This is a genomic window from Paenibacillus kribbensis (assembly GCF_002240415.1).
Classification (GTDB): domain Bacteria; phylum Bacillota; class Bacilli; order Paenibacillales; family Paenibacillaceae; genus Paenibacillus; species Paenibacillus kribbensis.
This window is the reverse complement of sequence record NZ_CP020028.1, coordinates 4,960,801-5,018,471: the sequence shown is the minus strand read 5'-3', so window position 1 is coordinate 5,018,471 and position 57,671 is coordinate 4,960,801. Positions and strand designations below refer to the sequence as shown.

52 protein-coding genes and 1 pseudogene (2 of these 53 only partly in view) are annotated in these 57,671 nt (G+C 47.4%); 34 read left to right on the top strand and 19 right to left on the bottom strand.

Annotated elements, in window-relative coordinates:
* Positions 1–3,127, bottom strand: partial view of a fibronectin type III domain-containing protein gene (locus B4V02_RS22335; protein ID WP_157739768.1) — the 5' portion only. The gene continues 23 nt to the left of window position 1, outside the view; 3,127 of the gene's 3,150 nt are visible here — the first part of the coding sequence; it begins with the start codon at positions 3,125–3,127; the stop codon falls past the left edge of the window.
* A gap of 635 nt (positions 3,128–3,762) precedes the next feature.
* Between B4V02_RS22335 and thrS the strand changes: the two genes are divergently transcribed.
* Positions 3,763–5,676 (top strand): threonine--tRNA ligase, encoded by a 1,914-nt coding sequence (thrS, locus tag B4V02_RS22330; protein ID WP_094156464.1) that lies wholly within the window; start codon positions 3,763–3,765, stop codon positions 5,674–5,676.
* Positions 5,677–5,861: 185 nt separating this feature from the next.
* Here thrS and B4V02_RS22325 read toward each other — a convergent pair whose 3' ends face one another.
* Positions 5,862–6,665, bottom strand: a complete 804-nt coding sequence (locus B4V02_RS22325; RefSeq protein ID WP_094156463.1) for a GTP pyrophosphokinase — start codon at positions 6,663–6,665, stop codon at positions 5,862–5,864.
* A gap of 266 nt (positions 6,666–6,931) precedes the next feature.
* On the opposite strand from B4V02_RS22325, the gene B4V02_RS22320 reads away from it, so the two are divergent.
* The 5 genes from B4V02_RS22320 (at position 6,932) to B4V02_RS22300 (ending at position 10,601) form a co-directional block, all read left to right on the top strand.
* Positions 6,932–7,393 (top strand): S-ribosylhomocysteine lyase, encoded by a 462-nt coding sequence (locus B4V02_RS22320; protein WP_094156462.1) that lies wholly within the window; start codon positions 6,932–6,934, stop codon positions 7,391–7,393.
* 5 nt (positions 7,394–7,398) lie between these two features.
* Positions 7,399–8,169 (top strand): SDR family NAD(P)-dependent oxidoreductase, encoded by a 771-nt coding sequence (locus B4V02_RS22315; RefSeq protein WP_094156461.1) that lies wholly within the window; start codon positions 7,399–7,401, stop codon positions 8,167–8,169.
* 29 nt (positions 8,170–8,198) lie between these two features.
* Positions 8,199–9,080 (top strand): MetQ/NlpA family ABC transporter substrate-binding protein, encoded by an 882-nt coding sequence (locus B4V02_RS22310; RefSeq protein WP_094156460.1) that lies wholly within the window; start codon positions 8,199–8,201, stop codon positions 9,078–9,080.
* Between the two features lie 142 nt (positions 9,081–9,222).
* The gene (locus B4V02_RS22305; RefSeq protein WP_094156459.1) at positions 9,223–9,798 is read left to right on the top strand and encodes a LysE family translocator; all 576 of its coding nucleotides are present in this window, start codon (positions 9,223–9,225) and stop codon (positions 9,796–9,798) included.
* A 26-nt stretch (positions 9,799–9,824) separates the two neighbouring features.
* Positions 9,825–10,601 (top strand): AraC family transcriptional regulator, encoded by a 777-nt coding sequence (locus B4V02_RS22300; protein WP_094156458.1) that lies wholly within the window; start codon positions 9,825–9,827, stop codon positions 10,599–10,601.
* A 105-nt stretch (positions 10,602–10,706) separates the two neighbouring features.
* Here B4V02_RS22300 and B4V02_RS22295 read toward each other — a convergent pair whose 3' ends face one another.
* A complete protein-coding gene (locus B4V02_RS22295; protein WP_094156457.1) occupies positions 10,707–11,900 on the bottom strand; it encodes an ROK family protein in 1,194 nt (397 codons plus the stop codon).
* Positions 11,901–12,104: 204 nt separating this feature from the next.
* Here B4V02_RS22295 and uxaC point away from each other — a divergent pair, with 204 nt between their 5' ends.
* The 6 genes from uxaC (at position 12,105) to B4V02_RS22255 (ending at position 19,449) form a co-directional block, all read left to right on the top strand.
* Positions 12,105–13,511, top strand: coding sequence for a glucuronate isomerase (gene uxaC, locus B4V02_RS22290; RefSeq protein ID WP_094156456.1), 1,407 nt, complete (start codon positions 12,105–12,107; stop codon positions 13,509–13,511).
* Between the two features lie 26 nt (positions 13,512–13,537).
* Positions 13,538–15,340: a beta-glucuronidase gene (gene uidA / locus B4V02_RS22285; protein WP_094156455.1), complete on the top strand. Its 1,803-nt coding sequence runs from the start codon at positions 13,538–13,540 to the stop codon at positions 15,338–15,340.
* 124 nt (positions 15,341–15,464) lie between these two features.
* Positions 15,465–16,874 (top strand): MFS transporter, encoded by a 1,410-nt coding sequence (locus B4V02_RS22280; protein ID WP_094156454.1) that lies wholly within the window; start codon positions 15,465–15,467, stop codon positions 16,872–16,874.
* Between the two features lie 767 nt (positions 16,875–17,641).
* On the top strand, positions 17,642–18,253 hold the full coding sequence (locus tag B4V02_RS22265; RefSeq protein WP_094156452.1) for a DUF2239 family protein: 612 nt from the start codon (positions 17,642–17,644) through the stop codon (positions 18,251–18,253).
* Positions 18,250–18,540 carry a hypothetical protein gene (locus tag B4V02_RS22260; RefSeq protein ID WP_094156451.1) on the top strand — a complete coding sequence of 97 codons (291 nt, stop codon included), beginning with the start codon at positions 18,250–18,252 and terminating at the stop codon, positions 18,538–18,540. The genes B4V02_RS22265 and B4V02_RS22260 overlap by 4 nt, the downstream gene beginning before the upstream one ends.
* Positions 18,541–18,558: 18 nt before the next feature.
* Positions 18,559–19,449, top strand: a complete 891-nt coding sequence (locus B4V02_RS22255; protein ID WP_094156450.1) for an alpha/beta fold hydrolase — start codon at positions 18,559–18,561, stop codon at positions 19,447–19,449.
* 201 nt (positions 19,450–19,650) lie between these two features.
* Here the strand turns inward: B4V02_RS22255 and B4V02_RS22250 are convergent, their stop codons facing one another.
* From B4V02_RS22250 to B4V02_RS22235, 4 genes are all read right to left on the bottom strand, one after another.
* On the bottom strand, positions 19,651–20,505 hold the full coding sequence (locus B4V02_RS22250) for an SDR family oxidoreductase (RefSeq protein WP_007428595.1): 855 nt from the start codon (positions 20,503–20,505) through the stop codon (positions 19,651–19,653).
* Complete coding sequence (uxuA, locus tag B4V02_RS22245; RefSeq protein ID WP_007428596.1) at positions 20,502–21,596, bottom strand: mannonate dehydratase; 1,095 nt, start codon at positions 21,594–21,596, stop codon at positions 20,502–20,504. The genes B4V02_RS22250 and uxuA overlap by 4 nt, the downstream gene beginning before the upstream one ends.
* 100 nt (positions 21,597–21,696) lie before the next feature.
* Positions 21,697–22,374 carry a GntR family transcriptional regulator gene (locus tag B4V02_RS22240; protein WP_094156449.1) on the bottom strand — a complete coding sequence of 226 codons (678 nt, stop codon included), beginning with the start codon at positions 22,372–22,374 and terminating at the stop codon, positions 21,697–21,699.
* 214 nt (positions 22,375–22,588) lie between these two features.
* Complete coding sequence (locus B4V02_RS22235; RefSeq protein ID WP_094156448.1) at positions 22,589–25,018, bottom strand: UvrD-helicase domain-containing protein; 2,430 nt, start codon at positions 25,016–25,018, stop codon at positions 22,589–22,591.
* 266 nt (positions 25,019–25,284) lie between these two features.
* Here B4V02_RS22235 and B4V02_RS22230 point away from each other — a divergent pair, with 266 nt between their 5' ends.
* Positions 25,285–26,124 carry a zinc ribbon domain-containing protein gene (locus B4V02_RS22230; protein WP_094156447.1) on the top strand — a complete coding sequence of 280 codons (840 nt, stop codon included), beginning with the start codon at positions 25,285–25,287 and terminating at the stop codon, positions 26,122–26,124.
* A gap of 65 nt (positions 26,125–26,189) precedes the next feature.
* A complete protein-coding gene (locus B4V02_RS22225; RefSeq protein WP_094156446.1) occupies positions 26,190–26,978 on the top strand; it encodes a TrmB family transcriptional regulator in 789 nt (262 codons plus the stop codon).
* Positions 26,979–26,986: 8 nt separating this feature from the next.
* Here the strand turns inward: B4V02_RS22225 and B4V02_RS22220 are convergent, their stop codons facing one another.
* Positions 26,987–27,619, bottom strand: a complete 633-nt coding sequence (locus B4V02_RS22220) for an NUDIX hydrolase (protein ID WP_094156445.1) — start codon at positions 27,617–27,619, stop codon at positions 26,987–26,989.
* 174 nt (positions 27,620–27,793) lie between these two features.
* Between B4V02_RS22220 and B4V02_RS22215 the strand changes: the two genes are divergently transcribed.
* Positions 27,794–28,087 (top strand): hypothetical protein, encoded by a 294-nt coding sequence (locus B4V02_RS22215; RefSeq protein ID WP_007428606.1) that lies wholly within the window; start codon positions 27,794–27,796, stop codon positions 28,085–28,087.
* A gap of 72 nt (positions 28,088–28,159) precedes the next feature.
* A complete protein-coding gene (locus tag B4V02_RS22210) occupies positions 28,160–28,861 on the top strand; it encodes a histidine phosphatase family protein (RefSeq protein ID WP_094156444.1) in 702 nt (233 codons plus the stop codon).
* A 113-nt stretch (positions 28,862–28,974) separates the two neighbouring features.
* Here B4V02_RS22210 and mscL read toward each other — a convergent pair whose 3' ends face one another.
* Positions 28,975–29,469 carry a large conductance mechanosensitive channel protein MscL gene (mscL, locus tag B4V02_RS22205; RefSeq protein WP_094156443.1) on the bottom strand — a complete coding sequence of 165 codons (495 nt, stop codon included), beginning with the start codon at positions 29,467–29,469 and terminating at the stop codon, positions 28,975–28,977.
* 150 nt (positions 29,470–29,619) lie between these two features.
* Between mscL and B4V02_RS22200 the strand changes: the two genes are divergently transcribed.
* The gene (locus B4V02_RS22200) at positions 29,620–30,063 is read left to right on the top strand and encodes a carboxymuconolactone decarboxylase family protein (RefSeq protein ID WP_094156442.1); all 444 of its coding nucleotides are present in this window, start codon (positions 29,620–29,622) and stop codon (positions 30,061–30,063) included.
* Between the two features lie 19 nt (positions 30,064–30,082).
* Positions 30,083–31,036 (top strand): sigma-70 family RNA polymerase sigma factor, encoded by a 954-nt coding sequence (locus B4V02_RS22195; protein WP_094156441.1) that lies wholly within the window; start codon positions 30,083–30,085, stop codon positions 31,034–31,036.
* A 133-nt stretch (positions 31,037–31,169) separates the two neighbouring features.
* Here B4V02_RS22195 and B4V02_RS22190 read toward each other — a convergent pair whose 3' ends face one another.
* From B4V02_RS22190 to B4V02_RS22175, 4 genes are all read right to left on the bottom strand, one after another.
* Complete coding sequence (locus B4V02_RS22190) at positions 31,170–31,508, bottom strand: DUF4870 domain-containing protein (protein WP_007428348.1); 339 nt, start codon at positions 31,506–31,508, stop codon at positions 31,170–31,172.
* A 420-nt stretch (positions 31,509–31,928) separates the two neighbouring features.
* A complete protein-coding gene (locus B4V02_RS22185; RefSeq protein ID WP_007428349.1) occupies positions 31,929–32,210 on the bottom strand; it encodes a hypothetical protein in 282 nt (93 codons plus the stop codon).
* A 29-nt stretch (positions 32,211–32,239) separates the two neighbouring features.
* Positions 32,240–33,391, bottom strand: a complete 1,152-nt coding sequence (locus B4V02_RS22180) for an MGDG synthase family glycosyltransferase (RefSeq protein WP_094156440.1) — start codon at positions 33,389–33,391, stop codon at positions 32,240–32,242.
* A gap of 43 nt (positions 33,392–33,434) precedes the next feature.
* Complete coding sequence (locus tag B4V02_RS22175; RefSeq protein WP_094156439.1) at positions 33,435–34,472, bottom strand: serine hydrolase domain-containing protein; 1,038 nt, start codon at positions 34,470–34,472, stop codon at positions 33,435–33,437.
* A 363-nt stretch (positions 34,473–34,835) separates the two neighbouring features.
* On the opposite strand from B4V02_RS22175, the gene B4V02_RS22170 reads away from it, so the two are divergent.
* Positions 34,836–35,024 (top strand): hypothetical protein, encoded by a 189-nt coding sequence (locus tag B4V02_RS22170; RefSeq protein ID WP_007428354.1) that lies wholly within the window; start codon positions 34,836–34,838, stop codon positions 35,022–35,024.
* A gap of 138 nt (positions 35,025–35,162) precedes the next feature.
* Positions 35,163–35,912 carry a type I methionyl aminopeptidase gene (gene map, locus B4V02_RS22165; RefSeq protein WP_043890690.1) on the top strand — a complete coding sequence of 250 codons (750 nt, stop codon included), beginning with the start codon at positions 35,163–35,165 and terminating at the stop codon, positions 35,910–35,912.
* Between the two features lie 51 nt (positions 35,913–35,963).
* Here the strand turns inward: map and B4V02_RS22160 are convergent, their stop codons facing one another.
* Complete coding sequence (locus B4V02_RS22160) at positions 35,964–37,265, bottom strand: hypothetical protein (protein ID WP_094156438.1); 1,302 nt, start codon at positions 37,263–37,265, stop codon at positions 35,964–35,966.
* A gap of 144 nt (positions 37,266–37,409) precedes the next feature.
* Here B4V02_RS22160 and B4V02_RS22155 point away from each other — a divergent pair, with 144 nt between their 5' ends.
* Positions 37,410–37,955, top strand: a complete 546-nt coding sequence (locus B4V02_RS22155; protein WP_094156437.1) for a GNAT family N-acetyltransferase — start codon at positions 37,410–37,412, stop codon at positions 37,953–37,955.
* Here the strand turns inward: B4V02_RS22155 and B4V02_RS22150 are convergent.
* On the bottom strand, positions 37,912–39,171 hold the full coding sequence (locus B4V02_RS22150) for a DUF438 domain-containing protein (RefSeq protein ID WP_094156436.1): 1,260 nt from the start codon (positions 39,169–39,171) through the stop codon (positions 37,912–37,914). The two genes, B4V02_RS22155 and B4V02_RS22150, sit on opposite strands and share 44 nt — an antisense overlap.
* Before the next feature lie 14 nt (positions 39,172–39,185).
* Positions 39,186–39,413: a DUF1858 domain-containing protein gene (locus B4V02_RS22145; protein WP_007428359.1), complete on the bottom strand. Its 228-nt coding sequence runs from the start codon at positions 39,411–39,413 to the stop codon at positions 39,186–39,188.
* A 235-nt stretch (positions 39,414–39,648) separates the two neighbouring features.
* On the opposite strand from B4V02_RS22145, the gene B4V02_RS22140 reads away from it, so the two are divergent.
* From B4V02_RS22140 to B4V02_RS22120, 5 genes are read left to right on the top strand one after another with little or no spacing between them, the layout of a single operon-like run.
* The gene (locus B4V02_RS22140) at positions 39,649–40,368 is read left to right on the top strand and encodes a hypothetical protein (protein WP_094156435.1); all 720 of its coding nucleotides are present in this window, start codon (positions 39,649–39,651) and stop codon (positions 40,366–40,368) included.
* Between the two features lie 39 nt (positions 40,369–40,407).
* Complete coding sequence (locus tag B4V02_RS22135) at positions 40,408–40,809, top strand: GntR family transcriptional regulator (RefSeq protein WP_007428361.1); 402 nt, start codon at positions 40,408–40,410, stop codon at positions 40,807–40,809.
* Positions 40,810–40,815: 6 nt separating this feature from the next.
* Entirely contained in the window at positions 40,816–41,805 is a 990-nt protein-coding gene (locus B4V02_RS22130) for an ATP-binding cassette domain-containing protein (RefSeq protein ID WP_094156434.1), read from the top strand.
* Positions 41,802–42,704 (top strand): ABC transporter ATP-binding protein, encoded by a 903-nt coding sequence (locus B4V02_RS22125; protein WP_094156433.1) that lies wholly within the window; start codon positions 41,802–41,804, stop codon positions 42,702–42,704. Before B4V02_RS22130 ends, B4V02_RS22125 begins: the two co-directional genes overlap by 4 nt.
* Positions 42,697–44,025: an ABC transporter permease gene (locus B4V02_RS22120; RefSeq protein ID WP_094156432.1), complete on the top strand. Its 1,329-nt coding sequence runs from the start codon at positions 42,697–42,699 to the stop codon at positions 44,023–44,025. Before B4V02_RS22125 ends, B4V02_RS22120 begins: the two co-directional genes overlap by 8 nt.
* Before the next feature lie 246 nt (positions 44,026–44,271).
* On the opposite strand, the gene B4V02_RS22115 is transcribed toward B4V02_RS22120, so the two are convergent.
* Positions 44,272–45,633 (bottom strand): amino acid permease, encoded by a 1,362-nt coding sequence (locus tag B4V02_RS22115; protein WP_007428382.1) that lies wholly within the window; start codon positions 45,631–45,633, stop codon positions 44,272–44,274.
* Positions 45,634–45,913: 280 nt separating this feature from the next.
* Here B4V02_RS22115 and B4V02_RS22110 point away from each other — a divergent pair, with 280 nt between their 5' ends.
* On the top strand, positions 45,914–46,879 hold the full coding sequence (locus B4V02_RS22110) for a bile acid:sodium symporter family protein (protein WP_007428383.1): 966 nt from the start codon (positions 45,914–45,916) through the stop codon (positions 46,877–46,879).
* Between the two features lie 111 nt (positions 46,880–46,990).
* On the opposite strand, the gene rpoN is transcribed toward B4V02_RS22110, so the two are convergent.
* Positions 46,991–48,310, bottom strand: a complete 1,320-nt coding sequence (rpoN, locus tag B4V02_RS22105; RefSeq protein ID WP_167383777.1) for an RNA polymerase factor sigma-54 — start codon at positions 48,308–48,310, stop codon at positions 46,991–46,993.
* Between the two features lie 183 nt (positions 48,311–48,493).
* Here rpoN and B4V02_RS22100 point away from each other — a divergent pair, with 183 nt between their 5' ends.
* From B4V02_RS22100 to B4V02_RS22070, 7 genes are all read left to right on the top strand, one after another.
* Entirely contained in the window at positions 48,494–51,286 is a 2,793-nt protein-coding gene (locus tag B4V02_RS22100; protein WP_094156431.1) for a sigma-54-dependent transcriptional regulator, read from the top strand.
* Between the two features lie 199 nt (positions 51,287–51,485).
* Positions 51,486–51,905 (top strand): PTS sugar transporter subunit IIA, encoded by a 420-nt coding sequence (locus B4V02_RS22095; RefSeq protein ID WP_007428386.1) that lies wholly within the window; start codon positions 51,486–51,488, stop codon positions 51,903–51,905.
* Between the two features lie 2 nt (positions 51,906–51,907).
* Positions 51,908–52,396 carry a mannose/fructose/sorbose PTS transporter subunit IIB gene (locus B4V02_RS22090; protein ID WP_007428387.1) on the top strand — a complete coding sequence of 163 codons (489 nt, stop codon included), beginning with the start codon at positions 51,908–51,910 and terminating at the stop codon, positions 52,394–52,396.
* Between the two features lie 31 nt (positions 52,397–52,427).
* On the top strand, positions 52,428–53,198 hold the full coding sequence (locus tag B4V02_RS22085; protein ID WP_094156430.1) for a PTS mannose/fructose/sorbose transporter subunit IIC: 771 nt from the start codon (positions 52,428–52,430) through the stop codon (positions 53,196–53,198).
* Between the two features lie 11 nt (positions 53,199–53,209).
* Entirely contained in the window at positions 53,210–54,052 is an 843-nt protein-coding gene (gene manZ / locus B4V02_RS22080) for a PTS mannose transporter subunit IID (protein ID WP_279628247.1), read from the top strand.
* Between the two features lie 190 nt (positions 54,053–54,242).
* Positions 54,243–55,037: a Nif3-like dinuclear metal center hexameric protein gene (locus tag B4V02_RS22075; protein WP_094156428.1), complete on the top strand. Its 795-nt coding sequence runs from the start codon at positions 54,243–54,245 to the stop codon at positions 55,035–55,037.
* Between the two features lie 52 nt (positions 55,038–55,089).
* Positions 55,090–57,444, top strand: coding sequence for a glycoside hydrolase family 2 TIM barrel-domain containing protein (locus B4V02_RS22070; protein WP_094156427.1), 2,355 nt, complete (start codon positions 55,090–55,092; stop codon positions 57,442–57,444).
* A 120-nt stretch (positions 57,445–57,564) separates the two neighbouring features.
* Here the strand turns inward: B4V02_RS22070 and B4V02_RS22065 are convergent.
* Positions 57,565–57,671, bottom strand: a pseudogene (locus B4V02_RS22065) (cupin domain-containing protein) (its annotated part continues 250 nt past the right edge of the window); the annotation flags it as partial.

Here is a 57,671-nt window from a genome sequence, read left to right as displayed (position 1 = left end):
TAGCTGGCCCCGATAATAATGTGCGCGTTACGCTCGGCCCGTGCCCGGTCCATTTTCCAAAGGTCACCTGGTTCCGAGGAAGGGTGGTATTTTTTGTACCGGTAAAACCTGTGGAGCCGCTAAGTCCGCCTGCGCCGGACGCATATTTCAGAATCTCGCTTCCCGCTTCTACCGAGATTGTATAAGGAGTGTTGGGAAGAAATCCGACAGTGGAAAGCACATAAGTATGTTGCCCCGGTTGAACGGTTGGTTTTGCGTTTGCTTGAACTGCCCCCCCGTCCACAGGTACGCCGTTAACCAAGATGCGGTAGCCGGCAAATCGTGCGGTATCGCCATTGGAATAATCCGTTACGTCTTTTTCGTTCCATGTGATGGTCATATCTTGCCCAATCCACTTGCCGCCGCTGACGGTAAGCTTGCTGTCAGGAGCCCACTTTGGAATCTGCATTAAAGTGCCGGGAACGGTAGTGATCGTAACCGGACCCCACTGAGGCCCTTCCTGTCCAACCCAGTTGATGGCTTTCATCGTAACATCATAGGTCACGCCATCATCCAGCCCCCACAGCGAATAACCTTTCCGGGTGGAGGTGTCAAAATAGGCTTTGTATTTTTTGGTAGCATATTTAGGGTTTTTCGGCGTTGCCGTTAGCTCATAATAATGCACGCCGTAGACAGCATCGGTAACGGTATTCCAAGCGAAATCCTGCCAGGAAATGCCCGTGATGTCTGCAGCTCTGACTCTAAAATTCGGCGAAGCAGTCGAAATCGTGGATCCACCAAGCGTTGCAGCACCCGTGGTTACCGGCGCCTCCAGCAGTTTCCCATAGGAAGCGTTTGTACCTATCGTCTCCGGTCGGACCGCAACTTTGTAAGAGGTGCTCGGTCGGAGCGCGATTACCGTGGACTGCGGACCCGATCCCGTACTCGCTACAATCTTGTTTTGCTGATAGCCATGGCCATCCAGCATATCAACCAACACAACGTACTGCGTCGCATTACCGATGGCGGGCCAAGTTAAAGTGATATTATTAGTATTGACCATCACGGTTAGTGCGCCACTCGCATTCAGCGCATCCGGCTTGCGGTCGGTGGTCTTGTCGACATTCTCGATCGTGACGTTTTTGCTGTTTGTGGTGGTAATGGCATTTTGAAGACCTGTAATGTTGCGGAAGGTAACATCCGACAAGCCATTTATCGCAATCGTACCGCCAGTTGATCCTGAATAATTTAGGATCTTGATATCCTCGAACTTGAAATTGCGCAGCACCGGGCTTTTAGCATAGCCGGAGCTGCCGGGTGCCGCCGCGCTAATCAGCGGTATGGTAGTGTTTGATACCGTCATATTGCGTACCAGAATGTTTTCGAAAGTCAGCGGCTGCTCGCTTTCCGGACCGAAAGCTGTGCTGGCGTTGCCGTCGCTGTAGGATGTGTCAATTACAATCGTACTGTTTTCAGTAGCGGCAGTATAATTGACCGCATTATCACGCACTGCAATATTGCGGATGCCGCCGCCGGTGGTAGCGCCAGACTTTATACGCAAGACGCCTTTGCTTCCTGTTTCGCTCGTATTATAGACATTCTCTTCCGCGACCATATCGCCCATCCAACCGCCGGTATGGCTACCCATCGCCAACAGGCCGCCATGGCCATTGCGCACAAAGTTATTGACAACGCGGCCCTCTCCGCTTGCCACTTTGTTAGCCAAATTGCGTACGACCGTGCCCTGACCGGCTGCAAAGTTGATGGCGTCGTCGCCGGTATCCCAAAAGCTGTTCATGACCATAAGATCAAGGCAGTCACCAAACTCGACACCGTCGCCGTTGTTGGCGTCGAAACTCATCACAGAAACGCCGTTCACAGCAATCTGCTCGGACTGATAGCTGACGATTCCGTGGAATGCCGGATTATAGAAGGTCAGCCCTTCGTAATACAGGCCATGCACACCGCGCGCTACCGTCAGGTTGGGGCGGGCATTGTAGAATTGGGCGGTACCGGCATTCGGTGTTTGATCCTGACGAGACTGCCACATCGCATCAGCCGCGAGAATGCCTCTTACCGAGGCGGAATCAGTTTCGCTATTATTATCAACATTGGTGTTGTTGCCTTCCTGGTAGTTCGGCAAACTCCAGCCATTTCCGGTTGGATCTGCGAAACCGGGAGATGGATCATTCGCCGTTTTGGTCTGTAAGCCGCTTCCGGCGGTATTCTTCCATCCGTTGCCGTCTATTGCGCCCTTGCCGACGATGCGGATGTTCTCCAAGGAACCATAGTCCCAGGTTACAGCATTCAACAGGCCATATGTCCGGATATCCTGTGAATAAGGATAAACCAGAAGGCTGCGCGAGTAGTGGTCAAAAACAGGAGAACTGAGAAGCACAGCCCCTTTTTCAATTTCGAAGGTCATATTGCTGTGCAGAAACAATGCGCCGCTTGTATAATACCGAGGCGCCGCATTGTCTCCGCTTCCCTTCAATACAACCTTGCCGCCTGAAGGGGTGGCGTCGATCGCAGCCTGTATCGCGGCGGTGTTGTCTTCGATTTTCTTTATAACCGTTGCATTGTTGTTTGCGCGCCGAATTTTATAGTCGGCATTGACGCCAGAAATAGAGGTAATATAGCTTGCGCCATAGTTGGCGGCGTCTATAACGATAGGTGTAGCCGCGGTTGAAAAGATAAGCGGCGCGCTAAAAGCAGACGTTGTCTTGTCGGCGTAAACGGCCCGCACCTTAAACTCATAATTCGTCTTCGGTGCTAGACCGGTCGCCGTAAAGGAAAGAATACTGACCCGATGATGCTGTGCGCTTAATTTCCCGTAAAATGCGTCCATATACGCATTAACATAGGAGTAATTCTCTTTAAAATTATCGCTTGCAAGACCGAGACTGACTCCATCCCGGAATACCTCATAGTCCACGATTTTTACTGCACTTGTGTAATAGTCGTCCGGCTTTTCCCAGGTAAGTACAATTTTTGATTCATCAAATGCTAATGGAGGTACGGATAATTTTTGCGGCGCTCCGGAATAGCCGCCCGCCGCATGAACAGGCACAGGCATCACTGGAAATAAACCTACCAGTAGAGCCAGTACGAGCATGAAGCTGCAAATCATATGGGTGTTCTTCTTCATTTTCATTTCCTCCTTTTATTAAATTTGTTAGCCTCTTCATTCCCCTCTCATATTTACTTGGATTGCTAATAAGTACAGTTACAATACTATTAAAGCGCATTTATAGAATGAAAAAAATACATTATCTCACAACTTTGTAATATTACCTGTCTAACGGGGGAATTTGTTCGAATTTCCGCAGGGAAGGGTTCATGGAATGTAATGTCACAGCGTGGAGGCACACTTACACAAACCCCCTCTTGAAATAGCTGCAAATTTCATCTATAATGCTGTAGCATATAGTAATACTCAAGGCATTGACCAAAGACATGATTTCCTTGAAGGACCGTTCAGAGAGAAAAGCCAAGGCTGAGAGCTTTTCCGGCATCCACATGTGAAGTTACCCCTTTGTAGCCGTGACGTTGAACGTGCAGCTGTGCAATGTGACAGCGAGCATCAGTAAGCGCCCACCGACTTATCCCCGTTAACGGATACCAATGGAGGGTCACGTATGTTGTGCATGTATGCACAGGAGCGGGCCGAACTAGGGTGGAACCACGAGCTGAACGCACTCGTCCCTTGAGGGAGAGAGGCGTTTTTTTGCGTTCAATTTTGATATATAGCTATAGCACACAATAAGAATGGAGGCTTTAATCGTGAGTATTCAAGTGAAATTGCCGGATGGAGCTGTACGCGAGTACGAGCAAGGTGTAACGATTGCCGATGTAGCGGGTTCGATCAGCTCCGGTCTGAAAAAGAACGCAGTAGCAGGTAAAGTGAACGGGAAGGCTGTAGATCTGAACACCGTTTTGGATCAGAACGTTGACCTTGAAATTATTACGCTGGACAGTGGGGACGGTCTGGAAATTTATCGTCACAGTACAGCACATTTGCTGGCACAAGCTCTCAAACGCATTTATGGTGAGAAAAACGTGAAGCTCGGTATTGGCCCGGTCATTGAAAGTGGCTTTTACTACGACATTGATATTGAAACCCCGTTGTCCGTTGACGATCTGGCGAAGATCGAGAAGGAAATGGCCAAGATCACTCAGGAAAATCTGCCGATTACACGTCGCGCTGTCAGCCGTGAGGAAGCAACTCGTATTTTTGGAGAGCTGGAAGATCCATTGAAGCTGGAATTGATCCGTGATTTGCCGGAGGATGCGGAAATTACGATCTATGATCAGGGTGAATTTTTTGACCTGTGTCGTGGCCCGCATTTGCCATCTACCGGCCGTATCAAAGCTTTTAAACTGCTGAGTGTAGCGGGTGCATACTGGAGAGGCGATTCCAACAACAAGATGCTGCAGCGTATCTACGGAACTGCGTTCCCGAAAAAAGCGCAACTGGATGAGCATCTGCACCTGCTGGAGGAAGCGAAAAAACGCGACCACCGCAAGCTGGGTAAAGAGCTGGAGCTGTTCATGTTCTCCGAAGAAGCACCGGGTATGCCGTTCTACCTGCCTAAAGGTATGGTTGTCCGTACTGCGCTGGAGGATTACTCCCGTGAAATTCAACGCCTGCATGGCTACGAAGAAGTACGTACACCGCTGATGATGAACAATCGTCTATGGGAGCAATCGGGACACTATGAGCATTACAAAGAAAATATGTACTTCTCCGAAGTAGATGAAACTACATTTGCTTTGAAACCGATGAACTGCCCGGGACATATGCTTGTGTTCAAAAATGAGCTTCATTCTTACCGCGATCTGCCGATTCGCATATCGGAATTTGGACAAGTGCATCGTCATGAACTGTCCGGTGCGTTGAACGGTATGATGCGTGTTCGTACATTCTGTCAGGATGACGCACATATTTTTGTAACACCAGGTCAAATTGAGCAGGAGATTACCGACGTAATCAAGCTGATTAACGAAATGTATAGTGTGTTTGGCTTTGACTTTACGGTGGAGCTGTCTACACGCCCGGATGACTTTATGGGCGAGCCAGCGCTGTGGGATCAAGCGGAGCAAGCTCTGCAAAACGTACTGGATCACCTGGGCATCAGCTATCGTATCAATGCGGGCGATGGCGCGTTTTATGGTCCGAAAATCGATTTCCACATTCTCGATGCGCTCAAACGCAGCTGGCAGTGCGGAACGATCCAATTGGACTTCCAAATGCCTGAGAAATTTGACCTCACTTATGTGGGCGAGGATAACCAGAAGCACCGTCCAGTTGTTATTCACCGTGCCATTTATGGATCAATCGACCGTTTTATGGGCATCCTGACCGAGCATTTTACAGGTGCGTTCCCATTGTGGCTGGCGCCTGTCCATGCGAAGCTGCTGCCTGTATCCGAAAACTATATCGAGACTGCCAATCAGGTACAGGAAGCGCTGCTGCAAGCAGGTCTGCGTGTCGAAGTGGATACTCGCAATGAGAAGCTGGGTTATAAAATCCGTGAAGCGCAATTGGAGAAGGTTCCATATATGTTCGTCATCGGGGAGAATGAAAAAACAACCGGTACTGTAGCGGTTCGCAAACGGGGCGAAGGTGATCTGGGATCACTCAGCATTGCGGATATCGTTGAGAAAATCAGCACAGAGATTCGCGAGAAGCAGTAAGTTCTGAATAAAAGAAGTTAGAGCAAGATAAAAGAATCTAGAACAAAAGAGCACTCAAAACCGCGTTGAATGTGGTTTTAAGTGCTCTTTATTTATATTACAGAATGCATAATTAGCAAGTGTAAAGCTGAACCAAGGCTGTTGATGCCTCAGCCTCATGTTCAAGTGATCATCTACATGAATGTCTAGCAGGTCTGTGGTCGGGATTCAGCGTGATCCGTGGCAAGGGAAAGTGTCTTCGAAGAAGGTTCCGCAGCAGTTGGCTGCTCGGAGGATTCTTCTAGATCCTGCTCCTCGCTCAGCGATAATATTTCGCTCCGCAGCTTCAACATTTTCTGATCCAGCTCATAAGTGGCACGTGCAGCCTCGGATAATCCGCTAACGACATGCTCAGGTACTTTCTTATCGAACTTATAGTACAGAATATGCTCCATGCTGGCCCAAAAATCCATAGCCAGTGTGCGCAGCTGAATTTCAACCTTGATCCAGCGTGTGCCTTCAAACAGGATGAGCGGAATCTCCACAATGACATGCAGGCTCTGATATCCGTTGGGCTTGGGATGGGCAATATAGTCCTTGATCTCCAGGATACGAATGTCTTCTCGTGTACGGAGGTGATCCATCAGACGGTAAATATCTTTGACAAAAGCGCATACCACTCGCATTCCTGCGATGTCATGAATTTCACGCAGTATATTATCCAGGGTAACTTCATACCCTTTGCGCCGAACCTTTTCCACAATGCTGCGTGGCTCTTTGATACGGGTTTTAATATGCTCAATCGGGCTAAAACCGTCCAACAGCTTCCATTCGGTTTGAATCAGCTTAATTTTGTTCTTTAATTCCTCCAAAGCCAACTGATACAGGACAGGAATTTTTCTCCACTCCTCCAATTGCTTGGTGTTCACATTGTTCTGATCCAGCTGCAGCTGAAATTCCTGTAGGGGCAAAGGGACAGCATTCAAGTGCTTCCAATCCGGTTCATTCACAGGGCATTCTCCTCAATGAGGCTTACGATGTCCTCGATCTATTTCGTATATAGGCACTACCTTATATATTGTACACTATGTCAAAACCCGCAGGCAAAGCAGGTCAGGAGGAAAAAACAATTATTTAGGGTGGTAAAGCCGAGTAATCCGATGTATAATTACAAAAATGTTGATTTGCAGCATTTTATTTTTAGAAAAATAGAGAAACTTCAGATTAGCTTCTTTAGATTATTAAATATAAATTATAGAAAATGAGGATGAGAACAATGGCAAAAGTAGAAAGCTTTCAACTAGATCACACGATTGTAAAAGCCCCTTATGTAAGAGCGGCTGGAGTAGAACACGACGAAAAAGGAAGCACGGTTCAAAAGTATGATTTGAGATTTTTGCAGCCGAATGAAGATGCACTTCCAACAGCCGCTGTACATACGTTGGAGCACTTATTAGCGACGTATCTACGAGATGAAATTAAAGGGATTATCGATATTTCTCCGATGGGCTGCAGAACGGGATTCTACCTGATTTTATGGAATGAGCATGAGCCTGAGGAAATTGCACTTGCGCTGGAAAAAACCTTGAAACGAATTCTGGAAACGACTGAGGTTCCGGCGGTTACTGCCTTGGAATGCGGAAATTACAGGGACCACTCTCTTTTTTCAGCGCAGGAATATGTGAAGATTGTATTGGAGGCTGGCATTAGCCGCGATCCTTTTGAAAGAGTATTTTAAAATCCATGATTTCGATTGACTTATCTAATCAGACAGCGGTAGTGACAGGCGGCAAGTCAGGTATAGGCAAGGGGATTGTCGAGCTTTTCATTCAAAGCGGAGCAAAAGTGATTTCTGCTGATATTTCTTATGATGATCCGTATAGAGTAGTCCAGCCGCAGTTGGTTGAAACGCATTTGGATATTTCCAGGCCAGATGATATCGACAGATGGTGCAATGTACTGCTCAACGAAGCGGGAGTTCCTGATATATTGGTGAACTGCGCAGGCACTTCTACGATGGATTATGTCATTGACTCCAAATTAGCCGATTGGGAAAAAGTATTTTCGATCAATTCAACCGGATTGTATGTAGCGTCCAAACGTTTTGCCAAAGAAATGGTGGATGCACATAAGCCAGGACGAATTATTCAGATTGCCTCGCAGGCTGGAAAAAATGGTTATCGGGCCATGGGTGGATATTGTGCCTCCAAGCATGCGGTTCTCGGCTTGACCAAGGTGATGGCCATTGAGCTTGCTGCGCATAACATTTTGGTCAACGCGGTATGTCCCGGTATTGTAGAAACACCGATGAAACAGCGTGAACGGATTGAAGGGGGCATCATTCGCGGAATGACTGCTCAAGAAATATACGAGGAAGATTGTTCGCAGGTACCTTTGGGGAGAACGGCCGAGGTGGAGGATATCGCCAATGTGGTGCTGTTTCTGGCAAGTCCGCTCTCCGCATATATGACAGGACAAGCGATCAATGTTACAGGCGGAATGACGATGCACTAGCATACTAGCATGATTTGGGGGAAATATAGATGAAGAAATCATTCGCTGTACTATTAGGAATTAGTTTATTATTGGTAGCCGCAGGATGCGGTAATAAAAGCACTGAAAGTAATGGCTCCAGCTCCGCTTCCGGCTCGGAAACGCAAAAAGTAGTCATCGGCTCCATGGGCTCTGACGCCCAGATTTGGAGACATATTGCTGATTCTCAGGCAGCCAAGGATGCCAAGCTGGACATCCAGGTGAAAGATATTAACGGTGGAATCGAAACGAACAATGCGACCAGAGATGGTGATGTGGACGTGAATGCATTCCAATCGTGGGCGTATCTGGTGAGCTACAACAAAGAGAGCAAAGCCGATTTGAAAGCTATAGCCACAACCTATCTGGAGCCTATGGGAATTTATTCACAAAAATTTAAAAGCATTGATGAAGTGACCGACGGGGCTGTGGTGGCTTTGGCAGATAACCCGGCCAATACAGCAAGGGGCTTGAAGCTGTTGGAGGCATCTGGTCTAATTAAGCTTAAAGCTGACTTTAATGATGCTTTGGGTACAGTCAATGATATTACCAGCAATCCCAAACACCTGAAATTCGAGTTGATCGACGATAAAACAGGACCACGTGTCATTCAAGATGTAGGCTTGGTATTGATCGGGAATACGATTGCTTTAGAGGGTGGCCTGAATGTGCTGAAGGATTCCTTGTTCCACGAAGAGATCAGTCAGTCAACCAAAAACAATATTAATGTCCTGGTTACTACATCCGATAAGGAAAATGACAAAGGACTGCAAAAATTAGCAGCCCTCTACCATAACGAGGATACTCAAAAATACATTAAAGATGAATTTGGCGGCACCAAAGTAGAGGTTAAAGAGCCTGTTTCTTATTTGCAAGGCCAGTCTTCAAAATGAGTAAAAGCATAGTTCAAATCATGTTTATCATGGTTTGAACTATTTTGTTGTGTAAGTACAGTTGGAGATACTGCAATAATATACTATATGACATTTCACTTTAAGATGTAGGATATGAGAAGAGCTTGAAAGGAGCATTCTCATGGATATTACATCTTTTTTGATTTACTGTATGATTGCCACTTTTACACCGGGTCCTACCAATATCGTCATATTATCCACAGTGCATAATTTTGGTGCAAAAAAGGCAATGAAATATACGTATGGAGCAACGATTGCTTTTGGTTTATTACTTGTTATTTCTGCTATATTGAATACTATGCTTGTAACGATCATACCGAAAATTTTAATTGTGATGCAGATAATCGGAAGCTGTTATATGTTCTATCTTGCATATCAAGTTTACAAAATGGATACATCCAATCCAACCGTAAACCAAACGGCTACCTTTATGTCAGGCTTCTTGATGCAGTTTTTAAATCCAAAGGTAGTACTATTTACAATGACTGTAATTCCTAGTTTTATTATGCCTCACTATATCGCAATACCTGCGGTGACGATAAGTATTGTCGCTATAACTCTTATTGGATTTTTAGCATTTGTGACATGGGTTCTTTTCGGTACAGTCTTCAAGGAATTTTTACAGAAGCATAGTAAGATTGTTAATGTAATGATGACCATATTTTTAGCTTATGCTGCCATCATGATCTGGATGTAGTGTAACCTTATGTAGAGGTGTTTGAAATGGACAAGTTTGTCTATAAAAAATCGGCAGGTGTTACTGCGTTGTCAGCAAGTATGACTGAATTTAAGTATAAAAGGCACGCTCATAAGGAGTATGCAATAGGCGTAACATTGCGCGGTATTCAACAGTATAATTTGAATGGTAGTTTACAATTATCCTATCAAAATGGAATTATGCTTTTTAATCCGGAACAAGTCCATGACGGAATGGCACATGATAAGGCTGGCCTTGATTATGTCATGCTATATATTGAGCCCAAATTGCTTTTAGAGGCTATAGAGAAAAAGGATATCGTACGTTTTTCAACTCCTATTGTGTATGATCGTGAACTTGAACAACGAATATTAAGTCTTTCTCATGCCATATTGAGCGAAAAAGATGAAGCGTTGTGTTGCGAATTGTTTTTATCCTTCACGGATAGCCTTATTCAGACCAGTCATTCTATAGACGACAAGAAAGATAACGCACTAATTAGAACAGCAAAGGATATGCTTCATGCCAACTTGGAACATGTACTTAAGCTTGATGAGATCTGTAAAGAGATTCATTTATCGAAATTTCAGTTTATCCGGTTATTCAAGGCTCATACTGGAATTTCACCCTACCAATACTTTCTTAACTGCAAAATCGAACGTGCAAAGCTTTTAATCGAAAAAAATAGAGATATATATTCAGCAGTAGCTGCATGCGGTTTTGTTGATTTAACCCATTTAAATAAACACTTTAAAAGTGTATATGGAACAACAGCGTTTGAATATATGTCACATATGAATTGAGAAGGAAAATGGGAAGTTGATCTGAAGTAACAGCCTATGACAAACAACCTTTGCTGGCACTAAAAGTTGGCAAAGGTTGTTTTATGCTTCTTCAAATAGAAATTCCTATTTTTTTGTAGGCTCGGTAGATGATTTTTCAAAATTATGAGACAAGTTTAATACAGGCACATCAAGAAAATATTGAATAGCCAATGCGCATGCGCCGAGAATGGTGGATTTCTCTCCAATAGAGGAAATGAGCAGGTTTTTATAATGGCTTGTTTTTGAGGTCAGCTTCTGCTTAATTTTGTCAATGGAGTCCGGATAAATACGCAAAAGCTCGCTATCTACAAGGATCGTCTCAGGATTGAAAATATTGATTATGTTGTTAATCCCGATAGAGAGATAATTAATAAATTGCTCCATCGTTTCCAGAACCTCTTCATCCTCGCTATTAATCCAGTCACGAACTTGCTCATAAGTAACATGAGGCAGCTTCTTTTGCTTTGCCAAAGTGGACAGCACAGAGGCCTCCGAAGCGTACTTTTCCCAGCAACCTTTATTGCCGCATTCACAAGGTCTGCCATCCGGCGCAACGATCATGTGGCCTATCTCACCGGCAAATCCATCATGGCCACGATAAAATTTGTTGTTTATGATCATTCCAAGTCCGATGCCTGAATAGAGTGTGAGGGAAAGAAGACTGTCTGTTTCATGATGCCAAAATACACTTTCAGCAAAAGAGCTTAGGTTTGCATTGTTTTCGATATGAATCTGAATACCAACGGCCTTTTCCAAATCGGTTTTTAACGATACGCTGCTCCAGCCCAGACGAGGGATATAATGAATTTCTTCATTCGAAGAGACCAGGCCGTGAACTGCAATAACGATACCTACAATTCCGTACCGGTTATCGGAGTATTTGGTAATATACTCCGCAATTTGCTGGGTCAGAAGAGATAGAATTTCATTATAACTGTTAGATTCAACATGTATGGTCGCAGATGACAGTGAATTGCCTAACAGATCGGTTACAAGAAAAGAAATATGCCCTGCATCCAGATCAATCCCTAATGTATATCCAGCCTTTGCGTTAATCGAAAGCATAATCGGTCTCCGACCAACCGAATTATGTTCTAGCTGTTTTTCCACAACAAGTTCTTCTTCTAACAAATCGGAAACCTGTACGGATATCGTAGCACGCGTTAAAGCTGTCAGTTTTGAAAGGTCTGCTCTTGAGATCATTCCTTCCTTTACAATTTCTCTTATGATAAGTGATCGGTTAATTTTCTTTATGTAAGAAGCATCGCCTGTAATCATCTAAAGCCTCCAATTTGTAAACGATATACATATTCTATTTCTCAGTATAACATTTAAAGCATTTAAAAACTTGTCCTATGAAATATAAGATTGACATGGGAGAAATAACTTGATAATGTGATCTTATCATTAATTTGTTTAATAAACTAATTAATTTTGTAAGGGGTTACACAGGATGAAATTCAGCGCAAGGAGAGGTGGAACTTGAAATCATTTATGGAGTCGGATTTCCTTTTGAATACAGAAACAGCTATCGATTTGTTTGAAAGCAAAGTGAAGCACCTGCCGATTTTCGATTTTCATTGTCACTTGGATCCTAAAGAAATTTGGGAAAACAAAACATACACCAGTATCACTCAGTTATGGCTGGGGGGAGATCATTATAAGTGGCGAGCTATGAGAATGAATGGAATCGGAGAAAGGTACATTTCTGGAGAGGCGGAGGATTGGGAGAAATTCCAGGCATGGGCGGAGACAGTCCCCCATTTAATCGGTAACCCAATGTATCACTGGACCCATCTGGAGTTGAGAAGGTTTTTTGGTATTGAGAAGGTGTTAGGCCCAGCTACCGCCCGCGAAATTTGGGAAGAATGCAATGAAAAGCTTAAGCAGTCACATTTTACGCCAAAAGCTTTTATAGAAAAAGCGAATGTAAAGTTCATTGGCACAACGGATGATCCGCTGTCCCAACTAGAATACCATAAACTTTTGAACGAAGATCCATCTTTCAAGTCCGTTATCGCTCCCACCTTTCGTCCAGACAAAGCGCTTAATATTGATGATCCGGCATTCGTATCCTGGATAGATCGTTTGCATTCCATCACTGGATATAAAATAAAACATGTTGAGGATCTTATAGCTGCCTTGAAACAGCGGATAGATTATTTCCATGAACTTGGGGGGCGCGCTTCGGACCACGATATCCAGAAGCTTCATTTTATTGAAGTATCTCAAGAAGCAGCGCAGCAGGTTTTCAGCAAAAGGTTGTGTGGTGAACAACCGCTTAATGAGGAGGAAATATCGACCTACCGTTCTTATCTTCTCAAAGAATTAGGTAAATTGTATGCTGAGAAAAAGTGGGTCATGCAGCTTCACATGGGAGCCATGAGAAACAACAATACAAAAATGAAAACGCTTCTCGGCGCGGACGCAGGCTTTGATTCCATTGGTGAGGCTAACTTTGCAGAGGGGCTTTCCCGTTACCTGGATGCACTTGACCGAGAGAATGCTCTTCCGAGAACCGTGCTATTTAATCTGAACCCCAAAGATAACGCCGTTCTGGCTGGTATGATGGGGAATTATTATGAGGAAGGGATTCCGGGAAAAATTCAGTTTGGCTCTGGATGGTGGTTTAACGATCATATTGATGGAATGGAAAAGCAGATGAAGGATTTGGCGAATGTAGGCCTGCTTAGCCGTTTCATCGGCATGCTTACGGATTCCCGAAGTTTTCTCTCGTATGCCCGTCATGAATATTTCCGCCGTATACTATGCAATCTGATAGGTGAATGGGTTGAACAGGGACGGGTTCCCTATGATATGGACCATATTGGACGATTGGCGGAGAACATTAGCTACTATAATGCTCGTCAATTTTTCCTTCAAAGATAACACAATTATTATAAGGGGTGCTATTTATGCTGTATCCAATGATGACTGAAACTCGCAGTTTGAGTGATCTTAATGGGGTGTGGAGCTTTAAGCTGGATCAAGGCACAGGCTTTGCAGAGCAATGGTATAAGTCCAGGTTAAAAGATACGATTCCTATGGCAGTTCCTTCCTCATTCAATGATATTGGAGTAACCGCTACCATTCGTGATCATGTAGGCTGGGTATGGTATGAAAGAGAATTTACGTTGCCCAGTGTCATGATGGGTGAGCGGATAGTATTAAGGTTTGGATCGGCCACACATACGGCCAAGGTATATGTAAACGGTGAGTTAGTTGCCCGGCACAAAGGAGGATTCCTTCCCTTCGAAGCCGTTCTAAATAACTATGTTCAAGCCGGGGCAAATCGGTTGACTGTGGCCGTTAATAATATTGTTGATTTTTCAACGCTGCCGGTAGGGCTTTATACAGAGATCGAGACTCCGGGAGGCGGTAAAAAGCTAAAAAACCGGCCCAATTTCGATTTCTTTAACTATGCTGGAATTCAGCGTCCCGTGAAGATTTACACTACACCTCAAACGTTTATTCAAGATGTCACAATTGTTACGGACATGGACGGTAATTCAGGTGTAGTGAATTATACTGTAGATATTTCAGGCTCCGTCAATGTTCGAGTAACCGTGTTGGATGAAGATGGACAGGCAGTAGCTGCAGCCGACGGCGCGGAAGGCACTGTCAGAATCTCCGATGTACGGCTATGGCAGCCTTTAAACGCTTATTTATATACGCTGAAAGTCGAGCTTGTCCGCGATAACAATTTGATTGACGTGTATGAGCAGCCTTTTGGCGTGAGAACCGTAGAAGTGAAGAACGGACAGTTCCTGATCAACAACAAACCGTTTTATTTTAAAGGTTTTGGCAAGCATGAGGACACGCCCATTCACGGAAGAGGGGTGGATGAAGCCGCTAATATTATGGATTTTAACCTGATGAAATGGATGGGGGCTAATTCTTTCCGCACCGCTCACTATCCCTATGCGGAAGAAACCATGCGTCTTGCCGACCGGGAAGGGTTTGTGGTCATCGACGAAACTCCTGCTGTAGGCCTGGACCTGAATTTTCTGGTGATGTTAACTGGTGGTGAGAAGAAAAGCACATGGAAAGAGGTGCAGACCTTTGAGCATCATCAGCAGGTTATCAAAGATTTGGTTAGACGTGACAAAAATCATCCTTGCGTAGTGATGTGGAATGTAGCCAATGAGCCAGCTTCTTATGAAGAAGGTGCCTATGAATACTTCAAACCGCTTATTGAACTGATGAGGGAAGCGGACCCGCAAAAACGTCCAGTTACCTTGGTTACTCATGTTGAGGCTTCGCCGAAGGAGGATAAAATTGCAGAGCTGGTGGATGTGCTTGCCTTCAATCGTTATTACGGCTGGTATATTGATGGAGGAGATCTGGAGTCTGCAAAAGTCAAACTACGCGAGGAGCTTAACGGTTGGTTGCAGCGCTGTCCAAGCAAGCCGATCATGATGACTGAATATGGAGCTGATACGGTTGCTGGCCTCCATGATGTGGAACCCATTATGTTCACGGAAGAATACCAAGTGGAGTTTTACAAGGCAAACCATGAAGTGTTCGATGAATTTGACCATTTCGTAGGAGAACAGGTGTGGAATTTTGCTGATTTTGCTACAAGTCAGGGGATCATTCGTGTGCAGGGCAATAAAAAAGGGATCTTCACCAGGGATCGCAAGCCTAAAGCGGCAGCCCACGAATTACGGAAACGGTGGATTCAAATTCCTGATTTCGGGCATAAAAAAGGGGAGTAATGATCTTCCCAGACTACCTTACTTTAGAGGTAGATAAATCCTTATTTAATAGCGCTTACAAAATCGATTGAACTGATTAAATATACGGCGAGATGTTGACAGTACATTTTCCGGGAGGATAACTATGAATCCACAAACAGACCTCAAAAATTTGAAAGTTGAGCAATCAGGTGCACAGATCAGAAAGTTTGGTCTCAGAGATAAATTTGGATATCTCTTAGGAGATTTAGGGAACGACTTTTTCTTTATGCTCGTAGGGGCTTACTTGATGGTATATTATACGGACATTCTGGGGATCAGCCCAGTTGCTGTAGGAGTTCTATTTATGATCGCAAGGCTGTGGGATGCGCTCGCGGACATTACGTGGGGCAGATTTATCGACACAAGAAAATCGGGCAAACATGGGAAGTTCCGGCCATGGATTTTCAGAATGTCATTTCCGTTAGTCATCAGTGGTGTATTAATGTTTATTCATATTCCCGGGCTGTCGGATGGTTTTTACCTTGCTTATGCCTACGTTACTTATATTTTATGGGGGACTTTGTACAGTACTGTCAACATTCCGTACGGATCAATGGCATCTGTCATCACAAGTAATCCTGTGGAACGCACCACCTTATCTACATTCCGTACGCTGGGTGCCACCATCGCTCAGTTGTTTGTCAATGCGATAGCCCCTTTAATTATCTTTGTAGACAATAAGATAGACGCAAACCGAATATTACTTGCTGCTACTCTCTTCGCCATTTTATCCTTGGCTTCTTATATTGGATGTTTCCGATTGTCAACAGAGCGTATTACTTCCTACAACTCAGATAACAAGACTAAATCTTCTTTGTCTGCAACACTAAAGGGATTGCTTAAAAACAAGCCTTTGATTTCAATTTTGATTGCATCGTTAATTTTTATGGTGTTTTTAATCTTGATTTCAAGTGCAAACGTATATTTGTTCAAAGATTATTTTGGCAGCGCTTCAGCATTGAGTCTGGTAGGAGTAATGCAGGTAGTAACCGTTCTCATAGCCATTCCCTTGGCCAAGCCTCTGGTTGCAAGATTTGGTAAGAAAGAGGTTACCTCTACGGGGCTGCTTCTGACCGTTATAGTATACGGAATGCTCTACTTTTTACCGGATCTTACAGCAAATCAGTTTGTGGCCATTTCAGCTATCGGTATGTTTGGTTACGCTTTCTTTAATTTAATGATCTGGGCCTTTGTAACAGACATTATTGATTATCATGAATCTTTAACAGGCTTAAGGGAGGATGGAACCATCTATTCGGTTTATTCATTTTCCCGCAAGGTTGGTCAAGCGGTAGCCGGAGGAATTGGAGGTTTTGCCATCGGTCTTGTTGGCTACAATGTCAATCTAGAGGTACAGGAACAGAAAACACTGCATGGAATTTATATGCTGGGTACACTGGCACCAGCGATTATTATGCTGGTTGTGTTTTTAATTATTGCTTTGATCTATCCGTTAAGCAAAAATCGAACTCTTCAGCTTGCCGAGGATTTGAAGAAAAAAAGAAACAGTTAAGTTAAGAGAGAATGGGCCCAAAGCTCTTATATAAGTGTCTGCTTTCTAAGCATTGAATCAACATGCATGGCCAAGAATTCTTTAAATGACGGAGGAAACGGATCGATACGATCCTTTCCTCCTTTTCCGTTATTAATGCGAACCTGACAGTAATCAAAATCAATATCTGTCAGTCATCTTGCATATGCAATAAAGATATTCAGAGGCGCAATTTCACCACAAATAATAAATATAATAAAACAGGTAATCCTATTGCTGATAGTATTGTGATTGCAGTACGTACTTTTTTATTGTTTTTGAATAATGACAAATATGTGCCAAGAGGAATAAAGATAATTATATTGCCAACCACATTAGCAAAAGCGAAATTTTTTATAGTGGCAGATTTCATTTCTTCCTGCCTATTCTCTGATGTTCAGTTTATAAATTCGTAACGGCTTTGACTATAAGCCGACCTAACGTGTAAAACCATTCTCCAAGCCTGTCGATTAACCACTAAATAGTAGAAAATGATTCGTCAACTCGGTAAAAACGTTTGTACCCCCTACAAACCAACCGAAAGGTGACGGCACTCCATGAAAAAGCCTATCACGATTCCATCTATCCTTCAATCCGTATTTAGCCTTCAACAGCGCGGTTCCTCTTAGGCCGCGTCTTTTGCATTTATTTCCTCCATAACGAACGACAAAATAAATTTTACCCGGGTAATATTGATTTTTTATTTTTACCCGGGTATAATTGGTGAGGCAATCAGAGAGGAGGCCAGCATGAGTAATGCCCTAACGCACTTTTACTGCACGGCATTTTTGGGTGTGGGAGTCGTCGCCAGTGGTTCGTTACAGCACGTTGTTACTACAGTGAAGGATGCACTGGATGACAGAAACCTCACACAGCTGCTTATATTTGACGATTCCACAGGGAAGCCAATAGATGTTGATTTTCGTGGGAAGACAGATGATGTGCTCAAACGATTAGGAGAACAGTTAGGTGACCTACCCGGTACGGAAGTGAATCACCAGCCTATACGGCGGGTCGGTCGACCCAAGCTGGGGGTTGTATCTGGTGAGGTTACGTTATTGCCACGGCATTGGGAATGGCTCAAGAGTCAACCTGGAGGGGCGTCGGTAACATTACGAAAACTCATTGATGAGGCTCGCCGTGCTGGAGAAAAACAGAGCAATATCCGAGAGTCACAAGAAGCAACATATAACTTCATGACAGCTATGGCTGGGAACTTCCATCAATACGAAGAAGCTCTGCGGGCACTGTATGCTGGTGATTTGGATCGTTTTTACCACTTCATCGATGACTGGGCACCTGATATCAGAAACCATATCAAAAGATTAGCCGCTAATGCATTCCCTGAAGGGAACTTATGAATGAAAGCATGTGGAGGCCTGAAGAATTTGGAATGAAAAAAGGAACTACCCTCCCATTTCTCCGTGAAAGCGGAGGTGAAGTCATGTTTCTTGGCGATGGCGGAGAGTTTCTTATCGGACCCGAAGACGAAAGATGGGATCTTGTCATGCTGATCCGCCAGAGCAGCGCGCAGTCGTTTCTTGCTTTTTCAAGTCATCAAGACTACCTGGCTGGTATCGGGCATCGGACTGCAGCAATCGAAGATTCACGCCTTCTGCCTATGGCAGAACTTCCGATACCAAATTAATTGGAGGAGAATATGATCATGAACATCCTGAAAGTCAACGGCGTTGATTTGGCCTATGACAGTTTCGGTAACGAAAATGACGAGGCTATTATCCTAATCGCCGGGCTTGGAACCCAGATGATCCGATGGACGGTTCCGTTTTGTCGGATATTAGCAGCGCGGGGCTTTCGCGTGATTCGCTTTGACAATCGCGACGCAGGTTGCTCGACACACTTTAGCCATTATCAGGCGCTGGATTTTGGCGCACTGGCGACTGCACTCATGTCGGGACAGCGACCGGACATCCCTTACACTCTCGATGACATGTCCAACGACGCGACCGGACTGCTCGACGCCCTTTCAATTGACCGGGCACATTTCGTTGGCAGGTCGATGGGCGGAATGATCGCCCAGATTGCAGCCAGTGAGTACCCTGAACGGGTTTTATCACTCACCTCCATTATGTCCAGTTCCGGTAATCCCGCCCTTCCGCAAACTTCCCCGGATGTTATGGCGATGATGACTAAACCGGCACCGAACCCATTTGAGGATGAAGCAGGGTTTTTGGCGCACAGCCTCTCTTTTGCCAAACGCATCGCCGGCACCGGCTATCCGTTTGAAGAGGACGCTTATCGGGCGCTTATTCTGGAGGAAGTCCAGCGAGCCTACGATCCAGGCAGTGTCGGACGACAAATTGCTGCGATCGCTGTCTCCGGCGACCGTCGTCCGCGGCTGGTGACCATAAAAGTACCAGCACTTGTCATTCATGGGGTGGACGATCCCCTGTTCGTCCTGGCGTGTGGCGAGGACACGGCTTCTGCCATCCCGGGCGCCGAGCTAATGTTGGTTGACGGGATGGGACACGACTTGCCGCACCAACTGTACAAAGTAATCGCTGATGGCATAGAGCGAACGGCTCGTCGCAATTGACACGCGCTTCCTGAATAGCAACCAGCCGGAGTCCCGTGGTGCCCGCTGGGGCTGAGTAGGCCCAGGGACGCAGGGCTGATCCATTTGCAACCTTGGCGCATACGACCCGGGTGGAAGCGGCGGTGCTCTTGGAACGATGTTATTGATACAATAATGCCCTTGCCACTTCATATGGAAGGGCAAGGGCTGAGAATGAAGGGATTATACCCCTGAATAGGCCATGAATCCACCATCTACCGGAACGACCGTACCGGTAACGAAACCGGACGCGGTTTCATCGGCCAGCCACAGCAGTGTGCCAAGCAGGTCTTCAGGCTCGCCGAACCGACGCATCGGGGTGTGGGCAATAATCTTGGCCGAGCGCTCGGTAAGCGAGCCGTCCTCGTTGATGAGCAGTTGCCGGTTCTGCTCTGTCAGGAAAAATCCGGGGGCAATGGCATTCACCCGAATGCCAGATTCGGCCAGATGTACGGCCAGCCACTGGGTGAAGTTATTGATGGCGGCTTTGGCAGCGCTGTAGGCGGGAACCTTGGTCATCGGACTGGGAGCGCTCATGGAAGATATGTTAAGGACCACGGCGCCAGGTCGCCCGATCATGCCTTTGGAAAAAATCTGTGTCGGGATTAAAGTCCCGATAAAATTTAAATCAAGCACATTGCGGAAGCCGGGCACACTGAGATCGAAAAAGGTAGTGATTCCAGCCTGGTCCAGATCTTCAGGATGAAACGTCTCCAGACTCGTATTAGCGCTGGGATGGTTGCCGCCTGCTCCATTGATTAGAATATCGCACGGACCGAGCAGGCGCCGGACCGTTTCCTCGGCCTGCTTCATGCTTTCGGCATCGGTCACGTCGCAGGCAACCGCGATGGATTCTCCGCCGCTCTCACGGATTTCCTTTGCTGTCAAATCGCCCTTTTCAGCAGTACGGCTCAAAATGGCGACCCTGACACCCTGGCGGGCAAGCTCCTTGGCCATGACGCTGCACAGCACGCCGGAGCCGCCGGTTACCACAGCTGTTTTTCCGGACAAAGCCGGATGCAGGGGAAGAGTAGTCAATTTACATCCCTCTTTTCGTTGGAAGATAAGCCCGCATTTCGCTCATACGCGTCCCACAAGCCCCATAAATACATGATGCCGAGCGCTCTGTCATATAGCCCGTAGCCCGGTCTGCATTGCTCATCCCAGATATGGCGGCCGTGATCCGGTCTGGCGTAACCGGTAAATCCCACATCGTGGTATGCTTTGACAATACCAGTGATATCAACGCTCCCATCCTGCGTCCGGTGGGAGGTTTCGATGAAGTCACCATTTTCGAATACCCTTACGTTGCGGATATGGGCGAACGGAATGCGGTGGGCAAATTCGCGAATCATAGCAACGATGTCGTTATCTGGATTGGCGCCAAGCGAGCCGCTGCATAAAGTGATGCCGTTTGCCGGACTGTCGTGCAGAGCCAGAAATTTGCGCAGATTGTCCTGGCTCGTAATGATGCGTGGCAGTCCGAAGATGGACCATGGTGGGTCGTCGGGATGAATGGCCATCCGGATTCCGTTTTGTTCCGCAACAGGGATGATGGCGTCTAGGAAGTACTGCAGGTTTTCCCATAGGTCCTCTTCTGTAACATCTTTATAGGCTTCAAACAGCGCTGTCAAATGTTCGAGGCGCTCCGGCTCCCATCCGGGCATTGTAAGTGCGCTGTTCTCATTGATCTGGCGTACCAGCTCAAACGGGTCAATGCCATGAATTTTGGCTTTTTCAAAAAAAAGCGCGGTCGCCCCGTCCTCGGTCGTTTTATGCAGATCAGTCCGCAGCCAATCGAATATCGGCATAAAATTGTAACAGATGACCTTAACGCCAACCTGGGCCAGCTTCTCAATGGTCCGAATGTAATTCCCGATATAAAGATCGCGCGTAGGTCTCCCCAGTTTGATATCTTCATGTACATTGACGCTTTCCACCACATCAAGATGAAGTCGAGCCTGATCGGCCTGTTTCTGAATATCCAAAATGCGCGCCAAAGGCCATTCCTCTCCTGCTGGAACATCATGCAGCGCCCATACAATGCCCTCTACACCCGGGATTTGTTTGATTTGTTTCAGAGAAATCGTATCATTGCCTTCTCCGAACCAGCGGAATGTCATTCGCATTACCGCACCGCCTTTCCTTTTTCAAGATAATGGATAACGCTTACATAAAAAGCTAGCTCAGTAAAAAGCAGACGTCTACCGCCCGCTCCTTATCTGAAACCTACTTAAAATATTCAGGGTACTGCCCCCGAAGGACATTTAAATCCGCTACACCCAGATTCAAATGCTCATGCATGATGCGTTCCGCCTCGTCCGCTGCCTTACCGCGTATGAATTCCACCATCTTGCTGTGTTGATCATAAAGATGGTTCCAATGAGGATTCGTATCGAGCCGCAGCATGCGTACCCGGTTAAAATGGACATTCAACTGCTGCATAACGCCCCACGTTGCGAGCTTCCCGCAGCCTTCAAACAGGATTCGGTGGAACGCTTCATCCAGGTCGAACATTCGCCGGCCTTCATGCCGTTCAATGCTTTCACGCTGTTGTACGAGGTTTGCTTCCAATTTAGCAAGCCAGTCGGCAGAAAAGTTCGTGCAGGCAAGACGGATCACAGCGCATTCGAGCTGCTCGCGCATAAAGCGAGCTTCCTCGACAAGCCCGGTATCAATCAGAGATACTTTTGTACCGCGTTGCGGGAAAACCAGCACTAATCCTTCCTGGGCAAGCTTGACAAAACTTTCGCGGACCGGAGTCCGGCTAACCTGAAAGCGGACGGAAGTCTCTTTCTCGGACAGGGCGGTTCCGGGCGGAAGTTCAAGACTAATAATCTGCTCTTTCAGCAGGGCATAGACGGAATTTCCGGCCGATCCGCTGTGGCGATACATACTTTCATCCATATATTCACCTCCCTATAACCATACTACCATACTTGTATGGTAGTATGGTGTATTTTATTTAGTAAGCTCTGTGGGTTTTTATATCTATCCAGATCGTTAAATAGCAGGTTGAAAAAGAAAGCGACAGACCAGGGCTTTATTTCACGTCCTAGTCTGCCGCGTTTTCTTTGATTTAGTCTGTCTAACACCCGGCTACACGCCTCATGCCTATCGCCTATCTGGCCGGGATGCTGCGTGTCCCCTCCGTCATCGGGGAGGAGCAAAGCGGGCACACTGGCGGTGTGTCTGTGCCGGCCGCAGCTTTTCGGCGTCCACCCGTTGTGTCACGCCGCATCCACGCCTTGCAGGCGTCGTCAGTGCATTTCCACACGGGCACGCTAATGCGTGGCTCTGTGCGTGAGCCTGCCACTGACGAGGTCGTTCGCGCCGCAGCACTGCCCGGCCCGGACCTGCTGCTCACGCGGGTCGCTACACTGGATGTGGGCGCTCCACCGCTAACACGGCTGCCGTACCCGGAAGCACCCTTCGGTTGCCCGAAGCTGGTACGGCGCGTTTCCGGCTTGGAAGCCTCGGGAGGTGTGACCCCATAGGCTTCCAGCAGGAAGCGCGACACGGCGGCAGGCTTGCCGTGATTGGAGGCTGGCGAGGTGATGTACAGCAGCTCCTTCGCCCGGGTGACGGCCACGTAAGCGAGACGGCGCTCCTCCTCCAGAGCTGCGTCGTTATCCACGGCCGCTGTAGGTGCTGCGCCTGCCCGCCGATCCTCCGGTAGCTCGCTGTGCAGCGCCGAGCTGTGCGGCAGGATGCCTTCGCTTGCCCCGATCCAGTAGACGCAAGGGAACTCCAGTCCCTTGGCGCGGTGGATCGTCATGAGCCGAACGGCATCGCTGTCTTCCTCTCTGCGCAGCGATTCCATCTGGCGGTGACGCTCGGAAAGCTCGTCCGCAAAGCTGACGAACGCCTCCACCGTGTCAAACCGCTTCGCCGCAGTCTCCAGCTCCTCCAGGCTTTCCTGCATCGTTTCCTTATAATGAGTCCACGCGCCTGTATCTCCGCTTTCCAAATATTTGTCATAAAAGACGCGGCGCATTTCTTGAATGGCATAGGCCGGTTTCATGGTCGATAGGCTGCGAATCAGACGGATACGCTCTTTTACTTGTTCACGCTGAAAATCACGCAGCCGATCCCAGCGGCTGAGATGAATCAGCGGATATTTTTTAGCCTGCTGCTTTTCCTCGCGCATAATCCATTCCATCCCCGCTTCACGGGAGACATACAGCGGCCCCAGGGTGCTGGGGATCGATTCCATCCGCCGGGGATTCAGCGACAGCCGCAGGTGATCCATTAAAGGACGAATCAGGGTTTGGTCATAAAACACAGCGCCTGCTCCATATTGAATAAACGGCACATCCCGCATAATTAATTGTTCAAAAATAGATCGGCTCCCGCTGGCTGTCCGGTGCAAAATAGCGATATCCCGGTAGCGAAGCTGGCCTTCCTCCACCTGTCCGAGCAGATGAGTGACGATATGCGCCGCTTCTTCCTCGGGCCCGGATGGGGTAGCGAACTGCGGCGGCAAGCCTTCATGTCCGGCAGCCGCCAGGCGTTTGGAGCGTCGATGGACATTTTTGGCGACAATGTTGGAGCCCAGCCCCAAAATCCGCGCATCGCTGCGATAATTAATATCGAGGGTGATGACCTTCGCATCCTTGTAGACCTTGTCAAACTCCAGAATGGATTCCTGACGCGCCCCATTAAAGGTATAGATCGTCTGGTCATCATCACCGACGACCATCAGATTGCGGTGCCTCGCAGCCAATCGCTGCACCATTTCGTATTGCAGGGCGTTCGTATCCTGAAACTCATCGACCATGATGTAGGAAAAACGCCGCTGAAGCGGCTGAAGCACGTCCGGGTCACGCAGCAGAACGGAGGCACGCAGCAAAATATCGTCAAAATCCATTTTGCCGCGTTCCTGCTTCCACGCTTCATAAGCGAGCATGGCACGCTTGGCATCCGATTCTTCGCGTACGGTTTCCGGCAGCTCGTCGGCGCTGCGGCCTTCCGCTTTCCAGGCAGAGAGGGCAGACAGCAGACTTTCCGGCTGGAAAGCCTCGCTGAGCCCAAGCTGGCGCAGCATCATTTTCATAACCGTATGTTGGGCTTGTGTTTCACCGAACACTTCGTCCTGGACGCCATGATGACGCAGCATCGCCAAAGCGAATGAGTGAAAGGTGCGTGCCTGAACGGCACGTGCAGCGGCAGGCCGTACACCGGGCAGTCCTGCGATGCGCAGCTTCATTTCGGCAGCCGCCTTGCTGGTGAAGGTCACCAGCAGGATGGACGACGCCGGGACATCCCGCATCGCCATCAGGTAGCCTGCACGGGCAGCCAGCACCGTGGTTTTACCACAGCCCGCTCCGGCCAGTGTCAGAAGGGGGCCCTTGCCGTGGCGGACAGCCTGTATTTGCGGGCGGTTCAGATGAATATTCGCATCCTCCAAGGCACGAAAATAGGCCGAGTCCTGGTCGGTGTCGGGTACCAGTGTCGTACTGGTATCTATGGAAGCACGACGAGCTTGCGGGCTCGGTGTTGAATAAGAAACCCCGATAGGTCGGGGATAAAAAGCAGGATTTGGGTCCATGATCCTGAAACCCCTTTCGATCATAAAATCTTCCATTTTCACAAATGGGGGTAGTTTTTGGTATGATAGAGTTCTAGTAGCTGAAATTCATGCGGATCTTGCCAAAGTGTCAGCGCGTCATAAGGTTGTCGCTAATGTCGTAGCCTGCAAATAGGCGATATGACCGCATTCCATTATACAGGAGTTCGAGGTTTGCCAACAGAAAAAAACTTTGGGATATGCGGACGGTATGGGGAAATCCGGCTGGATATAGGGAGGAAATAACGATGAAGCTGATTCAACGTATCAAGGAAAGCGCTAATCGCGCTACAGAGAAGGCACAGCATGCTGTCGAGATTAGTAAAATAAATTCACAAATTACCGCGATTCAACAGGAGATGGATGTTCATTTCTTGCGGATGGGTCAGATCTTCTATGAGGGCTACCGGGCATCCGATATGTCGGTGGCAGAAACGGAGATGACACAGCTATCCACCGCCTGCGATGAGCTTCAGGATGAAATTGACGAGTTGCGCAGCAGAATTGCGCAATTGAAAAACGCTCATCTCTGCACCTGTGGAGCGGTTGTGCCCTTGGATGCGAATTTTTGTCCCAAATGTGGACGCAAGCTAAATGAAGGGCAGGCTGCTTCCAGGCAAGTGGCTGCTGTGCGTGAAGAGATACCGACAGACGTCTACTCTTTTGATCTGCGCAAGCCAGAGACAGCCAGGGATGCTGCACCTGCTTACACGGAGTATACAGAGCATGAAGTAGTTGAGCGGCATGAACAGGAGCAGGAGGGGCTGCATGAAATATACGAACTAGCCGGATCAGACCGCAATTATGTGTCTGATTTTACACCGGAGGAAAAAGCGGCATTCGATGAGGAATGGGAGCGCCGTCGTCAGGAAGAGATCGAGAAAGAGCACCTCCGTCTTGAAGAGCTGGAACGTGAGCGTGAGCGTCAGGAGGAGCTGGATGAGCGCATTCGATATTGGAAGGCGAATAACTCCGGGGCAGAGAAGCCAGCTACGCAAATACGTGAACATGTAAAATGCCAAATTTGCACAGCAGAGCTGCCTAAAGGCTCCAAGTGGTGCCCGCGTTGCGGAGCTGAACAGATTTGACGCAGCCGAACAGGCTGTCGCAGGACACAGACAGAACGCCGGGCAGCATAGGGGGAACAGAACATATGGAGCGTTTGCTGCATCATCTGCGGAATCTGGGCTTTACGGAAATGGAAGCCAAGGTCATGGTCGAGCTATCGAGGCAAAATGCTGCTTCCGGCTATGAAGTGGCTAAGCGTCTGGGCGCATCGCGCTCCAACGTATACGCGGCTTTGCAGCGGCTGGCCGGACAGGGATATCTCAGAACCAGCACAGGAGAGCCTGTACGCTACAGCATGCTGCCATCGGGCGAGCTGACCCGAATGATCGAGGGACAGATGCAGGAGTCTCTGCGTGCAGTGGAGAAGGAAATGCCAAGAGCAGAGCCAGCCAAGCCGACTTTTTATAACGCGGAAGGCGACCGGAATGTGCTGGAGAGCCTGACACGTGAGCTGGAACGGGCGGAGTATGAGATTGTGCTCGATTTGTGGCGTGAAGAAGCTGAACTGTTGCGGGCCGAATTGGAAAAAGCCGAAAAACGGGGTGTGCGCCTGCTATGGTCCTGCAATAACGGCGAAAGCGTGCTGGGACCATGGCTGCCGCGTGCGGCTGGCAAAAACGGACAGGAAGCGGAAGGACGCAAGTTTTCTTTTGTCGTTGATCGGCGCTGGTGCATGCTGGGGATGCGGGGAGAGAATTGCCCGACACAGGCGCTCATTACCGAGCATCCGGTGATGACAGGATTGCTGCTGAATCATTTTGCCCAGGATCTTATTCTGTATGAGTTGGAGCATGATATGGGCAGCGAGCTGTCAACCCGTTATGGCTGGCGGTATGAGGGCATTATCGGCCAATATATGACAGGTGGAGAATAGCATAAGGATTACTGGCTGGAAAGTTCCAGCAGCGACCGGCATATCGATGTAATGTATCCCGCTTTATGAGGCACGAATTGATCCGATGTGATCAGACGGCGAGTTTTTTCCGGATTCGGTCCCGAAGTTATGCCGTATGCTTCCAGAAAAGGAATGCGCCCTTCAAAAAGGGCCAGCGCTTGCTCAAGGTCTGCTTCGTACAGTCCGGCCACTTCTTCCTGCTGGAGACGATAAGCCTCCAGTGGCTGGTTCGACAGCAGTCCAAACACCGAGCTTACCTCACGGTCCCAAAAGGATGTGCCCTGTGCGGTTCCCTTACTTTCATACCGAACGGTCATCAGCGGTGTCAGTGAGGTAAAGGGGACGTGAATGCCTAGCTCTTCCTCCAGTTCACGGGCTGCCTGAGATACATCTTCGCCTGCCGTCAGATGACCAGCAGCCGTAATATCGTAGTATCCGGGGAAGGTGTCCTTCGAATCCTGGCGCTGTTGAAAGAGCAACCGACGGCCTGTGGAGGTGTCTCGTGCCAGCCAGCAGTGAAAAGTATGGTGCCAATATCCTTTGGCATGTGCTTCTTGTCGGGAAGCAGTGCCAAGGGGCCGGTCTTCATCATCGTAGATATCCAGAAGCTCGCTAGTCATTGTGGTTCCTCCTATAATCAGCTCAGATGTAAAAGGTCTATTTTACAGTATAACGTGTTTTCTGTTCTGAGGATATGAAGACGGCTGTGGAATGTGCAGCGGCATTTGGGGTATGCTGGAAACATGGGGATTTGCGCCATAAACTAGGTTTATGATCGAAAGGAGCGGTTTTACATGGAATGTATTGTACATTTTCGAGTCATGCACCCGGAGGAGCCCAAGGAGCTGCGCGGGCTGATTATGCTGGAAAGCGGAGGCAAGCCGGGGATCGACCAAATCACAGATATGTTCAAAAATATGGGCTATGATGTACGTCCGGATAATCCGGAGGAATTGATTTTCAAGCCAGTTGATGCCAGAGCAGACTATACATATATCCGGGTTATTGAGCTGGATACGGGTGAGGAAGTCTATCATGAAGACCGGAACTTGCGTGCGATTCTGGAAAATTTGCTGAACAAGCATTAAGGATCAGGAGAGCTATAGGATAACATGAGATAAAGCGATCCTGTTGTAATTCATAGGAACGGAGTAAAAAATATGAGATTGTATATCATCCGCCATGCAGATCCAGATTACCCGAACAACACCATCACCCCGGAGGGGCATCTGGAAGCCCAGGCACTGGCCAAACGGCTGTCCAGTCACGGACTGGACCGTATTTATGCTTCACCGATGGGGCGGGCTCTGGATACGATGCGCTACACTGCTGATGCTCTCGGTATGACTCATGAAGTGGAGCACTGGACGCAGGAGCTGGCCCTGAAGCTGGAGGAGACTCCATACGGTCGTCTATCCCATTGGGATCTGCCCGGTGAAGTGATCCGCTCTGAGCTGCCCCTTCCGACGCATGATACTTGGAAGGATATTTCCTATTATCAGGGAACGCAAAGTCCCGAAACCTTCGAGCGGCTGAAGTTTCATTCCGATGAATTTCTGAAACGCCAGGGATTTGAGCGAATCGGGGGCAGATACCGGATTCTCAAGCATACCGAGGATCAGGTGGCTGTATTCTGCCATGGCGGCTTTGGGCTGACCTGGCTGGCCCATCTGCTGGAGCTGCCCTTGGCCTTGGTCTGGTCCGGCTTTTGGATGCCGCCTAGCTCTGTAACTACGATTTTATTTGATGAGCGCTCCAAGGAATGGGCTGTCCCGCGCTGCATCGGCTTCGGTGACGTCTCCCATCTGTATGCAGAGGGCTTGCCCGTCAGACCCCGCGGTATTATTACCAATTTTAATTAATCAGGCTTTGATATCCATGTAAAAGCGGCTTAGGACGATGTATCGTCTTAAGCCGCTTATTTATAGCCGTATGAGTTCGATTGGACTAAAAATACGCTTAGCTGAAAATGGAGTTAGCTACGAGCTTCCACGTACCCTTCCAGCTTGGAGGTGCAATGTGCGCAGCGGGTAGCCGCTACAGGAATTTCCGACAGGCAATGCGGGCATTCCTTGATCGTTTTTTCCTGAGGAGGTTTTTCTTCCTCTTTACGCTTGAGCATATTAATCCCTTTGACCAGCAAGAACACGCAGAAGGCCACGATCATGAAGTCGAGCAGGACGTTGAAAAATTGCCCGAACGCCATAACCGCAATGCCAGCTTCTTTAGCCTGTGCCAGAGTCATGCGGGTTCCATCTGTGTTATATGGATCTGCACCTACAGCATAATACAGATCAGCAAAATCAACGCCGCCCAGAAGCTTGCCAATCGGAGGCATAATAATATCGTTGACTACAGAAGTGACAATCTTGCCAAACGCTCCGCCGATGATCACACCGACCGCGAGATCAATCACGTTACCCCGTACAGCGAATTCTTTAAACTCTTTAATGAAACCTTTTCCGCTCATGTAAGTGCTCACCTGCTTTTCATAAAATCATTTATTTATAATACATGCTATGTCGACCAAGGGCAATTCCAAATTGATGTATTGCATGTTGTCACAAAATCACATGTTCATTTGTCTTCTAGATGTAAACCAATAATGGAGGCGATGATCGTGAGTTTAAGATTCAATTACAGAACAGTGAGTCCAAGCACATTCAAGGCAATGATGGAGATGGAAAAATATATTTCCGGCCGTTTTGCAGACAAGGTATTGTACGAGCTGCTGAAAATTAGAGTATCCCAAATCAATGGATGTTCCTATTGTCTGGACATGCATGCCAAGGATTTGCTCAAGCTGGGGGATTATGCGGATCACATTTTACAGCTTGCCTTATGGCGCGAGGTTCCTTTGTTCACGGAAAAAGAACGTGCTATGCTTGAATTAGCTGAAGCCGTTACCCGTATCTCGGAACAAGGGGTGCCTACGGATTTGTATAATCGGGTCAGAGAGCATTTTAGCGAGGAAGAATATGTGGATTTAATCATGGCGGTTAACGTTATTAACAGCTGGAACCGGATTGCCATAGCGACAGGGATGTATCCGGGCATTTTTTAATGGAACAGGGGGCCACGCTTTGACTGGCAAAGAACAAGGGATTGAACAGGAATCGGTGGATTTAAGTCTGGAGGAGCTGTATCAAAAATATCGCAAATATTCGTTTGCCATTGCTTATCGCATGCTTGGAACGGTTACAGATGCCGAGGATGTAGTTCAAGACTGCTTTGTCGAGCTGGAGAATAAGCCCCTGAATGACATACAGAATCCCAAAGCCTATGTAGCCAAAATGACGATGAATCGGTGTCTGAATCTGCTGAACTCTGCGCGTAAGCAAAGAGAGACGTATGTTGGACAATGGCTGCCGGAGCCGCTTGGCGAAAGCGCAGATCTGCCTGCGGAATGGCTGGAGCGTAAGGATATGATTTCTTACGCTTTTCTCGTTCTGCTGGAGCAGCTCAAGCCGATCGAACGTGCTGTCTTTGTGCTGAGGGAAGCTTTTCAATATGATTATAAAGATATTGCAGAACTACTGGGGAAGACCGAAAGCAACTGTCGTCAGCTATTCAGTCGCTCTCGTCGTATTCTGTCTTCCGGGGAATCTGTCCTTGCCGCTCCGGCAAGCAATCCCCAAAATAATGCTGCCAGAATAAAGCTGCTGGAGCGTTTTACCTCGGCCTTTCTCGCCTACGACGTGACTGCTATGCTGGAACTGCTGGCTGAACAGCCTGCATTTGTGGCGGATGGCGGAGGCAACGTGCATACGGTGATGAGACCGATGGTGGTACGCAAAGGCGTTCTCGCCCTGTTAACCTCTCGTCGGGTGCTGACCGCATTGCGGGAGAGAGAACTTGTCCACACCGTTATCAATGGTGAGTTGCAACTGGCATTTCTGCAAGAAGGCAAAGTGAAAGAAGCCTTATGTATCAGACTGACACCGGACGGGGAGCATATTCAGGATTTTTATTTAATGATCAATCCGGATAAACTGGGACATATTCATGTAATTCAAGAAGGAGCCAATAAGCTATAAAAATAGCCTCTCCTCACGTAGCTGCTTTAGATGAGTATTTACATGAACCAGGCTGTTCCACAAGGCCATCAGAGCAATCTGATGGCCTTGTGGATTTTGCTTTGAAACGGATAGATTCAAGCACAAATTTCTTTTACAATTGCCGAGCCTGATGTAGAGCCAGATCACCTACCCAAGGAAGCTTAAGCCATTTGCCTTGTCCCGCACGGATTAACAGGATGATCCACAAGGCAAGGCTTGCCAGTGTCAGCAGGGAAGCGAGTAAAGGACCCAGTAGCGGAATGAATCCGGCAAGCACATGACCGATCATGAGAGCCACAAACAAAAATATGGATTGCAGGGCGTGAAATAATACAAAGCGGCTTTTCTTCTCCAGCATGACAAAGGCCAGTGCGCCAAGGAAGGCAAACAGGTAGCACAGGACAGCTGCTATATTTTCATCCAATCCCGTGGAAGACTTATAGACTGACATATCAAAGTGATCCCCCTTTAGAAGTTTTCAAGCTCAGGCTCTGTACTATACAAACTATGAGGTAGGGAACGTAGGATATGCTAACCCTCGGCAGAAAAGTTCAAACCCGATAAGCCGTACTCGAAAAATGAACATAAAAACGATAGAAACTTATAAGTTCGGTTCAGCTAAGCTGTGTTTGAAATATGAAAAGGCTGAACGAAAGTGAATTCGCTCAGCCATTTACACAGTTATACACAATTTTTGCACATGTTGTACGCAATTTATCCACTGTATCACCATGCTTATCCACAAAATAAACATGGTTTATACACAAATTGTGCACAAACTGTAGACAATATGATATTTACTCACATGTTGCGCACATTTTGTCCACAAACTATCAACAAGTTGGTCTTAGTAGTGGATATCTTGTAGTATTTAGCGGTCTCCACGTTGTAAACGACGGCGTGGATGCGTGATTTTACCCTTTTTATTCTCGTCATCCTCTTTGGGGATAAGTCGTTCATCAGTGCGTCCGTCATGATGATTATCAAAGGCGTATTCGGTCATTTTCCACTCGGAAGTACCTAAAACAACATCAGCGGGAAAATGCTGACCTCTGTGCAAATGCTGCTCATGTCCATCCTCATCCACATAAATCCCATCCACTTCTACCTTTTCGCCCGTTAGCGGGAGCAAATCCTTTCCTTTGTGTTCCATTGTATCCCCTCCGTCTGGCTTATTCTTCATTAAGTTGTCCGGATGGAGGGTCTTTTATCCACAAGCTGATGCAAAATATCCTCGGCAATCCGGTCTGCGGGATGGGGCTTGCGAAGCAGTTCAATCGAATGCTTCATCTCCGCAGCGAGAGAAGGGCTGGAAATCAGCTCGATACAATGCTGGATGAGCTCCTGCGTCGTGCGAGCAATGCGGGCGGCTCCTTTTTGCTCCAAATACAGGGCGTTATTTAGCTCCTGACCGGGTACGGGCTTGAACACAAGAATGGGTAGACCGGATGCGATGCTTTCCGAGAGTGTGATGCCCCCGGGCTTCGTAATCACCATATGGCTTGCTCGCATGAGTGCGGGAACATAGTCTACGAATCCATAGGTGTATATATTGGGATGGCCTGCATACAGCGCATCCAGTTCTGCTTTCAATTGCTGGTTGCGCCCGCAGACGATCAATAGCCTTAGCTGTGGAAGCTGGCTTAATTGCCGACAGATGTCCAGTATGCCAGATAGTACACCATAGGCTCCTGCCATAATCAGCAGCGTTGTAGTCCCTGAGATGGGCTGCGGGATCGTATGCTGCTGATTGGCTGCTTCTTCCGTGGACATAGGATAAAAAGAAGCATGGATGGGGATACCCGTAGCGACAATACGCTCAATAGGTATTCCCCGCTGTGCTGCCTCCTGCTGAATATCCTCTGTGGCTACATAGTAGCGGTCAATATCAGGATGTAGCCATCGTCCATGCAGGTCGAAATCTGTAACCACGTTGACAATCGGCAGCTTCATTCCCAATTTGCGGCGCAACACCGGGAGAGCCAGCTGCGGGAACGTATGTATGACGAGGTCGGGTTTTTCTTTGTCGAGTGTAAGCGCCAGTTGTCGCATTCCAAAGGAATGCAGCACGCTGCCAAAGGCTGACTTGGCCTGCATCCCTCGTGTGATGTTATAGACCCAGCCGTAAAGCTGAGGAATCGTTTTGAAGCTTTGCATATATACAAATTTGGTCAGATCATTCAACCAGGGATGGGATTCAGCCATTAAGTCGAGGAGTTGTACCTCACAGCGTCCGATTCTTCGCAAGCTATCCATGATTGCCCGGGCGGCCTGTACGTGGCCTTCTCCGTAGCTAGCATATAAGATTAATATTTTTGGTGCTGCGGCTTCCATGATGTTTAGCCCCCTATTATTCAATAAGCGCATAAAGCTCATTTTAGGAACGTTCCAGGCTGAGGGAGGATACGGCTGGCAAAATGTAGCGCTCCAGTAGTGAGCGTGGATTTTTCCAGCGGCTGACCTTGCTGTCTGCAGTAAATACCACGACTGCATCGGCTTCAGGCACAAGATAAATTTGTTGTCCTCCATGTCCATGCGCACATGCGTAGTCGATGCCATGAAGTCGTCCGGTCCACCATTGGAATCCGTAGTCCCCGAATTCTGGATAGCCTTCAACCTGTCGCTGCGTCGCTTGACGCAGCCAATCAGCCGGGATCAGCTCCTGTCCAATCCAGAAGCCTTGATGAAGGCAGCAATCGCCGAATTTAGCCATGTCACGTGATGTGAGATACAGACCGATGTGCCCCATAGTATAACCCTCAGGGTCTGTAGCCCATCCACTTCTTCCGAAACCTAACGGCTCGAAGAGATGCTGTAGCGCGTACGTATAGGCGTCAGTTCCGCAGCATTGGGTCAGCAGTACGGACAACAGATGCGAATCCACACTGCGGTATTGGAATACGCCCAATTGATCCGCCTGCACTGGCAGGCGCAGGGCAAAGGACGGCCAGCTTTTGCTGCGATGAAAACGGCGGATAAAAGCCTCGCCAAGCTTTTTGCCCGTCTGCCAATACAGACCGGATGTCATCGTCAGCAAATGGCGAATCGTAACCCGCTCCAGCAGCGGGTCCTCCCGCCGTGGCAGATACTCAGGCAACAGCTTATGCACAGCCGTCTCCGGCCCAGGCATATCGCCACGTGCCATGGCAATACCGATGAGCGTGGAAGTGAAGCTTTTGGTCGCGGATCGCAGATCGTTCAGAGCGCTTGCTTCGTGTCCGTTGTAATAGCGTTCCCAGATCAGTTTGCCGCGGCGAAGCAGCAGGAAGCTGCGCATTTTAGTAAACTTTTTCTCGATTTCGCGGTCAGCCTGATCGAGCAGGGAGGCATTGATGCCCTCCTCCTCACAAGTTCCGTTGCTCAGGGCAGATAGACGGGCGACCGGGGCGGTGAACAACGGAGCATAGCGGCGCATCCTTTTCCCTCCTTGTTATGTTTATTTATTTTACCCCAAACACATACACTCCAAAAGCCGATAAATAAGGTATGCCTCTGTGAGCCAGCTAGATCGTTACTCCAAATAACATGAAGCGTAAAAGATAGGTAAACTCAATGTAAATTTACTGGAAAGCTGAAAGCAGTATCTGAATATGTTATAATGGGGTAGTGATTCAGCCAAACGAAGATCGGTTAATACTAGTGTCAGGTACATGCCTTGCATAAGGCGTTCCCGACCTAAGCTGCATTAGACATACTACTTCACTGCATAAGGACATCTATACTTTTCGGCATTCTCTTCAACGGAGCACTTATTTTCAACGTTTTGGGAGGGAGTTACATGGCAACGAAAGGTCACAATGAAGTAAAGGAAAGTCTGCGGGAAATGACTCGAATTTTCCGGCCTAAGGATCCCAAAAAATTTGTAAAGGAATATGTGCGAAAATACCGGATTACAGGAGGGTATGAGGAAGAGTTAACCATGGTGGTGGAAAACGAACTCGGTCGCATAAATTCTTCAGTATCTTAAAGGGTACGATTACCCGCAAAACTAGAAATACGCCTTTTATAAACCGTCTATCCACAGAGGAGACGGTTTTTTTGTGTTCGTCTTGCATACAATGGGATAGGTTTAGTAAAAATGGTGTGACAAAGGAGGCGGATTCCAATAGAAGTAGCGATACGAACACCGGAGGAAATCGGCTATATGAGAGAAGCCGGGCGCATTTTGGCTGATTGCCATCGTGCGCTGGAGAGCCGTATTCTTCCGGGAATTACAACGCTTGAAATTGATGCATGGGTGGAACAGTTTTTGAGCAAGCGCGGTGCCACGCCGGAACAAAAGGGCTATAAAGGCTTTCCTTATGCCACCTGCGCTTCGGTCAACGAGGTCGTATGTCATGGCTTCCCCTCGGAGCGGGTGCTGCATGATGGGGATATTGTGACCATCGACATCGTGGTTAACAAGGACGGCTGGTTGGCCGACCGGGGGTGGACCTATGCGGTAGGTAACGTCAGTCGTCCGGTCGCACGGCTGTTACGACAGACCCATAAGGCGCTGGTACGCGGAATCGAGGTTGCCCGTCCGGGGAGGACGTTGGGGGATATCGGGCACGCGGTGGAAAAAACGGCAGGTTGGCGGCGCTTTGGCATCGTCAAGCCTTTGATCGGACATGGGATTGGCCGCCAGATGCATGAGCCGCCGGATGTTCTGCACTACGGCCGTGCCAGAACGGGATTGCCGCTGCGTGAAGGAATGGTGATTACCATCGAGCCGGTATTTACGCTCGGAACCGAAGGAGCCGTGCTGTGGGATGATGATGGGTGGACCATCAGCACGGCCGACGGCAGTTGGGGCGCACAATACGAGCATACGATTGCAATCACGAAGAATGGCCCATACATTTTGACCTCGTAAAGGATAGTGTGCCTTAGGGAGTCCAATGTGCTTTCTTTTGCATTAGGCTCTCTAGGTGAATTTTTTCTCAGGATGATTCTTCATGGTGTTCATAGATATTTTTCGATAGAGCAACAGATAGATACTCAGCTCAATGGGAGAGGATACGGCCATCACAATTCCAGCCACTTTGCCGTCCAGCCCAGGAAAAAAACAGATACACAGGATTAGCGCAAGAATCGCAAAACCCACAGAAAACAGCCTGCCAATGAAGATGGGTTTGGTATTGCCGATCAATATCGACCGCCCAATAAAATATTCTACCCACGGATAAAATGCGACATAGACAGCCAATATGCGAAGCAGCCCTCTGGTTTCCAGCAACAGCTCTCCTTCCAGTCCCAATACATTCCGCAACACAGGGTCACCTGCAAATCCGAAGGATAACAACAGCAACAGCAATGGCGACAGGGCCGACAAAAAGCTCAAAAATATCAGAACCTCCCGGCGCCTGGACGTATAAAATTGAATGACAATCTGATGTAGGGAACTGCAAAACCAGACGAATAAATTCAAAATTTGCAAGGCTACGGAGAAAGAGGCCACGGCCAAAAGCGGGTCCGATGTATTGTTCAGCGCAGCTTGTATGGAAGGATTCAGAATGACCAGTACTAGCGCCGAATACAGCAAAGGAAGGTAAAAAGGGAGCAGATGTTTTGCATCTTGGATGGTTTGCTCTCCGTTGTCAGTCGGCAGCTTTCTTTTCAGAACCCGCCCTTCCAAAAAGGTGATGACCAGCTCAATGAAGATGCCTGCAATAAAAATGGCGGCCCCGATTCGTCCGTCATTCGTCCAGCCTGCACGGATTAAAAACCAAGACGCGAGCAGCATCACGACAATACGTATGGACGAGCTGAACGTCATCCATGCGGTTCGATGCTTGTTAATGATAAGTCCCTGATAAATGTTACGGACAGCAACCAATATGTATAGTAAAGTAAGAACCTGAAATACGTTCTTGGTAGGTTCGATCAATGCCGGAGATACGCCGAATACATACTGAAAGACCAGATTACCTACGGGTGTCAGCCCGATACTCCAGCCAACGATCAGTACAGCCGCCGCTACGAATGCACATAAAATACCGATAGAATGAACCGACTTGCGGTCATAGCCGAATTTCGTGGTCATTTGCCGCACGGCGGTTAACGGCGTTTCCAGCAGCAGGCACAGGCTGACAGCGACCGCATAGCTGCTTAATGTAAATGAAGGATACTCTGAACGCGCGAGCACGGCATTCACGATGACATGCGTTAATGCGGCAATCAAAGACGAAATGCCTAGCGGAACATAAAATAAAACGATTTTATTCAAGTTGAATCCTCCAATAACAACTGAGTAGTATAAGAGCTGCTGTAATATCGAACTTCACGAAACAATGAATATTTTTTATTATAGATCAAGATTCGGCTCGTCGATAGAATAATAAGCATAATATTGGAAATAGGGGTGGCCCAAATGATAATCAGGGAAGCAACGATAACAGATACTGCGGACATCGCCAAGGTGCATGTGGATTGCTGGAGAACGACATACAAAAATATAATGCCTGACGAGGTTCTGGAGCAGCTTTCCTATGAGCAGAGAACAGAGCTGTGGAATGAAAATCTGTCCAGTGAGGATGGTCATCTGGTATTTGTAGCGGAAAATGAGAAGGGGGAAATCATCGGATTTGTAAGTGGAGGTCCGGAAAAGTCAGGAGAATACCCCCCGTATGGGGGGGAAATAACGGCTATTTATGTTTTAAAAGAATACAACAGTTTGGGGCTGGGGAGGGGCTTATTGATGCGTCTACTACAGCATTTCAGCAGTATGCAGATTCATTCCGCGATTGTGTGGGTGTTAGCGGATAATCCAGCATGTACATTTTATGAAAGGCTGGGGGCCAAGCTAGTAGTAGAACAGCATCTTATTCATATAGGTGGCAAAAACCTGAATATGTTAGCCTACGGCTGGGGAACTATTCCGACAGAATCCGCTTTTGTCCTTCAAGAGCGCGAATAGGCGCGACATTTTGCGTGAATTCCAGCGTTCCCAGATAGCGGCCTTCGGCATCACGAATGGCAAAATAACGGATGTAGACAAATTTGTCCTTGATCGGAATCCAAAAATCCTCCACATCCTTGCGACCTGCTTTGAAGTCCTCCAGCAGCTTCTCAACGACATGCACGCTTTGCGGCGGGTGGCAATTTTGTACGGTACGACCAATAACGGCCTTTGTGCGGGCAAAGATCCGTTCTTTGCCGTGAGAGAAATAGCGAACAACATCATTCTCATCGATAAAGGTCAAATCAACGGGGAGGTGGTTCATCAGCAGTTCCAATTGTTGCACGGATAGAATCCCCGTCTCGAATCGCACAAAGCCTTGTGGTGTTCCTGATGCTCCTTCCTTTTGCTCAACCGCTTCTACAGGCTCCGCCGCACGCTCTGGTATCCATTCCCGCTCAGGAGCGGTCAGACAGAACCCGATTTCCGCGCTTTCCCTGGCTATTTTTAGCCATTCATCCTCAGTTAGCTTGCCAAGTGCCATCGGCAGTAAAATATTTTCTTCTTTGAATATCATTTCGTTGACTTCGCTTATGATATGGGCAAGCGCCTTCCCGATCAGCTCACGATCTCCGTTATATTGGGTGAGCAGGTTCTTTGCCTCTTTGATCGAATTACGGATGCCGTCGTCCACTCCCCACATCACTTTGGTAGGACCGAATATGCCGTAGCGCTCCAGATAAGGGAAGACCAGATTTTCTTTGCGGCTATAGTGCTTGTCGAGATCCATCAGCAGGCTTAAATCCTCGAGCAGCTTGTAAATAACCTTGGGGCTGTCCTCCTTTTGAAATTGCTCTGCATGCAATGCCAGCTTGAAGTTGACCAGCCGTTCGATCTCCCGGTTTTCCAGCTTGAAGGTGTGGACAGGATGTCCCGGCTGTTCCTCTGGTCCTGAAGGACGGTGAATATCCTCAATAGAGCCCTTGAATATCGATGTATGCACGGAACAGAGGCGTTGGACTTCCGACACCGGGATTCCCTCCTCGGTCATCAATGCATGCTCCATGGCGGAAATTTCAGACACGCTTACTCCGCCTACGGCCTCTGCGAAGCGCGCTTTAACTTCTTCCACGCTTTTTCCGGCATGTAATTCTTTTATAATTTCCTTCAGGATTCGTTGACGTTCTGTTAATTCCTGTGGTGTATGTTCACGGTTGTTAATTAACTCGCTCATGATCTTTAGCTCCTTTATTTTTGAATGGTAAAACCATGCTGCATAAACGTCTGCTGCACAGTTTCCATACTTATTTTCTTTAATGTAGTTCCTTTGGACAGTGTCATAAAACGTCCCGCGGTTTGTAGCATGCCAGGCTTGGCGATATCGTGAAAACCAAGCTCTACCATAATGCTCGTCACTTCGGGATATCGACTAACAAGGTTAAATATCGGCTCATCCCAATGCAGTATCTTATCCATCTGCTCATCCCCTTTAGTGAGAACGTTTATCAGTTACAGAGTAGCATAGGTTCTGACCAACCTTTGTGATTGTACGCACAATTTAAATTTTTAAAATTGACAGGTGTGTTGTACAGTTTATATACTGTGTATAAAGATATATACAGTAATAACACTGATTACGGTGATGATCCTCAGAAGCCATAAGAGCTGAGGCTATCATTACAGACGGTGCAGAAGGGATCAGGATGAGAAAATGGCAATCATGAAGCAGGCATGGGCAATCACCCGTCAGGATTTTCGCAATAATCCATATGCGCTATTGTGGACATTACTTTTTATTATGTATCTGGGTTTTACCATGAGCTTTGTTGTAAGTATGGAGTTTGGTGAGAGTGGAGCTTTAAATCCGGCAGCTGATTTTGTCATGCTGGTGCTGATGCCGTTTCTTGGATTCATTTATAACCGTCGTACATTTAAATATTTGCAGGAAGACTCCTATACACATATGCTGGCTTTCCTTCGCACATTGCCCATCCCGGTGAGCGCGGTCATTATGAGCCGCATTCAACAAGCGATTTTTGCGTTTATCGGGAACAGTGTGGTGTTTTTTATTCTTCTGTTTACGGTGTCAGGAACGCTTCGGGCCTATGCCGGCTCAGGTTTCTTTATATCGTTTGCTCTGACCTGGATAGGCTACGGGATGCTGATTCAAGCCATCTATATGTATTTGGAATTTCTTAAAAGGGGAAAAGCCTACTTTTGGCTATCACTTATCATCATGCTGATTTGCGGAATGATTTCGATTATGGTTCGAATATACGGAGCCAATCTGGTATCCATAACGGCATTTTACAGCAAGGAATGGCAGCTGTTGTCCCCCGTGATGTGGGGAGCGCTGGCGACAGGAGTTTTTGGAATTTTTGTGTCCTATCGAATGACACTGCGCAAGCTTATCAAGCGTGATCTGGCATAGCAGCATGTGTAGGAGGATACAGAGAGGGGAGAGACGCAGGTGAATATACCGGTGCACATTGATGAGAATAGCGCTGAACCGCTGTATGCGCAGATTGAAAAGCAGCTTCGTTCACTCATCGTAACCGGACAGATTGCAGCGGGAACGCTGCTTCCCTCCATTCGGGAGTTTGCGGGGACGCTCCGTTGCAGCGTGATCACCGTCCGGCGGGTCTATCAGGATTTGGAGAACGAGGGCTTGCTTCGTACCCGCCAGGGAACGGGAACCTTCGTCGCGCTAGTAGAGGAAAATATGCGTTCAGCCCACCGACTCAAGGCGGTGACCGAGGCACTGGACACAGCGATTGCTACGGGCATCGCTGTACAGATGACAGAGCAGGAATTGTTGGAGCTTTTCGCAGAGATGGTGAAGAAAAGGTATGAAGTCAAAGCAAAGGAGTGACCGCCAGTGAAAATCCATGTAAACAACCATGTGGAAGTGCCAGTGGGAGCACCGGAGGAAATACAGGTGAAAACACCGATTATTGAGATGAACCAGGTCTATAAAACCCGGAGAGACCGCCAGATTGGACCGATTAATCTGACCATTGAGCCGGGATATGTGGTCGCTTTGGCTGGACATAACGGATCAGGAAAAAGTACATTGATTCATTTGCTGACCCAGCTTGTTCACCCGGATGCTGGTGAAATTCGCTGGTTCGGTCAAGTGTACCCTGAAGGTATGCCTGTAGATACGCGGCAATGGGTTGGATACGTACCGGAGCATCCGACCCGCGAGGAAGACCGACTCACGGCAGAAGCAGCAGCGGCTTTTCGAGCGGTATGGTATCCGGGCTGGGATGAAACCCGTTTTCAGCGTCTGATAAAACGATTTCAGGTTCCTCTGCATACCAAATTATCGCGTATGTCCAAAGGAGAGCGGCGTAAGTTTGAGCTGGCTGCTGCCTTGGCGCCTCATCCGCGTTTATTGCTGCTGGATGAGCCTTCGTCGGGCCTGGACCCTTTTGCATGGAAGATTATGCTGGAGGAACTGCGGGATTGTATGAAAAACGGCAAAACGACGGTCGTTATCGCCACTCATATCATAGATGAAATCAAGCGCTTGGCAGATTATATTGTCTTGATGCATGAAGGCAGGCTGCTCGGCAAGCTGGAAAAGGACCATTTGCTCGAAAATAGCAAGGAAATATGGTTTGAGGGCACGCCGGAGGAAGCATCGGAGCTTCCGGGGGTTATAGAAACAGAGAGCGAAGGAAGATTGCAGCGGATTGTAACGTTGGCGGCGATAGAAGCCAGTGCCATATTGGAGCAAGCAGGTATTCGTCCCATCCGTGTGCGGCGTCTGGAGCTGGATGATATTTTAATGCATTGGTCTGCGGGGCAACTACCGAATAATGAAGAGACTTTCGTGCAGAAGAAAGGGGCGAAGTATTCATGAGTATGCTGCAATTGGAAAAAGTCGTGAAGCAATATGGAAATCATACGGCAGTAAACGGAATTTCACTGAACGTGAACGGGGGAGAGATTTACGGACTGCTGGGAGGTAATGGAGCAGGTAAAACGACAACCATGCGAATGGTGCTCGGCCTGATTTACCCTGACGGGGGAAGCATTCAATATGAGGGTAAGCCGTATAGCAAGGAGCTTCAGCGGACAATGGGCTATTTGCCCGAGGAGCGAGGGCTATACCCCAAGGTGAAGGTGAGCGAGCAAATAAACTATTTGGGCAGGCTGCGCGGCATGTCGGCCAAGGAGGCGGACAAAAGTCTGCGCTACTGGCTGGAGCGTTTTGGCGTACCTGAATATTACGATAAGCGGATTGAAGAGCTATCCAAAGGGAATCAGCAGAAAATGGGCTTTATTGCAGCCGTCGTGCATCGCCCCACGTTGCTTATATTGGATGAGGCCTTCAGCGGGCTAGATCCTGTGAACGTCGAGCTGCTTAAGGAGACGGTGAAGGAACTGCGGGACGATGGGACTGCGATTTTATTCTCGACCCACCGCATGGAGCATGTGGAAGAGCTGTGCCGCCATATCACAATTTTACATCGTTCGAATACCGTTGTGCAGGGAAGTGTGCAGGAGATCAAAAATCGCTACCCGCGTGAAAAAGTTCGGCTTATCACTACAGGTGAAGTGAACGGACTGGAGCAATTGCCTGGTGTGCGTCGTGTGGAGCCTATGGATCGCGGCTGGATGCTGCATATTGAGCAGCCGGATGCGGCAAAGCTGATTTTACAAACCGCTCTGGAGCAAGCAGATGTGGAGCATTTTGAGATCAAGGAACCTACGCTGAACGAAATTTTCATCCGAGAGGTGGGGGATTCTCATGAATAGATTGGGGACAGTGATCGGTTTTACGTTTCGTCAGAAGGCAAAAACCAAATCTTTTATCATTACGACGCTGGTATTGGCCTTGCTCATTACCCTGGGCATGAACCTGCCGTATTTGATTTCTTTGTTTAAAGGAGAAGGGGCAGGTGCTGCAGGCGGCTTCGGGAAAACAGCAGCCGAACAACATCGTCTGGCACTGATTGCCGGGAGCCGAACAGAGGTTGCCGATCAATTGGAGAAATTCACCAAGGAGCAGTCCAACCCGGCAGCCACTTGGGTGCGTTATGAGAACACTGAAGCTCCGGCCATGCAGCAGGCCTTGAAGAACGGGAAGCTGCAGGGTTATGTGGAGTTCAAGGAGCCTGTCGCCAAGGGAGCAACGTTTCCCCAAGTGGAGTACGTATCTGTACAAAAAGAACCGTCCCCCGCAGTTATCACATTGCTACAAACGGGGCTACAGGCTGCAAAGGTTCAAGCCATCATTGGCGGCAATGTGTTGACCAGTGATCAAGTTCGTGAAATTAGCACACCTGTAGTCGTGGATAGCAGGAAAGTGGACAGTCCGTCTGAGACGGGGGGAGCTGCAGAGACAAAGGATAAAGCGACCTCTATGATAAACTATGGCTTGGTCTATATACTGATGATCCTGTTCTTCACCTCGTCCATGATGACGGGCAATATGATTGCTTCGGAGGTGACTTCGGAAAAAAGCTCTCGTATTATGGAAATTCTCATCACAAGCGTATCACCGTTGACTCAAATGTTCGGGAAAATTATCGGTATTTTTCTGGTCGGATTGCTGCAAATTGCGGTTTTTGCCGCCGTCGTGTGTGCCAACCTCATGCTGCCGCATAACGGTGCCATCCTCAGCTCAGCCGGGCTGGACCTGTCACAGTTGAACACTGCGGTGCTCAGCTACGGTTTGATTTTTTACATCCTGGGCTACTTTCTGTACGCCGTATTGTTCGCGGCTGTTGGCTCCATCGTTAGCCGTACGGAGGAACTGGGGCAGGCGATCATGCCGATTACCGTGCTGTCACTGGCGGCCTTTTATATCGGTATCTTCAATATAGCCGCACCTGACACGATGTTCGTCAAGGTCGCTGGATACATTCCATTCTTTTCTCCGACCGTCATGCTGCTGCGAATTGGTCTGGAACGGGCAAGCCTGCTGGAAATATGGCTGTCACTTGCCATTCTGGTCGCCTCCATCCTGTTCTTCGGCTGGCTGGCCGCCAAGATTTACCGTACTGGCGTCTTAATGTACGGCAAACGCCCTACTTTCAAAGAGCTAAGAAAGGCTATGAAGGCCTATAAAATTTAGATTTTTTTCAGAAGTGTGAGTTACGGTTATAATTGAGACGAATTTGGTCAATAACTGAGACTTTCTTGGGTATATGTTTGATACTTTTTTAAAGCCAGTAGAAACAAAATCCCTTGTTTCTACTGGCTTTTTTAGATTATTTTTATTTTCCGAATGTCCATTCTGAAAAGATATCCATCTTCTTGTACAAGCATTCAAGCCGCCCTGTTGGATTGGGCGGCTTGAATTTGCAACAAATTTTATATGCTACTGTCCGTTCGAGCTCCAGCTTCTCTTCTTGAGCAGATAGATTCCCGCTACCAGGATGAACCACACCGGCGTAACGAACAGGGCCACTCTTGTATCCTCAGCCAATGCCAGGATGACCAGAACGAAGACGAGAAAAGCCAGCACTACATAGTTGGACAACGGGTACAGCGGCAGCTTGAACGGGTTGCGGCCAGCCAGCTCCGGCCGGGTACGACGGTATCTCAGATGGCTGATCACGATGATTCCCCAAACAAAGAGAAAGCAAACGGTCGACACGCTCGTAATGAGGGTAAATACCCCCTCGGGCATCACATAGTTCAGGACAATCGCGATCAGAATGACGATACTGGAGAACATCAATGCATTGGACGGAACCTTTCTGCTGTTCAGCTGGCTGAGCGAGCTCGGAGCGTTATGATCCTTGGCCATGGAGTATACCATCCGGCTTGTACTAAAAATAGCACTGTTGCAGGCTGAAGCCGCAGATGTCAGCACAACAAAATTGACAATTCCCCCGGCTGCGGTCATGCCAATGGCCGTAAATACCTGTACAAACGGACTTTCGCTCGGTACAATTGCGTTCCACGGATAAATACTCATGATGATCAGCAATGCGCCGACGTAGAAGAGCAGGATCCGGATCGGGATATTATTGATCGCCTTCGGAATGACCTTCTCGGGGTCCTTGGTTTCCCCTGCCGTCAGCCCAACAAGCTCCATGCCTACGAAGGCGAAGACCACCATTTGAAAAGAAAGCAGAAAACCATGAATCCCTTTCGGGAATATTCCGCCATGATTCCATAGATTCGCAAAGCTCGAAGGTCCCTTGGCGGTGGAGAAGCCTTTGACAATCATAAATAATCCGACGAGAATGAGGGCCAGAATCGCCAATACCTTGATCAGGGCGAACCAAAATTCCATCTCCCCGAACAGCTTAACCGTGGCCAGGTTCATAAGGAGCAGAATCACAAGGGCGATTAACCCCGGCATCCACTGAGGAACCTGCGGGAACCAATATTGAGTATACAGCCCGACTGCTGTCAGATCCGCCATCGCAATCGAAATCCAGCAGAACCAGTAGGTCCAGCCCGTAACAAAAGCGGCCATATTCCCCAGATAGTCACTTACAAAATCAACAAACGAATGATACTCCAAATTACTAAGCAACAGCTCTCCTAATGCACGCATTAGCAGGAACAGAACCATACCTGTAATAATGTAGGCGATCAGGATGGACGGACCTGCCAGATGGATCGATTTTCCTGCCCCGAGGAATAAGCCGGTACCAATCGCACCTCCGATGGCCATCAGCTGTACATGCCTGTTTTTTAACCCCCGTGTCAACGTTTCTTCCTGCATGGTATTGTCACCACTCTCTTTCTGTAAATACACTCTATGGACTGAAAATTTTTATACCTTTCATATTATAATAATTTGACCAGAATACCTATCCTTAAGCTGAATTTTTTTAGTTCATACCAAAAAGCCCACCTTTCACGAATAGATGAGCTGTGTTCGCGTACAACCAGGTCTTGAATCCGAAGTCATTGGTCATCTGTGATTTCGTATCGTGTATTTCAGATCATTTACGAAACGGCAGTATAAGGTCTATACTTAGGTACAAAAAAGGAAGTTATGTATGTTCATAACGTTGAATCGGAGACTTAATGCTGCGATGCCGCTGATTACCCCCATCAGCATTCTAATTGGCGTTCTGATCGGTACGCCTTTGTCGGAATTTACCGGATTCTCTCCCTGGTTGTTTGCCTTCATGACCTTTGCGGGCAGTATCAGCATGGGCTTCAAAGATTTTGTCCATGTGATGAAGCATCCCGGCCCGCTGATTGCCTGCCTGTTTATCCTTCACCTGGCCATGCCGCTGCTTGCCATGATGCTTGGGCATCTGTCTTTCGGCGACGACCCTTATACGATTACCGGGCTTATTCTTGGTGCGGTCATCCCCACCGGCATTTCCAGCTTCGTGTGGGTCAACATCTACAAAGGCAATACAGCGCTGACGCTAGCCATTATTTTGATTGATACGATTCTGGCTCCATTCGCCGTTCCCGGCGTTATGTCCCTGCTGATTGGAGCGGATGTGCAGCTTGATACCTGGGCGATGATGCAAAGTCTGTTCTGGATGATTGTCGTCCCTTCGCTAATCGGCATGGTGTTGTACGAATGGACCAAAGGGAAAATCAAGCAGGTATGGGGACCTCGACTTGGCCCATTCTCCAAGCTGGCTATGGCACTTGTCGTGATGATTAACGGTTCGGTAATCGCGCCCTATCTGGTTGATTTTAATTTAAAGCTTGTCGGGGTGTGCCTATCGATAGTCGCTCTTGCTTCTACTGGATATGTGATCGGTTACCTGATCTCCAAGCTGATGAGGTGGAGCGATGCCGACCGTACTGCACTTGTCTTTAACGGCGGTATGCGCAATATCAGCGCAGGAGCTGTACTTGCCATCACCTATTTCCCGGCTCCGGTAGCGCTGCCTGTGGTGCTGGGAATGATTTTCCAACAATCCACCGCGTCTCTGGTCGGATTTCTGCTAAGCCGCCATGACCGGGGCAAGGCCAAGGAGCAGGGAGTCGCCGCCTAGAAGGACTCAAATGGGAAATACTTTTAATTTGATCTTGCTGTTTTTTTAATTTTCACAACGGCTTACTTCTGAGTAAAGGGACGGGGCTATAACCGATATAGTCACTGAAGCTTAAAATATTTTTCTCCTACTAGAGGAAAGATATCCGAGTTCTTCTCGGTATTTGGCCACCGTTCTGCGTGACAGTTCCAGCCCTTCCTTAGCCAGCAGTTCTGTGATTGCCTGATCTGAAAACGGTTTTTGCTTGTCTTCGCCGTCGATAAGCTGCTTAATACGCATTTTTGCGCTCTCCGATGAAGTGGCATCTCCGTCTTTCGCCCCCAGGGCGGAGGTAAAGAAATATTTAAGCTCGAACAATCCACGGGGCGTCTGCATGTATTTATTACTGACAGCCCGGCTGATCGTGGATTCATGCAAGCCGGTACTTTCAGCAATCTCCTTTTGGGTCATCGGTTTAAGGTAATGAACGCCATGCTCGAAAAATTCCCGCTGTCTATCAACAATGGCTTGGGCTACACGCATCAGGGTCAGGCGGCGCTGCTCAAGGCTATGAATAAGCCATAATGCCGTATTCATCTTCTCATGTAGAAACTGCCTCTCTGTCCCCAACGCCTGCTCCCGGAGCATACGCTGGTAAAAAGGATTAATCCCGACGCGCGGGACTGTGATATCATTAACTGTCACAATGTAGCCGTTCTTGGATTTCTCTACCGAAATATCTGCTATATGATACTGGTGTTCATATGGGGCAAATGCCGCTCCCGGACAGGGATTCAACTTGCGTATCTGGTCGGTGAGTTGCTGTACCTCGCGAATGTTGATACCCAGAACATCCGCGATTTTTTGTATGCGGTTACATGAAAGGTTGACCATGTGATGGCGCACGATCTCTTCCAGGTAAACATCATCATTACCGGCATATCGCAGCTGCAAAAGAAGACATTCCTCCAGGCTGCGGGCAGCGATTCCTGCCGGTTCAAAGCCTTGGATCAGGGCGAGTATATTTTCAACCTCTTCAGTAGGGGCGTCAAGTATTCGGGCAACTGTATTTACCTCCAGCTCGAGGTAGCCTTTTTCATTTAAATTCCCAATAAGAAACATGCCAATCATCTGTTGTAGCTTGGATAACCCGCGGACCATCCCGAGTTGCGCTTTGAGATGTCTATATAAATTATCCGCAGGGTTAGAGACAAAATCCAGAAGATCTACCGGATTATCGTTTTTTCGTGGTGAATATTCTTCCTCTTTACCTATCCTTTTAATGGACATGTCAATCTCCGTCAAATCAATAATCGGATTTTCATCCGCTTGCTCATGAAGATAGGACATTAGATCGGCCGAAGAATATTGAAGAATCGTGATAGCTTGTCGTAATTCAGGAGTCATAACCAGCCTGAATGCTTGCTCTTGCTGTAATCCGTAGCGTATCATTTTATCTCAGCTCCTTGCTGGGCAACAATATAGCTTTTAATTAAACTTATTCGTGAAGCTAATGCAATTATACTGCCAACCTCTGATCTTGGAAAAGAAATTTGTCAGTTTATTTTTTTGTAGAGGTTTATTTCTTTTTTTATATACTAATTACATGAGAACTAGTCAGGCTGGGGGAATACTGTGAAACGAATTGATGAGATTTTAGAGTATATTGCCAATGGCACAAAGAAACTATCGGTAGAGGCTTTGCTGGACGGCGGTGGAATTACGGCTGCGGAAATAGCCGATCTTCAGAATATGCTGAGAAATAATGTAAGCAAGGAGCTTAATAGCCTGCTTCGCGCCGACTTGATCATTAAAATCAAGGGAAGACCCGTCAAGTTTTTGCACAAGCAGGTAATCGAGGAGACCTTTAGAGTCCAGCTGAAAGAGAAACAAATCCAAGTCAACAGCATTAATGAAATATTGCTGCCCGGAGAGCAAGTCGATCCGTTTCACGCCTTAATCGGTTTCATGGGTAGTATGAGAAATCAGGTTGAGCAGGGAAAAGCGGCAATATTATACCCGCCGAAGGGTCTACATACGCTGATTGTGGGGCAGACTGGCGTGGGAAAAACGATGTTCGCCAGGTTAATGTATAATTATGGGAAGTATATGAAGCGGTTTTCAGAACAAGCACCGTTTATCGTATTTAACTGCGCCGATTATTATAATAACCCTCAACTGCTGCTTTCCCACATTTTTGGTCATGTGAAAGGGGCGTTTACCGGGGCTGATCGGGAGAGGGAGGGGCTGGTCGAGAAAGCTGATGGAGGCATCCTGTTTTTGGATGAGATTCATCGGCTGCCTCCAGAAGGCCAAGAAATGATATTTTATTTCATGGACACCAACAGTTATAACAAATTGGGTGAGTCGGAGCGCAAACGGGAAGCGAACGTGCTGCTCATCGGCGCTACGACCGAAGATCCCGGTTCTTCCATGCTTAAAACCTTTATTAGACGGATACCGATTACGATCAACATTCCTTCCCTGCAAGAGCGAACAGTTGAAGAGCGATTTTTGATTCTAAAGCATCTCTTTGCAAACGAGGCCCATCGTGTGAACAAGCCCATTCGGGTTGAACTGGAAACTGTAAAAGCACTGATTGGCAGCGTCACCTATGGCAATATCGGCCAGTTAAAATCGAACATTCAGCTTGTGTGTGCCAAAGGATTTTTGAACAGCATACATGAAAATAAGGAAGAAATTGAACTTGATTTTAAAATTTTGCCTGGAAATATCAAGGAAGGTCTATTTAATATGGGGAAAAACCGCAAGGAGATTGCCGAAATGGAAATGGTCAACTCCTCGCTGTATATTACTCCTGAAGGTAGCAAAGGAATGGATGAAGCAGATGCTTCGGAACTGCCGTTCAACCTTTACAAACTGATTGAAGACAAAATAGGGATGCTGAAGGAGGAAGGGCTCGACGATAGCTTTATCAATAAGTTTATTACTACAGATGTCAATATTCATATTAAAAGCTTCTATAACCGATTTTATAACATCAAAGGAGGCCGGGAACGGATCCTTAAAATCGTGGGCAGAAATATCCTGGAATTCGCTGAACAGGTGCAGGAGATGGCTCAAAAAGAACTGAACAGAAAGTACAGCGACAGGTTTGTTTATGCCTTCAGCCTTCATTTAAGTGCCTTTTTAAAGCGAATCCGAGAGAAAAAATATATTAGCAAACAAGTCTATGATCCGATTAATGATCAGGATGAAGAATACAGACTGGCACTCATTATCAAGGATTTGATTGAATCCAAGTTCGAAGTCAGCGTGCCTGATGCCGAGACGACCTATGTGGCGATTCTTCTGAAATCGGTGGAAGAGGAGCACCAGGGTAATGTAGGGATTATCGTAGCTGCACATGGCAACAGTACGGCAAGCAGTATTGTCGGCGTTGTCGACAGCCTACTGGGAAGCTCAAATATTTGCGCAGTAGACATGCCTTTGGATGTTAGCCCCAGAGAAATCCTGGAGGTTATTATTGATAAAGTAAAGGATATTGATAATGGCAGGGGCGTATTACTGCTGGTTGATATGGGCTCCCTGCTTAATCTTGAGGCAACCATTATGGAACGTGTCGGGATCAAGGTCAGAACCATTGATATGGTTTCAACTCCACTTACGTTGGAGGCTGTGCGAAAGGCCAGTATTTTTGATATGAATATAGAGGAAATCTATCAATCTTTGAAGGACTTCCGTGGATATAACAATGGAAACGCCGAAGTGAAAGCAGAGAAGGTTAGTAATAAGGTAATTGTGACGGTTTGTTCTTCTGGTAGAGGTGCTGCAGTTAAGCTGAAGGAGTTTGTGGAGAAGGTCGTATACGACTTAACAGAAGAGAAAATTGTCGTTGTGCCGGCAAAGGTCAGGGAATTGGACAAAGTGGTAAAGGACTTACGGGCCAAGCATACGATTCTTGCGGTGATTGGAGTTAAGAGGCCAAGTGAGCTGAATGTACCGTTTATTCCTTTGGAAAAACTGATCGAGGCCAGCGGTGAGCAGGCATTAAGAGAACTTTTGCTGAACAATCAACTGCCTGTTATGCATACTAACGAAAGCATAGTTGTTAGAGATCTATGCGAGGATACGCTAAAGGAGTTTATGACTTATCTGAATCCCCACAAAATCTTGGGGCTCTTGATGAATTTTATCGAGCAGCTGGAGCAGGAACTGGAAGTCGATTTTCATTATGCAAAGAAAGTTCAGCTTGCCGTTCATACGGCTCATGCCATGGAACGAATGGTCATTGGTGAAGGGTTAATATATCAAGGGGAGGTATCCTTGCTTGATCAACGAACTCTCGATGCGGTGAATCGTTCCTGCGATATATTTGCTTCCAGTATGAACATGAAGCTGACTAATGATGAAAAATATTATATTTGTGAAATCCTAAGCGAAGTATATAACTGCATTCCCGAGTAACGGCGTAAGTGTATAAAACGATGCAAGATGTGTATTAAACATACGAATGAGGAAAATAAGCAGATGGTGAGAAAAGACCAAATCCCCGGAAAAGCCAGGGGGTTTGGTCTTTTTTTGATGATGGAACGAGTCATACAGAATGTTGGCACGAGACTTGCATATAAGTATAGGCGAAGGATGCAAGGAGGGGGTGAAACAAATGATAGGTGTTATTGTTGGCACACATGGGAAACTTTCCAAAGAGATCTTAAGATCCACGGAAATGATTTTCGGCCATCTGGAAAATGTGGTGGGCGTGACGTTTGAGCCTGGTGAAAGTGTTAACGGACTTGTTGAGAAGTACAAAGCGGCATTGGAAACGATTGATTGGACGGATGGACTTATCTTTCTCGTCGATTTGTTTGGTGGCAGCCCCTATAATGCAGCCAGCAGGATTGTAGCCGGCTATGAAAAAATGGACATTGTAACAGGAGTAAACCTGCCAATGATCGTAGACCTGCTGACAAATAGAGGGCTGGAGAACGTGGAGAATCTGAGTGATCTGGCAATCCGTGCGGGTCAGGATTCGATGAAGTCTTTTCGTGTCATCCGGGACATACAAACAGAGGAGGAATTATAGGTATGGAAATTTCGTTTGTTCGTATTGATGACCGTCTGATCCATGGTCAGGTAGCTACGGTGTGGGTGAAGGAAACGAAGTGTAACAAAATTATCGCCGTCAGCGATGAGGTCGCTGCGGATACGCTACGCAAAACCTTATTGTTACAGGTGGCGCCGCCAGGAATTAAGGCTTATGTCGTCACGATTGCGAAAGCGATTGAAGCTTACAACAACCCTAAATATAACGATTTTAAGACCTTGTTCCTGTTTACTAATCCGATTGATGTACTGCGGGTTGTAGAAGGTGGGGTGCCGTTCACATCGGTAAATGTAGGTGGGATGTGTTTTAAAGAAGGCAAAATACAGATTACCGGAGCGGTGTCCGTAGACAAGCAGGATGTAGAGGCATTTCATAAATTGCACGAAAAGGGAATTGAACTGGAAATTAGAAAAGTGGCCAGTGATCCTAAAATCAATTTGATTAACAAGCTCCAGAATGTCCAGTTTTAACAGCAGGTTGGCATAAGAGAGGGGGTCAAACATGAGTGTTTTTGAAATTGTAATGGTAGCGCTGGTTGCAGCCATTTGCGGAATGGGCAGTGTTTTGGATGAAGGACAGACTCATCGGCCTATAATTGCGTGTACACTGATTGGTCTGGTCCTGGGCGATCTCAAAACGGGCATTATTCTAGGCGGTACGCTGGAATTGATGGCTTTGGGCTGGATGAATGTCGGGGCGTCCATGGCTCCAGATGCGGCTTTGGCTAGTGTAATCTCAACCATATTGGTTATTGTTGGACATCAGTCGATCGGCGCCGGAATTGCCGTTGCGATTCCGATTGCCGCTGCCGGACAAGTGTTAACCATTTTTGTTAGAACAATTACCGTGTTCTTTCAGCACCTGGCAGATAAATATGCCGAATCTTCAAATTTCAGAGGAATCGAATTATGTCACTTCATCGCCCTCCTTCTTCAGGGATTACGCGTCGCGCTGCCTGCTGTATTGGTGGCTATTGCAGCAGAAACCGGTCTGGTTACGGCTTTACTGGATGCGATTCCGGAGGTCATTACAAAAGGGCTGCAAATTGCAGGTGGATTCATCGTCGTTGTCGGGTATGCCATGGTTATTAACATGATGGCAGCCAAATACCTGATGCCTTTCTTTTTCTTGGGCTTTGTCATCGCGGCATTTACAAGCATCAATCTGGTTGGCTTTGGAATCATGGGGGCGGTTCTGGCTCTGCTGTATATTCAGCTCAATCCTAAATATAGCCAGCGAAAAGATCAAATGGGTGAAATTGAAGAGCTCTAAAGAAATAGCTAATGAAAGAGTGGGGTACTATGGAAGAAAAAAAGTTGACAAAAAGCGATTTAAACAAAATGTTTTTCCGTTCATGGTTCCTGCTGGGCTCGTTTAACTTTGAGCGTATGCAGTCGATTGGTTTTTGTGTCACCTTGATTCCGGCAATCAAGCGGCTATACAGCAAGAAGGAAGACCAAAAAGAAGCATTAAAGCGGCATCTGGAGTTTTTTAATACTCAACCGTTTATCTCTGCACCGATTATGGGTGTAACGGCAGCTATGGAGGAGCAGAAAGCCAATGGCCAGCCTATTGACAATGCTACCATAAGTGGAGTGAAAGTCGGCTTGATGGGACCTTTGGCCGGGGTAGGGGACCCTATTTTCTGGGGAACGCTGCGCCCCGTTCTGGCTGCGTTGGGAGCTTCCATTGCTTTGTCCGGGAGTGTTATCGGGCCTGTCCTTTTTTTCTTGCTCTTTAATGTTATTCGCCTGGCAACCAAGTGGTACGGACTGAAATACGGCTACCAAAAAGGGACGGAAATTGTGTCCGACATGTCTGGAAACCGTCTGCAAAAGCTTACGGAATCGGCCTCCATCCTGGGACTTTTTGTCATGGGCGCACTCGTGTCCAAATGGACTACTCTGAATGTCCCACTGGAAGTATCCAGATATACCCGCTCGGATGGAGTAGAGGTAGTTACGACGATACAGATGATTCTGGATCAATTGATACCTGGCCTGTTACCTCTCTTGCTGACTTTTTTGTGCATGAGACTGCTCAAAAAGAAAGTGAATGCTATAGCTCTGATTTTTGCTCTTTTTGCAATAGGAATTATTGGATACGCTCTTGGTGTATTAGCCTAAGCCAATTTGTAAAGTGATCCGGTCAAGCAGCCATCTCTGACCGGAAACCCTCTTTTTGAATTTGTAAACGCTTTAAACTTATATTAAAGTCGGCTCCCTGGAGCTGACTTTTTTACTACAAAGAATGGCACCCATGATTGATATAAAATGGTATAATTGACGCACATTCTCCATGAGGAGGGATACCTGTATGACCCTAACTATGGGACGGATTGTAGATCACCTGACAAGGGGAATAAGCATACCCCATGCGACCGTAGATTTGCTAAAACCAGGGCATAGGGAGGTTGAAGTACACGGAATTGTAACCGCTTTCTGTGCATCGCAGTATGTAATAGAGCAAGCTGTTTCTCTAGGTGCGAATTTTATCATTACGCATGAAGGTGTTTTTTATAGCCATCAGGGGATGCAGGAGTGTTTACGACATGACCCCGTTTTTCTGCAAAAATCTCGCCTCATTGCCGATTCGGGTATAGGAATCTATCGGTTTCATGACACCATACACCGTTATCAACCGGATGGAGTGATGATTGGACTTCTTCGGGCGCTCGATTGGCATACCTATGTAGTGAAACAATTGCCGACGGCCGCCATTTTGACGATTCCAGCGATGGAGGTTAAGGAGGTTGCCGAATATATCAAGGCGAAGCTTCATATTCGTTATGTACGGGTAGCTGGAGAGCTTGCCATGCCATGTGAACGAGTAGGGATCATGGTAGGATACAGGGGAGGTGGCGAACTGGCTATTCCATTATTTCTAAATGAACATGTGGATTTGATCATTGCTGGTGAAGGGCCGGAATGGGAAACGCCGGAATATGTAAAAGACGCTGCCTATCAGGGCCGAAATAAAGCCCTTATCATGCTGGGACATGCTGAAAGTGAAGCACCTGGTATGAAATATCTCGCGGATGAGCTTTCAGCCCAATTCCCAATGCTCCCCGTTCACTTTGTTGAGGATCGTCCAGTGTTTCAAATCGTGTAGGAGCACATGTCTTTTATCCGTTCATCAATTTTTATGAAATGGAGGCAAGATGATGGGAAGCAGAATGATCACGCCATTCAACACAGACTGGAAATTTATAGAGGGTAATTATACAGGTGCCGAGAAGCTGGATTATAACGATGAGCAGTGGCGGCTCCTTCAAGTCCCTCATGATTGGAGTATTGAGAAGTCCTTTGATCCGCACATGCTGTATGGTGGCAATCAAGCTTATTTGCCCAGATGGTCGGTGGGATGGTACCGAAAGCATTTTAATGTAAAGTCTTCTTCTCATAAACAGCGCGTATACATACAATTTGATGGCATCCACAATAACAGTGAGGTTTGGATCAATGGACATTTTGTGGGCAAGCGGCCTTATGGATATGTTAGTTTTCAATATGATTTGACCCCATATATTCGGTGGGATGAGGATAATGTGATTGCTGTCAAAGTGGATAATACCACTCTTCCGCCTGACAGATGGTATTCGGGGTCCGGTATTTATCGTCATGTCTGGCTGATTTGTACGGATTATGTTCACGTAACTGAATGGGGCACTTACATTACGACACCTGAAATTTCGTCGGGTGAAGCCAAGGTGAGTACCAGAATTCAGGTTACCAATCATTATGCGCATGACGTAGAGTGTAATATTGTGACTCAGATACTGGACTCCAAGAGACAGCTCAAAGGGAAAATTGAGCATCGAGTGACCCTGTCGGGCTTTGAAACTGGTGAAATGGAGCAGATAACACGGGTTTTGGAGCCAGAACTATGGTCACCGGAGAAGCCAGTGCTCTATGAGGCTCAAACGATCATCTATTGCGACAATAAAGAGGTGGATTGTTATCGTACCCCTTTTGGTATAAGAGAAGTGAAGCTGGATGCCCAAAAGGGTTTATTTCTGAATGGAAGCAGCCTGAAGTTGAAGGGAGTCTGTATTCACCATGATTTAGGCTGTCTGGGAGCTGCCTATCATGATTCGGTCATGAAGAGAAGGCTGCAGAAGCTTAAGGAAATGGGCTGTAACTCGATTCGCTTTGCCCATAATCCGATGGCACCCGAATTGCTGGATCTTTGTGATCAGATGGGGTTCCTGGTGATTGACGAAGCTTTTGACAAATGGAAATCTCTTTCCTATGAGCATGTATATGATGAATGGTGGGAAAAGGACCTGGAAGCGATGCTGGTAAGGGACAGGAACCATCCCAGCGTTTTCATGTGGAGTGTTGGGAATGAAGTAGAGCACCAGGGGCAACCGTCCATGCTCAGGATGCTGGAACAGCTCGTCGCCTTTTGCCATGAAAAAGATCCAACCCGGCCTGTTACATGTGCGCTGGAGCCGCATAATACACCGATCAGTCTGCGCGATGGTTCGATTGAAGCCAAGGTGGAGCATACCAAGCTGCTGGCACAACGAGTGGACGTTCTTGGGCTAAATTATCAGGAGCAGTGGTATGAGCACTACAGAAGGGCGATGCCCGATACGCTTATCCTTGGAACCGAGACTTTCCCATACTATCGTGGCAAAGATAACCGGGTTAAAGGTTATTTGCCTCAAAATCCCTGGTTTGATGTCGCTAATCATGATTATGTGATTGGTCAATTTGTTTGGAGCGGGATCGACTATCTGGGGGAAACAAGCTATCCCTCCAAAGGATGGTCCTCGGGCCTGATTGATACTTGCGGGTTCCGCAAACCTGTGTCCTATCTTCAGCAAAGTCTATGGTCAAATGAGCCTGTTGTGCACATTGCCGTATTTAACGAACCGATGAGACCGGAACACAATCCGCACTGGACGATGCACTGGAAAGCCCCGGGTATGGAGGATCATTGGACATTCCCTGAGTACAGCGGAAAATTGATTCGGTTAGTTACCTTCACCAACTGTGAGCGCGTGGAATTGGTAGTAAACAATGAATCTTACGGTGAGAGAAAGCTTGTTGATTATCCTGACCATTTAATGATATGGGAGCTTCCCTATACACCAGGTAAAATCCGGGCTATTGGCAGCAATGGGAATGAGAAGGTCTGTGAGCATGAATTAACCACCGCCGGGCCTCCCTACAGTATAAAACTGCAGGCTGATCGGACGGTTTTACCTGCTGATGTCCATGAAATATCCCATGTGGAAGTAACGATCATAGACCAAGAAGGGGTTATGGTGCCCAATCAGGAGTTTGATTTAACTTTTCAGCTACATGGTGATGGTCGTATTCTTGGAATAGACAACGGCGATCTCACCAGTGACGAGCCCTTCCAGGGAAACCAGAGACGAACACATAGAGGAAGGTGTCTCGTTATTGTGCAATCCGGGCATCTGGCAGGTGAGCTGTTGCTTCAAGCTTCAGCAGACGGAGGATTGCAGGGAGAAACCAGGCTGAAAATTGAACATAAATACAAATGACAATTCAAGGTTGATTCAGAATAGATGTTGTATGGTTTTACGGAAAAAGGGTCTGAATAGGTGGTGAGTGCTCATGCTCTACCTGTTTAGCCCCTTTTTTTAAACAATGGATTGAACAGACTATCCAGAGTAATAAATAATCATATTCATCCTGACAAGCGTTTCTCCGAGATTATAGTAGATGTGCGGTCGGTCTGCTTTAAAGCGGATGGAGTCTCCAGTCTTAA

Coding starts and splice junctions, on each gene's coding strand:
- B4V02_RS22320 (WP_094156462.1), top strand. CDS start 6,932: ATGGCAAAAGTAGAAAGCTTTCAACTAGATCACACGATTGTAAAAGCC.
- B4V02_RS22315 (WP_094156461.1), top strand. CDS start 7,399: ATGATTTCGATTGACTTATCTAATCAGACAGCGGTAGTGACAGGCGGC.
- B4V02_RS22310 (WP_094156460.1), top strand. CDS start 8,199: ATGAAGAAATCATTCGCTGTACTATTAGGAATTAGTTTATTATTGGTA.
- B4V02_RS22305 (WP_094156459.1), top strand. CDS start 9,223: ATGGATATTACATCTTTTTTGATTTACTGTATGATTGCCACTTTTACA.
- B4V02_RS22300 (WP_094156458.1), top strand. CDS start 9,825: ATGGACAAGTTTGTCTATAAAAAATCGGCAGGTGTTACTGCGTTGTCA.
- B4V02_RS22295 (WP_094156457.1), bottom strand. CDS start 11,900: ATGATTACAGGCGATGCTTCTTACATAAAGAAAATTAACCGATCACTT.
- uidA (WP_094156455.1), top strand. CDS start 13,538: ATGCTGTATCCAATGATGACTGAAACTCGCAGTTTGAGTGATCTTAAT.
- B4V02_RS22280 (WP_094156454.1), top strand. CDS start 15,465: ATGAATCCACAAACAGACCTCAAAAATTTGAAAGTTGAGCAATCAGGT.
- B4V02_RS22265 (WP_094156452.1), top strand. CDS start 17,642: ATGAGTAATGCCCTAACGCACTTTTACTGCACGGCATTTTTGGGTGTG.
- B4V02_RS22260 (WP_094156451.1), top strand. CDS start 18,250: ATGAATGAAAGCATGTGGAGGCCTGAAGAATTTGGAATGAAAAAAGGA.
- B4V02_RS22255 (WP_094156450.1), top strand. CDS start 18,559: ATGAACATCCTGAAAGTCAACGGCGTTGATTTGGCCTATGACAGTTTC.
- uxuA (WP_007428596.1), bottom strand. CDS start 21,596: ATGCGAATGACATTCCGCTGGTTCGGAGAAGGCAATGATACGATTTCT.
- B4V02_RS22240 (WP_094156449.1), bottom strand. CDS start 22,374: ATGGATGAAAGTATGTATCGCCACAGCGGATCGGCCGGAAATTCCGTC.
- B4V02_RS22235 (WP_094156448.1), bottom strand. CDS start 25,018: ATGGACCCAAATCCTGCTTTTTATCCCCGACCTATCGGGGTTTCTTAT.
- B4V02_RS22230 (WP_094156447.1), top strand. CDS start 25,285: ATGAAGCTGATTCAACGTATCAAGGAAAGCGCTAATCGCGCTACAGAG.
- B4V02_RS22225 (WP_094156446.1), top strand. CDS start 26,190: ATGGAGCGTTTGCTGCATCATCTGCGGAATCTGGGCTTTACGGAAATG.
- B4V02_RS22220 (WP_094156445.1), bottom strand. CDS start 27,619: ATGACTAGCGAGCTTCTGGATATCTACGATGATGAAGACCGGCCCCTT.
- B4V02_RS22215 (WP_007428606.1), top strand. CDS start 27,794: ATGGAATGTATTGTACATTTTCGAGTCATGCACCCGGAGGAGCCCAAG.
- B4V02_RS22210 (WP_094156444.1), top strand. CDS start 28,160: ATGAGATTGTATATCATCCGCCATGCAGATCCAGATTACCCGAACAAC.
- mscL (WP_094156443.1), bottom strand. CDS start 29,469: ATGAGCGGAAAAGGTTTCATTAAAGAGTTTAAAGAATTCGCTGTACGG.
- B4V02_RS22190 (WP_007428348.1), bottom strand. CDS start 31,508: ATGTCAGTCTATAAGTCTTCCACGGGATTGGATGAAAATATAGCAGCT.
- B4V02_RS22185 (WP_007428349.1), bottom strand. CDS start 32,210: ATGGAACACAAAGGAAAGGATTTGCTCCCGCTAACGGGCGAAAAGGTA.
- B4V02_RS22180 (WP_094156440.1), bottom strand. CDS start 33,391: ATGGAAGCCGCAGCACCAAAAATATTAATCTTATATGCTAGCTACGGA.
- B4V02_RS22175 (WP_094156439.1), bottom strand. CDS start 34,472: ATGCGCCGCTATGCTCCGTTGTTCACCGCCCCGGTCGCCCGTCTATCT.
- B4V02_RS22170 (WP_007428354.1), top strand. CDS start 34,836: ATGGCAACGAAAGGTCACAATGAAGTAAAGGAAAGTCTGCGGGAAATG.
- B4V02_RS22155 (WP_094156437.1), top strand. CDS start 37,410: ATGATAATCAGGGAAGCAACGATAACAGATACTGCGGACATCGCCAAG.
- B4V02_RS22150 (WP_094156436.1), bottom strand. CDS start 39,171: ATGAGCGAGTTAATTAACAACCGTGAACATACACCACAGGAATTAACA.
- B4V02_RS22145 (WP_007428359.1), bottom strand. CDS start 39,413: ATGGATAAGATACTGCATTGGGATGAGCCGATATTTAACCTTGTTAGT.
- B4V02_RS22140 (WP_094156435.1), top strand. CDS start 39,649: ATGGCAATCATGAAGCAGGCATGGGCAATCACCCGTCAGGATTTTCGC.
- B4V02_RS22125 (WP_094156433.1), top strand. CDS start 41,802: ATGAGTATGCTGCAATTGGAAAAAGTCGTGAAGCAATATGGAAATCAT.
- B4V02_RS22120 (WP_094156432.1), top strand. CDS start 42,697: ATGAATAGATTGGGGACAGTGATCGGTTTTACGTTTCGTCAGAAGGCA.
- B4V02_RS22115 (WP_007428382.1), bottom strand. CDS start 45,633: ATGCAGGAAGAAACGTTGACACGGGGGTTAAAAAACAGGCATGTACAG.
- B4V02_RS22110 (WP_007428383.1), top strand. CDS start 45,914: ATGTTCATAACGTTGAATCGGAGACTTAATGCTGCGATGCCGCTGATT.
- rpoN (WP_167383777.1), bottom strand. CDS start 48,310: ATGATACGCTACGGATTACAGCAAGAGCAAGCATTCAGGCTGGTTATG.
- B4V02_RS22095 (WP_007428386.1), top strand. CDS start 51,486: ATGATAGGTGTTATTGTTGGCACACATGGGAAACTTTCCAAAGAGATC.
- B4V02_RS22090 (WP_007428387.1), top strand. CDS start 51,908: ATGGAAATTTCGTTTGTTCGTATTGATGACCGTCTGATCCATGGTCAG.
- B4V02_RS22085 (WP_094156430.1), top strand. CDS start 52,428: ATGAGTGTTTTTGAAATTGTAATGGTAGCGCTGGTTGCAGCCATTTGC.
- manZ (WP_279628247.1), top strand. CDS start 53,210: ATGAAAGAGTGGGGTACTATGGAAGAAAAAAAGTTGACAAAAAGCGAT.
- B4V02_RS22075 (WP_094156428.1), top strand. CDS start 54,243: ATGACCCTAACTATGGGACGGATTGTAGATCACCTGACAAGGGGAATA.
- B4V02_RS22070 (WP_094156427.1), top strand. CDS start 55,090: ATGGGAAGCAGAATGATCACGCCATTCAACACAGACTGGAAATTTATA.